Source organism: Neisseria sp. P0008.S004, from assembly GCF_051962755.1.
Taxonomy (GTDB): domain Bacteria; phylum Pseudomonadota; class Gammaproteobacteria; order Burkholderiales; family Neisseriaceae; genus Neisseria; species Neisseria subflava_A.
Map to the genome: position 1 here is coordinate 232,639 of NZ_JBQCUZ010000002.1, position 57,671 is coordinate 290,309.

The following is a 57,671-nucleotide window of genomic DNA, read 5'->3' on the forward strand; positions in this document are numbered from 1 at the left end:
ACAGGTTGGCCAGATTTTCCAGCAAAGTTTCCGCATCATACGGACGCAAACGGATCAGGCTGATAGCAGCATTTAGACTGTTAAACAAGAAATGCGGACGGATACGCGCCGTCAACGCGCTCAGTCTGGCTTCGGAAATGGAAGGCGCGAGGCTGTTGCGACGGGATGCTTCGATGTACATGAAACTGAAACAAAAAAAGGTCAGCAAGAAGAAGTGTTGAATCAGCGGCCAAATTTCCGTCTTCAAAATCACTAGATCGACAAACAAGAAAATCAGCAGGTTGGAGACGTAGGAAACCACAACGCTGTACTGCGAGCGAAGCAGGGACGGCGCAAATGCCTGTAAGAAATAGACTTTAAGTAAAATTAAAAGGATGACGGGGCAAGCCCATGAAAAATGTTGGAAAATCTGTTCCGGATAAGGCACGCCCGATACCGTCATCAACGGAAAGATAAACAAACTGATTAACAAAACAATGAGCAGGCGCACCAAAGTTGCGGAATTGCGCAAATCCGGCACTGCGAAATTCTGGTTTATTTGACGTATAATAGACATGATTTCAACCGTTTTCTTTCATAATGTATAGACGGGTCTGCTATATTGAAGACGTAGACCCTGTTTTTTTATTTATATTTTAAGGATGCTGATATGAGCAAGGACAAAACCTGGTCAGGCCGTTTTAACGAACCTGTTTCCGAGCTGGTCAAAAAATATACCGGCTCGATTGATTTTGACAAACGACTGGCAGAATGGGACATCCAAGGCTCGCTGGCACATGCGCAAATGCTGACACAGTCGGGCGTTTTGAGCGAAGACGACCTCTCCGCCATCCGTCAGGGCATGGCCGAGATTATAGCAGAAATCAAAGAAGGAACGATTTCCTGGTCGCTGGATTTGGAAGATGTCCACATGAACATCGAACGCCGCCTCACCGACAAAATCGGCGATGCCGGCAAACGCCTGCACACCGGCCGAAGCCGCAACGACCAAGTCGCTACCGACATCCGCCTGTGGCTGCGCGATCAAATTACCGTTATTCAAAGCCTGATTCAAAACCTTCAGACGGCCTTGGTTGATTTGGCGGAACAAAACGCCGAAACCGTCATGCCCGGCTTTACCCACCTGCAAGTTGCCCAGCCGGTCAACTTCGGGCATCACATGCTCGCCTACGTTGAAATGCTCGGCCGCGATTTCGAGCGCATGGCCGACTGCCGCAAGCGCGTCAACCGTATGCCGCTCGGCGCTGCAGCACTGGCCGGTACCACCTACCCGATTCAACGCGAAATTACCGCCGAGCTGCTGGGCTTTGAACAAATCTGCCAAAACTCGCTTGATGCCGTATCTGACCGCGATTTTGCCATTGAGTTCACGGCCGCCGCTTCCCTGATTATGGTTCATCTGAGCCGTCTTTCCGAAGAATTGATTTTGTGGATGAGCCCGCGTTTCGGCTTTATCGATATTGCCGACCGTTTCTGCACCGGCTCTTCCATCATGCCGCAAAAGAAAAACCCCGATGTACCCGAACTCGTGCGCGGTAAATCCGGTCGCGTGATTGGCCACCTGATCGGCCTGGTTACCCTGATGAAATCGCAACCTTTAGCATACAACAAAGACAATCAGGAAGACAAAGAGCCTTTGTTTGATACTGCCGACACGCTTATCGACACCCTGCGCATTTACGCCGACATGATGCGCGGCGTGACCGTCAAACCCGACAATATGCGCGCCGCCGTAATGCAGGGTTTTGCAACGGCTACCGATTTGGCGGATTACTTAGTGAAAAAAGGCATGCCTTTCCGCGACAGCCACGAAGTCGTTGCCCAAGCCGTGCGCCATGCCGATGAAGCTGGCGTTGATTTAAGCGAATTGCCGCTTGAAGTCCTGCAAGGTTTCAGCGGTTTGATTGCCGACGACGTTTACAGCGTGCTGACACCCGAAGGCAGCTTAAACGCGCGCAACCACTTGGGCGGTACCGCGCCTGAACAAGTCCGTTTCCAAGTCAAACGCTGGCGTGAATTATTGGCTTAAACCCATCTAAACACATAATAAAAGGCCGCCTGAAAATTTTCAGACGGCCTTTTGATTACCTGTGTTACACTCAACCTCACAATAAAAACAGATAAACCTAAACTTACCTTCAAACGAGAAAACACGCCTCCTGACTTTGCCGCCATCTTCAAATAAAAGGAGCAAGGATGAAAAACATTGTCTTAAAATTGATCATGATCTGCCTATGCTGCGGATGCTATGCCGTATTCGTCGCTTGGGAAAATGGCGGATTCAGCCAGCTCCATGATTTTCAAGCAATAGAGAGCAACGGCATGAGCGTATACCTTCATCAAACCTCCCCCGCAGCCATGCAGGCCGAAAAAAACGAGCTGTCGATTTTGCAAAACAACCAAAACAGCTTAGCCTCTTGCGTCGGCATTGAATCTTTATGCGAACACGCCAAGCCAGGAATCTGGGTTGAACATGCCAAATTCTTGCAACACAAAGACACGGGCAAATTATTGGTACTTTCGTTGGACTATTTGGAAAACAATGACACCGCAAAAAACCTACACAACCGCTATACTGCATCGCTCCTCCCCCAAGCAGACAGAACGGAAGCGTGGCATTACGCCTGGCGTACATTTTTGAGCTCAATAATGTTTCTAATGGTCGTCAATCTGACGCCAATGATTTTTACCCTATTCGAGGAAAAAACAACCGCAGCATAAAAACATGCCGTCTGAACACATTTTCAGACGGCATGTTTCATTATTAAAGCTTAACGCGGATGAACCATATCGGCAGGAACGACCAATTCGTCAAACTCTTCACCTGTTAACAAGCCCAATTCGATGGCAGTTTCGCGCAACGATTTGTCGTTTTTGTAGGCGGTTTTGGCGACTTTGGCAGCGTTTTCGTAGCCGATTTTACGGTTCAACGCAGTAACCAGCATCAGGGAGTGGTGCAGGAAATAGTCGATTTTTTCCGGCACGGGTTCGATGCCGACGGCGCAGTGTTCGTTGAAGCTGTTGCACGCGTCACCCAAGAGGCGGATGGATTGCAATAGGTTGTAGGCGATAACGGGCATATAGACGTTCAGCTCGAAATTGCCCGATGCGCCCGCCATGCCGATGGTGACGTCGTTGCCGAACACTTGGCAGCACACCATGGTCATCGCTTCGCATTGGGTCGGGTTGACTTTACCCGGCATGATGGACGAACCCGGCTCGTTTTCGGGGATTTTGATCTCGCCCAAACCGCAGCGCGGGCCGCTTGCCAGCCAGCGGATGTCGTTGGCGATTTTGTTCAGGCTTGCCGCAAGCGTTTTCAATGCGCCCGAAGCGGCAACGGCGGCATCGCGTCCGCCCAAGGCTTCAAATTTGTTCGGTGCACTAACAAACGGCAGGCCGGACAATTCGGCGAGTTTGGCGGCGGCTTTTTCGGCGTATTCGGGATGGCTGTTTAATCCCGTACCGACTGCTGTGCCGCCCAAGGCGAGTTCATACAAGTCTTTAAGTGCATCGTTCAGACGGCCTAAACCGTGATCAAGCTGGGAAACATAACCGGAAAACTCTTGTCCCAAAGTCAGCGGCGTTGCGTCTTGCAAATGTGTGCGGCCGATTTTGACGATGGGGGCGAAGGCTTGGGCTTTTTTGTCCAAGGTGTCGCGCAAGGTTTTTACCGCTGGAATAAGGTGGCGGTTGATTTCAATCGCGGCGGCGACGTGGATGGCGGTTGGGAACGCATCATTAGTCGATTGCGCGTGGTTCACATGGTCGTTGGGATGTACGGGCTGGTACGCTGCCAAACCCGTACCAGCGATTTCGTTGGCACGGTTTGCCAGCACTTCGTTCATATTCATATTGGATTGCGTGCCGGAGCCGGTCTGCCACACTACCAATGGGAACTGCCCGTCAAGCTTGCCGTTCAACACATCATCCGCTGCCTGCGTAATCAAATCCGCCTGCTCGGGCTTAATTCTGCCGAGGGAAACATTGGTGGCGGCTGCGGCTTTTTTTACCAGCGCCAAAGCATAAATCAACGGCTGCGGCAAGGTTTCGCCGCCGATTTTAAAATTGTTGCGGCTACGCTGGGTCTGCGCGCCCCAATAGGCTTCGGATGGGACTTCGACATTGCCCATGGTGTCGTGTTCGGTACGGGTACTCATGCGTTTCTCCTACATTAAAATAGAAATAATAATGATTCGTAAAATTATTATAACCAGCAATAGGCCGTCTGAAAAGAGAGATATTTTTTCAGACGGCCTATCTGCTTTATAAACGGAAAACACAACCGCAAGATGAAACGCAAATATAAACCTCGCTAACACTCCCCTCTTCTAAAAGTTTTTAGCCCGTATCGGCTTGTGTTCAAGGCTAAAGCTTTCCTTGCCGACAATAAAGTTTTGTCGGCTTCAGACACTTTATCGTTTCTTTACTTTGTTTCTCTCTAAGAGCATAATAAATAAAAATGATTATCAGGATATAGATCATGAAACAAAACCATTTGATTTGCTTGTTAATGAGCAGTTTTGCCGCCGCAAACGGCTTTGCCGAAACCTTGGCAGACCCTGATGAAATCCAGTCTGTCAAAACCTTCTCCCCTCCCAAACCGATTGCACCGACCGCCGCACAAGGCTATTTCCCCGAAAACCAATTCGACCGCACCGACCGCAGCGATCATTACTTTGTTACCGAAAACATAGACCAAGCCTTCCGTCCGTTGAAAGCAAACAGTGGCTTCTACGGCAAAAGCTTTTACAACTCCGTTACCGCGCAAGCGCGTGGGGCAAAGGTGTACGGCGTAGCCAACCTCAATCACACCAAGGCCAACGGCTATAAAGACGGCGACAGCAATCAAACCGATTGGAAATACAGCCGTTTTAATCAAGCTTTGGTACTCGGTTTCGTGCCGTCTGAAAACCAGGAATACCGCCTCACCTACCTACACGACGACATCAACAACGACCGCCAGCCGCAGTTCGTCAATGACGCATTGGATACCGAACGCCACATCGCCAAACTCAACGCGCGTTGGGGCAATGCCGATTTGAGCAATACGGTCAGCACAGAAGCAGGCGTCATCAAACTCAAACGCCATGCCGACAATTACTCCCTGCGCCCAAACAACACGCCGCAGCAAGTATTCGTAGAGCTTGACCGCAAAGTGTACGACTTCTCGCTCAAACACGATGCGGACTTCGGCAAATTCCACAACACCGCCGCCGTCAGTTACCGCAACGACAGCCAAAACGGCGAACGCAACGCCCATACCGCCATGCGCGACTTCCTCAACGGCTACCGTTTCGCCGATGTGCACATCGACCGCTGGCGCATTGCCGATACCCTGTCTTACAAGTTTGACGACCAACACAAACTGGGCTTGGGTTTGAGCTACGAACTCAACGAAGCAGACGTACGCAAAAATACGGCGCAACCCGCCCATCCGATGAACCGCAATCTTGCCTTCGCCTCGGCGCAACAAATCTGGAAAACCCATTACGGCTACGACTTCAACGGCAAAGTGCGCCGCCATGCCTTCTCAGGCGAACTCAAATACGATTTCACGCCGTCTGAAACGCAAAAATACAGCGTTTCCCTCGCGCATTTGGAACGCATCGGCGACAACACCGAACGCTTCAACTCGCTTGCCGCCATCGTGCAAAACCGCATGAACGGCGCACTGATGAACCAAAATCCAGCCGCCGCCATCGCAGGCAATCCCCTGCTGAAAACCGAAAAACACAACCGTATCAAGCTCACTGCCGACAGCCGCAACGACTACTACAACGGCTACATGAACTCGCTCGCAGGCGCAGGCTGGAACGTGGGCGGCACGCTTGTGGCGGACAAAGTCAAAGACCTGATTATTTTTGACCGCGCCCACGGACAAAGCGGCACGGCTTCCAAAGGCAGCAGCATCATCACACGCAACGTGGACGCACGATTGTTTACCGCGCAGGCATATGCGCGTTACAACTTCAATCCGCATTGGGCGGCAGGCATCAAAGCCGCCTACAACTACGGACACAACGAAACCGACGGCAGGCCGCTCTATCAAATCCGTCCGTTTGAAGCCGCCGTCCAAGCTGACTACAAAAACTACTTTGCCCACGGCAGCTACAACATCGGCGCCGCAACACGCTTTGTCGCCAAACAAACGCGCGGCGATTTTGATGCCGCAAGCGGTTTGGGCATAGACAAACGCGAAGCCGCCAAAGGCTTTACCGTTGCCGACCTTTACACAGGCGTAAACATTAAAGACAAATACGGCTTGCGCTTGGGCGTGAACAACGTGTTCAACAAAAAATACGCCGAATACATCAGCGGCGACCACGTCCTCGCCCTGTCGCCCAGCGTGGTGTATGCACCGGGCAGGACATATTGGTTGAGTTTGCACGCGGCTTTTTAAAATCAGGCCGTCTGAAAGAATGCCTACACTGGCTTATTAAGAATTAGGAGATAAAAAAAATGGATATGAAAAGACGTGATTTCTTAAAAATGACCGCTGCGCTGGCAGCCGCAGGCGTTTCGCCTTCATTGTTGGCAGCAGGTAAAGAACAATTTACCGTGTACGGCGCGCCGGCAATGCCCAGCGTTACCATTGCTGTAGCAGCGTTGCAAGGCAAACTGGCGAAACAGGCAGATGTATCGCTGAAAATCTGGCGATCGCCCGACCAGCTGCGTGCAGGCGTAGCAAGCGGACAATTTAAAGTCATGATGAGCCCGAGCAATGTCGGCGTAAACCTACGTAACCAAGGGCAGAAAGTCGGCATGGTCAATATTTTGACCAACGGCATCACGCAGCTGATGTGCAAAGGCAGCGCGATTGCCTCGCCGCAGGATTTGGTCGGCAAAAAAATCCTCGTGCCGTTTAAAAACGACATGCCCGACATCGTGCTGCAAGCCTTGTTGAAAAAACTGAAAATCGACGCACACAAAGTCGGCATCACTTACACCGCCACGCCGCCCGAAGCAGTCGGACTGTTTTTGAGCAAGGACTACCACGCCGCCATCCTGCCCGAACCGATGGCAACAGCCAGCCTACTTAAAGGCAAAACCATGGGCGTAAACGTCGTGCGCGGTTTTGACTTAGTAAAAGCATGGGGGCAGGCATTTGACACCAAACCGCTGATTCCGATGGCGGGCATCATCGCCAACGAAGAATATTTCCACGCACACAAGGCGCAGTTCGACATCTTCCATCAGGATTTGAAAAACGCGCTCAACTGGATACTCGCCAACCGCCAAAGCGCGGCGAAAATCGGCAAAAACTACCTCCCCGCCCCCGAACCTGCCCTAGTCATGGGCTTGGACGGCGCACGGCTGACGGTAACTAAAGGCAGCGAAGTGAAGAACGAGATTTTGAAGTTTTACGAAATCCTGATGCAGTTCAACCCGAAACTTCTGGGCGGCAAGCTGCCGGATAACGGGTTCTTCTTAGCTTAGAAGAGGATAGAGGCCGTCTGAAAGTGTAGAATAGTTGTAAATATTCAATCTTCTATTTTTCAGACGGCCTATCAGGACATTATCAGCAGCGTAGGTCGGATTCTTGAATCCGACATTTCGGCTAAACGGGGCTGTCGGATACGAGTATCCGACCTACTCTTTTCAGACGACCTATCAGATAATAGTTCGAACAGTACACAAAAAGCCGTCATTCCTGCGCAGGAATGACGGCGGGTGGTAACCGCAGGTTGTCAAACCCAACAAAACCGTCGGATTGCCTGAAACATTGGGTTATGAGCCAACCTACGCTTACTAACTGGGTATGTGGGTTATTCGGGGATTAATTTGAAATATAGCGAATTTTAAAGGTAGGGTGTATGAGTATTTTCAGATACGAAAAAGATATGCAAGAATGGCTAGAGAATGCATTAAAAGAAAATTATGGTGAATTTTATTCTTTAATAAATAATGCAGAATTATTTGAAAATATGTATAAAAATTATCATAAAAACATAGCTCTCAATTCATTTTGTAACTCATTATCATCTTTACATGAAACGGAAATGATAAGTGCTAATAAAAATATATCATATAAAAAAGGAGAGTTACTTAAACCAGATTTTGTATTATATTCATATACAACAGAAAGTTTAGTCCTTATTGAATTAAAAAACTCTTCAAATGCAACTAGAGAAGCAGGAACTGAATTGGGAGCATATAATTATGAATTATATAGTTATTTTCCTAATATGCCTAAATTAGATATTGTTTATGTCATCATTTCTAATGAATATCCTAATTTATTGTTACATCATATTAGAAATATGATATTTATTCAGAATTTAAATGTATTATGTTTAAAACCTGTTAAGTTAGAGGGTAAAATAGGATTGGAAATAATAGATTTTAATTTAATTGATGAGTTAGATGAAGGTCTTATAAAAAAAATTCCAGCTTCATTGTTGCAGTCTTTCCAGATTTGTATTTATGATGATGAATTGCAAAAAGGGAGCAATGATTTTAGCAGATTAGATAAATATATTAATTTATTTGAAACAGCCTTAAATAATATGGCTAATATGGGGAATAAATTAAATAGTAATGGTTTTGCTATCCTATGGAAAGACAGGTATGCAAGCTTAGCTCCGTATTCTATTTCGGTAGTATATATGCCTTCCTACGAACAAATGCGATTTACTGATGAGAACCATATTGGAATATATGAAAAATTAAAGGAAACTTTAGATGAGTTTCCTGTCGTTTTTGGAAATAGCATCAAGGCTATTGCGAATGAAGTAAAAAAGATAATGTGCTTTGATGACAGTTGTTCTATATCATATGAGGGGTTTATGGATTTTAGAACATGGATAAATCTGCATCCATTTAGGTGCAATTATTTGTCATTTGTATCTTGGGGGAGTTTATTCCGAGATTATCATATGCAAATATTACATGAAATTTCTACTGAAAATGAGAATTGGCTAAATGAAAGAAATGCTTATATAGCTTGTGAATTTATTGATTTTTGTATAGATACTAAAAAATAATATATGGAATAAATTGGAAAAATTTCAAGCAGCCGTAGGTTGGCTTAGCCGCAGGAGTAACCCGACAAAATGTTAAAACTCCAAACCAAGGTCGTCTGAAAAACACTATTTGGGAAAATCAAGCCATTTTGTTGGATTGCGACGTTCCGTCTAACCCAATCAACCGCTATTTTTCAGACGACCTACCGTCCCCAAACCATCCCCATCAATCAACACCCAAACTATGATTAAAACCGACAAAATCCGCAAACCGCAGCCTGCGGTGTTTTACATCATCGACTACCTTTGGAGCGGCTTCGCCGGTCTGGGCGTGGCGATGGTGGTGGTGGCGTTGTGGGCGTGGGGCAGCGCCGTGTTCGGTGAGTTTATGCTGCCTGCGCCGGTCGAAGTGTTTCAAAAATCTTTGGATTTATTGAAACATTTTCAGGAAAACGAAATCGGGATTTCGCTGTGGCGTTCTGTGGTGGGGATTTCGGTTGCGCTGGTGGCGGGATTGGCGGCGGGGCTGGTGGCGGGCAGTTTTAAGACGGCGATGGCGTTGCTCAAGCCTGTGATTACGATTTTGTTGGCGATGCCGCCGATTATTTGGGTGGTGATGGCGTTGTTTTGGTTCGGTTTCGGCAATCCGAGCGTGTTGTTTACCATCATTGTGTTGGTTGCGCCGTTGACGTTTGCGAGTGCGGCGGTCGGGATGGCGAGTGTGAACAAACAGCATGAGGAATTGTTTGACGCTTATAAATTAGGCCGTCTGAAAAAAATCCGTTATCTGTATATCCCGCATCTGACGGGCTATGTGATTTCCAGCATCGGCGTGGCGGTGGCGATGGGGGTGAAGGTGGTGATTATGGCGGAACTTTTGGGCGCGAGCGAAGGTGTGGGTGCGCGGATTGCGGACGCGAGGGCGATGCTGGAGACTTCGACGGTGATGGCTTATGTGGTGTTGGTTATCGTGTTTGTGTCGCTGTTTGAATACCTGATTACCAAACCTTTGGAAATTTTGTTTATGCCGTGGAGAAGATGATGCTCTGTCTTGAAAACGTGCGTTTTGAAATTCTCCGCGACCCCATCGTGCGCGATTTCAGTTTGAACCTGCAACATGGCGAAGTGAAGGCCTTGTTCGGGCCGAGCGGCTGTGGCAAGACGACGGTTTTGCGTTTGATTGCGGGCTTGGAAACGCCGAAATCGGGCACGATACGCAATACTTTCCGCAAAACGGGTTTTCTGTTTCAGGAAAACCGCCTGCCGGGAAACTTGACCGCGATGCAGAATATCGCTATTTTTATGGACAAACCCGATGAAGGCGAAATCATCGCGCTGGCGGCGAAAGTCGGGCTGACTGCGGGCGATTTGAACAAATATCCGACCGAATTGTCCGGCGGCATGGCGAAACGGGTAGCATTTTTGCGCCTGCTGCTGTGCGGCTGCGACCTTGCCTTGCTGGACGAGCCGTTCGTCGGTTTGGACCGCGATTTGCGCGATATTTTGGTCGCCATGCTGGTGGAAAAAATCGAGCGGCAGGGCATGGCGTGTATGCTGGTAACGCACGACCGCTTCGAAGCCGCACGCCTGAGCCATGAAATCATGCTGCTTTCCACTAAGGGCATGAACGTGCAAAACGTGATTACCCTGCCTACGCCGCTGTCCGAACGCGATTCGGCTTTTGAAGAAGCCGTGGTGGCAAGAGAGTTTCAGGGGATTCATTATTATGAGTGATAGGAATTTAAATTTCTGACAAACCTTGCGGTTCGTTGCCCTCTCCCTAACCCTCTCCCACGGGGAAAGGGGATCAGGTTTCTCAAAATCAGAGAGCCGTAGAATTGGGAATCAGATGTCAGGTAAACCTGAAAATGTTCAGGCTCGACAGCCCAATTCCCTCTCCCCGTGGGAGATGGCTAGGAAGAGGGTAAGCAAGCCGCAGGCTTGCCTCTTTAGCGAAAGATACGAATCTGTTATCCGAACGCGATTCGGTTTTTGAAAAAGCCGTGGTGCCAAGGGGGCAGGGGATTCATTATGAGGTGCTTTATGTTTTCGACTGTGATTACTGCTGCTGTTTTATATATTGCTACAGCAGTAGATTTGTTGGTAATACTATTAATATTTTTTGCTAGAGCAAATACTAGAAAAGAATATCGAGATATTTATATCGGACAATATTTAGGTTCTGTAATTTTAATATTAGTTAGTTTATTTCTAGCTTTTGTTTTGCATTATGTTCCGGAAAAATGGGTGTTGGGTTTATTAGGTTTAATACCGATTTACTTAGGTATTAAAGTTGCTATTTACGACGATTGTGAGGGCGAAAAAAGAGCTAAAAAAGAATTGGATGAAAAAGGGTTGTCAAAATTAGTCGGTATTGTTGCTTTGGTTACAGTTGCTAGTTGTGGTGCAGATAATATTGGACTTTTTGTTCCTTACTTTGTGACTTTAGATCTTGTCGACTTATTAGTTACTCTTCTTGTATTTTTAATATTGATTTTTGTTTTAGTATATACAGCACAAAGATTGGCTAATATTTCAGGTGTTGGTGAAATTGTAGAGAAGTTTAGTCGTTGGATAATGGCTGTTATTTATATTGGTTTAGGATTATTTATTATTATTGAAAATAATACAATTCAAACAATAATATCAATAATATGAATGATACGGGCATTTGAGTATCTGACAAACCTTGCGGTTCGTTGCCCTCTCCCTAAACCTCTCCCACGGGGAGAGGGGATCAGGTTGCTGAAAATCAAAGAACGTAGAATTGAGAATCAGATGTCAGGTAAACCTAAAAATGTTCGGGTTTGGCAGTTTAATCCCCTCTCCCCGTGGGAGAGGGCTAGGGAGAGGGTAAGCAAGCCGAAGGCTTGCCTGTTTGGCAAAAATACAGCCCTGTCCTCCCAATAAATCTATATCCGAAAGCATCTTCATGCAGAATCAAGCCAAACTATGAATAAGTTTTTTACCCACCCCATGCGGCCGTTTTTCGTCGGTGCGGCGGTGCTTGCCATACTCGGCGCGTTGGTGTTTTTCATCGGCCCCGGTGCCGTCATTTTGCACCGCCAAATCTTCTTAGAGCTCATGCTGCCTGCGGCATACGGCGGTTTTCTGACTGCCGCCATGCTTGAATGGACGGGCTATCAAGGCCGTCTGAAACCTGTCGCTACTTTGATGGCGGCATTACTGCTCGCCGCATCCGCCATACTGCCCTTTTCGCCGCAAACTGCCTCGTTTTTCGTTGCTGTCTATTGGCTGGTATTGCTGCTGTTCTGCACTTGGCTGATTTGGCTTGATCGCAACACTGATAACTTCGCCCTACTAATGCTGCTCGCCGCATTTACCGTTTTTCAGACGGCCTACGCCGCAACTGGCGATTTGAACTTACTGCGCGCGCAAGTACATCTGAACATAGCAGCTGTCATGTTTGTATCCGTCCGCGTCAGCATTCTTTTGGGCGCGGAAGCCCTTAAAGAATGCCGTCTGAAAGACCCTGTTTTTATTCCAAATATCGTTTATAAAAACATCGCCATTACTTTCCTGCTGCTGCACGCCGCCGCCGAACTTTGGCTGCCCGCACAAACCGCCGGTTTTACCGCGCTTGCCGTCGGATTCATCCTGCTCGCCAAGCTGCGTGAGCTCCACCATCACGAACTCCTGCGCAAACACTACGTCTGCACTTATTACCTGCTCCAGCTTTTTGCCGCCGCAGGCTATCTGTGGACAGGCGTGGAGAAACTGCAAAATCTGCCTTCCTCCGCCCCATTACACTTGATTACCCTCGGCGGTATGATGGGCGGCGTGATGATGGTGTGGCTGACCGCCGGACTGTGGCACAGCGGCTTTACCAAACTCGACTACCCGAAACTCTGCCGCATTGCCATCCCCCTACTCTTTATGGCCGCCATCTCGCGCGCTTTCTTGATGAACGTGAACCCGATATTTTTCATTACCGTTCCTGCGATTCTGACCATCGCCGTGTTCGTACTGTATCTTTTCACGTTTGTACCGATATTTCGGGAAAATGCGTTTACGGATGATCCGGAATGAAACAAAAGGCCGTCTGAAACTTTCAGACGGCCTTTTGTTTTAAATAAATGCTTTATTTGTTGGCGTTCAAATAAAGATTAATCAGGCGTGTAGTGGAGCTGTCGTGTTTTTGCACTTCAGTCTCGCCGGTCAATTCGGCAAGAATGGTTTTGGCCAACTGTTTGCCGAGTTCTACGCCCCATTGGTCAAAGCTGTTGATGCCCCAAATAATGCCTTGCACGAAGGTTTTGTGTTCGTACATGGCAATCAGGCTGCCCATATTGCGCGGGTTGATTTTGTCCATGAGGATGAGGTTGGTCGGGCGGTTGCCGGAGAAGGTTTTGTGCGGAACCAGCTCTTCGATACGCGCTTCGTCCATGCCTTGTGCTTGAAGCTCGGCGCGTACTTCGTCAGGCGTTTTACCTCGCATAAAGGCTTCGGCTTGGGCAAAGACGTTTGCCAACAGGATTTCGTGGTGGCCTTGCAAATTGCTGCGTTTTTCAAGGGATGCAATCAGGTCAATCGGCGTGATGTGCGTACCTTGGTGCAGCAGTTGGAAGAAGGCATGCTGGCCGTTGATACCGGTTTCGCCCCAAATAATCGGGGAAGTTTCGTAACCGACCGGTTTACCGTCAAGGGTAACTTGTTTGCCGTTACTCTCCATGTCGAGCTGCTGGATGAATTTGGGCAGGCGGTGGAGATGTTGGTCGTAAGGAGCGATAACGTGGCTGCCGCCGCCGTAGTAGTTGATGTACCAAACACCGATAAGGGCAAGGATAACCGGCAGGTTGCGCTCCAGCGGCGTGTTGATGAAGTGTTGGTCCATCAGGTGTGCGCCGTTGAGCATTTCGATGAAGTTTTCTTCGCCGAGATACAGCATAATCGGCAGGCCGATGGCCGACCAGAGGCTGTATCGTCCGCCGACCCAGTCCCAAAATTCAAACATATTGGCGGTATCGATACCGAATTCGGCAACGGCTTTTTGGTTGGTCGATACGGCAACGAAGTGTTTGGCCACGGCGCTTTCATCGCCTGCATGATCCAAGAACCATTTACGTGCGGTCAGGGCGTTGGTCAGGGTTTCTTGGGTGGTAAAGGTTTTGGAGGCGATGATGAAGAGGGTGGTCTCGGGGTGGACTTTGGACAATACGTCGCGCAGTTGGGAGCCGTCCACATTGGAGACGAAGTGCATGTTCAAACGCGGATGGCCGAAAGGCTTGAGCGCGGTACACATCATCAGAGGGCCGAGGTCAGAGCCGCCGATACCGATATTGACGACGTCGGTAATGACTTGATTGGTATAGCCCAACCAGCTACCGCTGCGGACTTCATGCGCGAACTCGCCCATGCGTTGCAGGACATGGTTAACCTTAGGCATGACATCTTCGCCATCCACGACGATAGGGGCGTTGGTACGGTTGCGCAGGGCAACGTGGAGTACGGCGCGGTTTTCTGTCGTATTGATTTTTTCGCCGTGGAACATTTGCTGCATCCGCTCCGGTACGCCTGCTTCACGCGCCAGCTCGAACAACAGTGCCATGGTTTCGTCGTTGATACGGTTTTTAGAATAATCCAAAGTCAGGCCGCCAACCTGCAGCCAGTAGCGCTCGGCACGTTCGGGATCTTGCTCGAACATTTCACGCATGTGTTGTTCTTTGGTTTCGTCAAAATGTATCCATAATTTTGACCAAGCTGGTAAATCGTGAAGGTGTTTCATCGGATGCTCTCCTGGATAGTGGACAGTTTTGTTGAGAAAACGGCCGTGAGGTCGTCTGAAACGGGAACGGGGTGGTTTCCGTTTTTTGAGGTTTCAGACGGCCTTGATGTGGGTTGGAGCCGTCTGAAGATATCAGTGAAGAATCAATCTTTATCGTATTCGATGTGTTTGTTATGTATGCTTTTTTTACTTTTTTGCAGTTGCGTGCTGGCAGTATCGCCCAAGCGCAAGGCCAAGCCGATAGCAAGAATGTCGATAACGGCCAACTGCAGAAGGCGGGACACCATAGGCGTATAAAGCTCGGCATTTTCCTGAGTGGCAATGCTCAATACACAGTCGGCCATTTGAGCCAACGGCGAATCATTGCGGGTCAGCGCGATAACGGCTGCGCCGTTTTCTTTGGCGATACTGGCCGCGTCCAACAATTCGATAGATGAGCCGGTATTAGAAATCGCCACCAACACATCCTGCTCGGTCAACACGGAAGCTGCCATCAACTGGGTATGCGTATCGACATAGGCAACGGTGGACATACCGAAGCGGAAGAATTTGTGTTGCGCATCTTGGGCAACGATGCCGGAGTTGCCGACTCCATAAAACTCAACGCGTCGCGCGTGCATCAGAATGGCAATCGCGTTTTCCAGCTCGGATTCTTTCAGAAAGCGGCGCTCGCCCAAGAGGGAGGCTGCGGCGTTGCCCAACACTTTTTCGACCACGCTGCCCATGTTGTCATCGGCGTTTAATTCTTCATGAACGTAAGGCATACCTTCATGACCGATACTGGCAGACAAAGCGAGTTTGAACTCAGGCAAGCCTTTGTAACCCAAGCTGCGGCAGAAACGGATTACAGTCGGCTGACTGACGGATGCACGCTCGGCGATTTCGGCCACAGCGGCATGAACGAACCATTTCGGCTCGGCCAACGCAGATTCGGCAACTTTGCGTTCTGCGCCGGAGAGATTGGACAATGATTCGCTGATTTTGCTTAACATATACTCTACCCTTTGATTTTTTGACGTTCAGGACAAGGGTTTTTTCCACCCCCTGCCCTGCACCGCCGTTTGTGTGTTTAAACGTTATTTAAATGATTGTCTAATGCGACCGCCGCGCCGACGATGCCCGGAAACTCGCTCAATACGACATACACGGGAATAGCGGCAAGATAAGCCTCAAAGCGGCCTTTATTTTCAAAGCGGCTGCGGAACGGGGACGTTTTAAAGTAATCCAACACGCGCGGGATAATGCCGCCGCACAAATACACGCCGCCGCGCGCACCCAATGACAAAGCCAAATTGGAAGCAACCGTACCCAGCATGGCGCAGAAAATATCCAAAGTCTGACGGCAAATCGGCGATGTTCCGCTCAATGCCTTATCGGTGATTTCCGAAGGTTTCAGACGGCATTGTTTGATGTTGTCGCGTTTGGCCAATGCTTCGTAAATCAGGCTCAAACCTGCGCCGCTCAAGAAACGCTCGGCAGAAACATGGCCGTATTTGTTTTTAGCGTATTGCCAAATCAACACTTCCATATCGTCAAACGGCGGGAAGCTGGTATGGCCGCCCTCGCCTGCCAATGCCACCCAGCCGGCAGCGCTGTGCACCAAACCGCTGACACCCAAACCGGTACCCGGGCCGATAACGGCTTTAGGTGCAAATTCGATGGGCTTTTGACCGCCGATTTGTACCAAGTCATTCTTTTCAGTTTTGGTCACTGCCAAAGCTTGGGCGGTAAAATCGTTCAACAGAATCAACGTTTCAAAACCCAAAGCCTGACGGGTGGTCTCGATGGAAAACGCCCAGTGGTGGTTGGTCATCTGCACCCAGTCGCCCAAAATCGGATTGGCAATCGCAAAGGCGGCGTGCAAAACTTTCGGGCTGCCTGCGCGTTCCAAATAAGTTTTGACGGCATCAACGACGGTATCGTAATCTTTACAAGGTAAAACTTCAGCCTTCTCAATCACTTGCGGTGCAGTTTCAAGCGCAAAACGGGCATTCGTACCGCCGATATCGGCGACCAGGCGGGGATAAGCTTCAGTGTGCATAGTAGACATGGCAGTTAATTCCTTGGTGATTGAGAATCAGGCTGGTCGGATATTCGGTATCAGCCCTTGTGGCAGCTTTATCAAATACTGCTTTTTTCTCTGCGCCTTGAATGGCCAAAAATACATTCGGCGTCTTGGCAATCGCACCCAAAGTCATGCTCACACGCTCATGCGGCGCGGTAACCGGCGTAGTATGAATCAATGTCGGGTCATCAGCTTCATTGATTGCGGCCTGTAATTGAGGCGCTTGAGGGAACAACGACGCTGTATGCCCGTCTCCTCCCATGCCCAACACCAGCACGTCAGGTTGCTTGTAATGTTTCAATGCATAAGCAACGACAACTTCAGGTTGTAATTCAGTTTCAGACTTTCCGTCTTCAACAACAGGAATCCATGTGGCAACGGCCGCGTTATTTTTGAGCAGATATTCACGTACCAAGCCTGTATTGCTGTCGGCATGCGTGGTCGGGACAATACGCTCGTCCACCAAAGTAATGCCGACATTTTGCCAATTTAAATCTTTTTGCGACAAAGCCTCGAAAAACGCAATCGGCGAACGACCGCCGGAAACAGCCAAAACCGCATGGCCTTTCTCATTCAACGCGGTTTGTAATGCAGCGGCAACGGCATCAGCGAGAGCCTGCGCGGCAGTTGCAGCGTTTTCTTGTTCGTGCCAAACAAACATGTTTCGTCCTTTCATGGTTTCAGACGGCCTTTTGTTGGAAAACAAGGCCGTCTGAAAGAAATATTATTGCTCTTCGTGCCACTTGTTGCCGTCACGCGCCAACAGCGCGCGCGCAGCTTCAGGACCCCAAGAATGGGCTTCGTAAGCATGCGGAGGCGTTGTATTGTTCGCCCAGTTTTCCAGGATAGGCATCACATATTCCCAAGCGGCTTCGAGTTCGTCGCGGCGGTTGAACAAAGCGAGTTTGCCGTTAATCACATCCAGCAGCAGGCGCTCATAAGCCTCAGCGCGGCGGCCCTCTACTGCTGTGCCCAAGTCCACGCCAATCGGTGTCACTTCGACTTTGTTGCCTGCACCCGGGGTTTTTACTTGAGTGTAAAGGCGGACGGATTCGGTCGGTTGTAGTTCAATAACCAAACGATTCGGCGCAGGTTGGCTGTTGTCAAAAATATGGTTTTGCAGCGGATGGAAGTTCAACACGATTTCCGCCACTTTTCCTGCCATGCGTTTGCCGGTACGTAGGTAGAAAGGTACGCCTTTCCAACGCTCGTTTTCAATTTCGGCTTTGATGGCAACATAGGTTTCAGTGAAGCTGTCTTTCGGTACATCGACTTCTTCCAGATAGCCGTTCATGCCGTTTGCTGCAACATATTGGCCGCGAATAACATTTTCGTTGACGGATTCGATGGTCAGCGGTTTCAGCGATTTAATGACTTTTACTTTCTCGTCGCGTACGGCATCCGCATCCAAGCTCGCCGGTGCTTCCATGGCAGTCATACAAAGCATTTGCATCAAGTGGTTTTGCACCATATCGCGCAACGCGCCGGTAATGTCGTAAAACTCGCCGCGTTCTTCCACGCCCAACTGCTCGGCGATGGTCAGCTGTACACTTTCAATATATTTGTTGTTCCACAAAGGCTCGAACATCACATTGGCAAAACGCAAGGCCAGCAGGTTTTGCAGGCTTTCTTTACCTAAATAATGGTCGATACGGTAGATCTGCTCTTCTTTGAAATAACGGGCCACATCTGTATTGATTTGCTGGGAAGAAGCCAAGTCCGTACCCAACGGTTTTTCCAAAACTACGCGCACGTTATCGGCATTCAAACCGATTTCGGCAAGGTTTTCACAGGCTTGCGCAAAGAATTTCGGCGCAGTTGAGAGGTAGATCACGACATTCTCAGTATTCTTGCGCGCTTTTACCAAGTCGCCCAAAGCAATGAAGTCGTCTTTCTTTGTCACATCGACTTTCAAATACTCAAGACGTTGGATAAACGATGCCCACGCTTCTTCTGAGAAGTTTTGTTTGACATGGATTTTAGAATTCGTTTCCACTTTAGCCAAAAAGCCGGCGGTATCCAATTCGCTACGGCTTACGCCCAAAATACGACCTTCGGGATGAAGCAAACCGGCTACATGCGCCTGATACAGGCAAGGCAAAAGTTTACGCATTGCCAAATCGCCGGTCGCGCCAAACAACACCAAATCAAAATTTGTCTGTGTACTCATTGTTTCATCTCTCGTTGAGGAAGCTTGCTTCAAAACTTTTGGACTGTCGTCATCTATAAAAATCGATTAGAATCAAAAGCCTTTAAGCAATAAGCAGTAAAAAACCAATCGCCTGCACCAAAATTTCAAACAAGCGGGCTAATGAGTAGTAATACTACACATGGCTACACATTTTGTCTATTCTCATTTTTACAAATTGTTTGATTTAACATAAAAGTTTGATGACTTTTGCAGCCTGCCATTTTACGAATTGACCATACCTCGATTTAAATCAAATTTCTTCCACTTAGTAAATTATTTTGTAACAAAATTACAGATTTTGTACTATAATATGCGGACGCTTCGAAGAGAAAATCTTCAAATATTCAGACGGCCCATATTATTCATTCCCACAGCTCAAGGCCGTCTGAAGAAAACACCCAATACAAAAATCAGAAACGCGCAAACAAAATCCCTATCATATCGTTTAGCCAGGAGACAGCCCATGAACCCCACTCCGATTCACCCTAAACTCGCCGAGATTACCGAGCGCATCATCGAGCGCAGCCGCCCGACGCGTGAAAAATATCTGGCGAAAATCCGTAGTGCCAAACAGATGGGACGCTTAGAGCGCAACCAACTCGGCTGCAGCAATCTGGCTCACGGCTATGCCGCCATGCCTAAAAGCATCAAAATCGAAATGCTTCAGGAAACCGTCCCCAACTTAGGCATCATCACTGCCTACAACGACATGGTTTCCGCACACCAGCCGTTTAAAGACTTCCCTGACCAAATCAAAGACGAAGCACAGAAAAACGGCGCAACCGCCCAAGTCGCCGGCGGCACACCCGCCATGTGCGACGGCATCACGCAAGGTTATGCCGGTATGGAATTGTCGCTGTTCTCCCGCGACGTGATTGCCATGAGTACCGCTATCGGTCTGTCGCATCAAATGTTTGACGGCAGCCTGTTTATGGGCGTGTGCGACAAAATTGTTCCCGGCCTGATGATCGGTGCGTTGTCTTTCGGCCATATTCCAGGCATCTTCGTCCCCGCAGGCCCGATGTCCAGCGGTATCGGCAATAAAGAAAAAGCCCGTACCCGCCAGCTTTTCGCCGAAGGCAAAGTTGGCCGCGATGCCTTGCTTGAAAGCGAAATGGGCTCTTACCACAGCCCGGGTACTTGTACCTTCTACGGTACTGCCAACTCCAACCAAATGATGATGGAAATGATGGGCGTACACCTGCCTGCCGCCGCCTTCGTCCATCCTTATACCGACCTGCGCGAAGCCCTAACCCGCTACGCTGCCGGACACCTCGCACGCGGCATCAAAAACGGCACCATCAAACCATTGGGCGAAATGTTGACCGAAAAATCCTTCATCAACGCCCTGATCGGCCTGATGGCAACCGGCGGCTCGACCAACCACACCATGCACCTCGTTGCCATGGCACGTGCCGCAGGCGTGATTTTGAACTGGGACGACTTCGACGAAATTTCCTCCATCATCCCATTGCTGATCCGCGTGTACCCCAACGGCAAAGCCGACGTGAACCACTTTACCGCAGCAGGCGGCCTGCCTTTCGTTATCCGCGAATTGCTGGACGCAGGCTTATTGCACGACGATGTCGATACCGTCGTCGGACACGGTATGCGCCACTACACCAAAGAGCCTTTCCTCATCGACGGCAAACTCGAATGGCGCGAAGCCCCCGAAACCAGCGGCAACGATGACATCCTGCGCAAAGCCGACAATCCGTTCTCCCCAGACGGTGGTTTGCGCCTGATGAAAGGCAACATCGGTCGCGGCGTGATTAAAGTATCTGCCGTGCGCGAAGGTTGCCGCATCATTGAAGCGCCCGCCATCGTATTCAACGACCAACGCGAAGTGTTGGCTGCGTTTGAACGCGGCGAGTTGGAACGCGATTTCGTCTGCGTTGTCCGCTACCAAGGCCCGCGTGCCAACGGTATGCCCGAATTGCACAAACTGACCCCGCCTTTGGGCATCCTGCAAGACCGCGGTTTTAAAGTGGCGCTGCTGACTGACGGCCGTATGTCCGGTGCATCCGGCAAAGTGCCTGCATCCATCCACATGACGCCTGAAGCCCTGATGGGCGGCAATATCGCCAAAATCCGTACCGGCGACCTGATCCGCTTCGACTCCGTTACCGGCGAACTCAACGTCCTGATTAACGAAGCCGAATGGAATGCCCGCGAAGTCGAACGCATCGATTTGAGCGCTAACCAACAAGGTTGCGGCCGCGAACTTTTCGCCAACTTCCGCAGCATGACCAGTAGCGCAGAAACCGGTGCTATGAGCTTCGGCGGCGAATTTGCCTAAACCATTTTCAGACGGCCTTTTAAAACAATCAGGCCGTCTGAAACCATGTTAACAACCCTATTACGATACAGTCCCCAACGGAGACCTAAAATGTCCAAACTGACCCCTCGTGAAATTCTGACAGCCGGCGCAGTTGTGCCTGTGATGGCGATTGACGACTTGAGCACCGCCGTCGATTTGTCCCACGCCCTTGTCGAAGGCGGCATCCCCACCCTCGAAATCACCCTGCGCACCCCCGTCGGCCTCGACGCCATCCGCCTGATTGCCAAAGAAGTGCCTAACGCCATCGTCGGCGCGGGTACGGTAACCAATCCCGAACAGCTCAAAGCCGTCGAAGACGCAGGCGCAGTTTTCGCCATCAGCCCTGGTTTGCACGAATCCCTCGCCAAAGCCAGCCACAACAGCGGCATCCCCCTGATTCCCGGCGTTGCCACTCCGGGCGAAGTCCAACTGGCTTTGGAACACGGTATCGACACCCTCAAACTCTTCCCTGCCGAAGTCGTTGGCGGCAAAGCCATGCTCAAAGCACTCTATGGCCCTTATGCCGACGTTCGCTTCTGCCCGACCGGCGGCATCAGCCTGGTAACTGCACCCGAGTACTTAGCGCTGCCTAATGTCTTGTGCGTCGGCGGCTCATGGCTGACTCCGAAAGAAGCCATCAAAAACAAAGACTGGGATACCATCACCCGTCTGGCTCGCGAAGCTGCCGCTTTGAAACCAAAAGCCTAATCAGGTTATTAAGTTAAAAGAGAAAAGGCCGTCTGAATATGATTTCAGACGGCCTTTTTATATCAATTAAGCCAACACTTTCCGTGCCGCTTCCACACCCCAATACAAAGCCTCTTCAAATACCGAATAGCTGCTTAAATCACTGTGTGCAAACAACAATCCGCCATTTCGGTTTCTGATTTTTAATAAAGCCTCATCGCTTAAATAGCCGGGCTTCGGCACGCTCATACCATGCCCGCGAACGGTAATATCAACATGGGAAACGTGCCGCCAAAAGCCTTCGCCGTAAGCGGTAAGCAGATCTTGGGCGGCAAGCTGGAGCAGCTCTTCGTCGCTTGCTTCAAGCAGCTGGCGGCGGACGACTTGTGGCGCATCGTGATTGAGCGCGGCGTAGGCGGTAAAAATCGTGCGTTCAGGACGGGCAACCCGGATAAACTGGTTGGTCGCAACAACATAGCCCAGCCCTTGGCTGCCGTAAACCACATTGTCCCACGCAAGTTCGCTGTTGTTTTTTTCTTTCGGGAAACTGTGCAGTTCAAAATTAGAAACCAGCCATGGCGCGTATTCTGGGATGTCCAGACCAAATTGTTCGGGAAATTCAATAATGCAGGCGGCAACCATCAGCGGCATGGCGGAGATAACGTGTTGCGCAGTGACGGCAACGGTTTCCCCTTTTGCATTATCACGCAGCCACACTTCAATCCGGCCGTCTGAAAGCGGTTTGATTTTGACGGCGGAAGCATTAATTGAAGCAGGCTTCTCCAAACGGATACGGTTTTCAGACGGCCATTGCCAGCCTTCCTGCAAACCGGCATGACGGCGTAGGTTTTCAGAAAGATGCGCCAAACCTTCGGGCCAAGTGAGGACGGTTTCCGCGCTGTTGCGGGCGGCAAAATAATGCAGTCCGGCAAAGGCGGATACTTGCGCTATGCCCTGTCCGTAATCGTCGCGGCAACAATAATCGAGATACCATAAAAGCTCGGGCGAGGTGTAGCCCTCTTGCTCAAGCCATTGTTTGAACGTCAAATCATCAAGTTTGCGCCATGTTTTATCTGCCGATGACAGCACAATCGGAATGGCAAAAATTTTCTTACCGTCATTGCCGTAAGCCTGTTTCAGACGGCCTATCAAATCAAAAAACCGTTTGGAATCCGCATCTTCTTTCGGCAATAAATGTTCCACCCATTTATCCTGATATAAGAGGCGCGACTCGGGCGCATAGACCAAATCTGTTTCCCTAAAGCTGCCGTCCGACTGCAAAATACCGAAATCCGCCAACATCTCGCGCACATACACGCTTTCTTTCGACGGCAAAGCCAAATAATGCGCGCCACTCGGCGCTTTCAGGCCGTCTGAAGACGTATAGGCAGCATTGTTGCCATTGCGTTCAAACCCTTCTGCCAACAATACATCGCAGTGATTATGCTTCGCCAAATACCACAACGCCCCCAAACCCGCCACACCGCCGCCAAGTATCAACGTATTGCATTCATAACGACGGGTCGGCTGATTGAGCAATTCCCCGTCACGCAACAAATGCCCCAACGGCAAGCCGACACGGTTAATAGAAACCGGCGGTTTATGGTTGAGGTATTTGTAAGTCTGCCAAGAAAAAGCAGAAGCAGCGCCAAGCGCGGCGGTATAGCTGAGAAATTGACGGCGGGTTAGCATAATAAATTATTGCTTTTCAGTATTTTTTAGGAAAGCAAGTCATACACCCTTTTCTCTGTAAGATACCCATTATTTCCAAATGCCTTCATGTTATAGAACCGATAACACTTACTTAACCAGCAATAAATTAACATCTCCTGAAATATCAAATGGCGTATGCTTGGCGTTGAACTTTTGCCCCTCTTGCCAATATTGATAAAACTAAAATAAAGTCAAATCACTGCCTCTATTTACAACCGTCCAATCCACCTGTTCCGCCGCCAATTCCCTGCACAAGATTTCCTTCACTTTTTCCAATTTCATACCGCCGCAAATAAATGCGTCTATAGCAGCAAAACGGTGTTCCGGCCAAGTATGGATACTGATATGGGACTCGGCGAGCAGCAAAACGCCGGTTACGCCGCCTGCGCCGCCGAAGGTGTGGAAATGTTCGGTTAATATAGTCGCTTCTGTTGCCTGTGCGGCTGCTACCAAAGCGGTTTTCAGACGGCCTTCATCTTTTAAGATGGCTTCATCGCAGCCATATAAGTCCAATAGGCCATGGTTACCGGGGGCATGGGTCATTTATGGCCTCCGGAATAGCCGCTTGAATAACCGCCGTAGCTTCCTCCTGAATGAACTCGGCTACTGTCATCATCCAAATCTGCATAATTCATCATCGTAACAAAAACAATCAAAGCCATTGCACAAATAACATATCCCACTCGGGAAATACTCTGTTCGCCATTTTCATCTCTCTTCCGTCCAACTATAAAAAGAGCATAGACACCCCAACCGATAAGAAATATATCGAACAGTGCATCGAAGCCATTCATAAACAATGACGGAATATTGACGATAACCAAAATAGCAATCATCAGAAGTCGTAATTTTTCATCGATATCATCCGCACTCATTTTCACGGTATAAGATGATATTTTATTGGTCAGATTAAACGCATCTGCAATTTCCCGATAAGCAATTGGGGCACTTCTAGTCCATGCCATTTCGTGACTGTTTAGTTCGGAGCCAATCTTACGGCTTTGTCCATCTCGGTAATCGCTGTAATAGTTCAAATCACCGCTTCGGACACGCCAATAAAACGCTCCGCTGGCAACCCTGACCCGTCCGCCATAGTCATAAAGTTTGCCATAGCCTTGCGGTTGGCGGTTGCGGTCGAGGCGCGGCCAATCGTTCAAGGTTTCGGAAATATTCCAACCTTCATCAGCTTCAACCAGCCATAAGAAACCCTGAGTTGGGTTGTAAAGCAGATACTCTGTCCACTGCCCTTCTGGTGCCAATGTATGTTTGGCTCCTTTGAACAAGTTATCAAATGTTTCCTGCGCATCTGTTTCTAAATATCTGATTGCGCCGATAACATGAAACTCTTTATTTTTCAGACGGCCTGTCGAGCCGACAGGCAAAGTAAACATCGTATTTTGCGACAAACGCAGATTGTTCGCGGTAATAAGCTCCGCTTTATCCTTGCCGACTGCCAATTCGCTGCCGCAACTTTGACAGTTCAGATGAGAAGTCAGACCGTTTACCCAATGAATGGATGAGCCGCAGTTAGGACAGTTTTCTGAAGTAATACTGCCTTTCAGACGGCCTGCGCTTTCTTTAATTTCATCTTCGTGGCGCGTGTTTTCCAGCTTCAAATCATCTAGGTTTACCATCCGCCCGAAGAAGGCTTCGGGTGTTTTGTTGCTGTAATCGAGCGTGATGAAAAGGTTTTCGCAACGCCAGTCGGAAACCCGATTTTCTGTATCCTCTTTCAAAACAAACGGCAATTCACCCTGCGCGGCGGCGTGTTTCAAACTGATTTTGCGGACATCGGAGGCGATATAGTGCTTATCTTGAAAAGTCAGCTCGCTAAATCCGGCTCGCGTGTCTTCAAATTTCGGCGGATTATCGATTTCGACCGGCATAGTCATCACATACAAATCGCCCGCCTCAGAAAGCCAACCTGCTCTGCTGTCGTCAAATAACGCATACCATTCATTCCACGCACCATCGTCGTATTGCACCTGAAGCCGTCCGACCAAGGTAAAGCGTTGAGCGACAAATGTGCCGCTGGTTCCGATTTGCAGCGGACTAAAATCTTCCAGCAATGCGGAATCGCGGCCGGAGTCGACAACGCCGTTATCTTGCCGCACCAGCATGCTGTTGCAATAGCCGCACACCAGCGTCACGGCAGAAGCAGAATGCGCTTCGACCGGTGCGCCGCAGCTTGGGCAGTCGGTTTTAAAGAAAGGAGTTTGAGACATGGGTTTGCTTTTACAGAATGGGTTGGAATGTTTCAGACGGCCTTAGCGTTTCTATCAACTGGTTTTATCAATGATTTCAGATTAGAAACAAACCAAATCGCCGAACGGACTCAATCAAATGATTCGAAAGGCCGTCTGAAAACTTTTCACAGAAGCAGCTCAACGCTTCTTTGAATGATATTTTTCAGACGGCCTTCAATTGATTAACCAATCAGCTGCTTCAACACTTCAGCCTTGGCCTTATCAAAATCTTCTTGCGAAATCAAACCGCCATCCAGCAAAGACTTGAGTTTCACCAATTTAGCCTGCGGATCTTCGGCAGCCGGCTGAGCATTTTGCTGAGCCTGTTGCGTATTCGGCTGCATCATGCCCGCCATGGCACCCGCCATCGCCTGACCAATACCGGCACCTACGCCCAAACCTGCACCGATTCCAGCAAGTCCGCCTTCATTTTGTGCCGCAAGTGGGATAGATTCGGCGGTTTGATATTGGGTGTAGCGTCCCAAATCGCCGATAACGCCCATTGAAATTTTCTTATCCAACGCAGCCTGAATAGACGCAGGCAAGGTAATGCTTTCAACAGTGAAGTTTTCCAGCGCCAAACCCAGCTTGGCAAATTCCGCTCCGAGCAATTCGCCGATTTTTTGCGACAGCAAAACTTGGTTCGCCGCCATATCCAAGAATGGGATACCGGATCTGCCAAACGCCGCCGCCAATTGGGTGACTGCAATATTGCGCAACTGGTTTTCCAAATCTACGCCGCTGTATTGCGCCGCCACGCCGCTAACTTCTTTGAAAAATTTTGCCGGATCGCTGATACGGTAAGAATACATACCGAACGAACGCAGTTGCACCGCGCCAAACTCGGCATCGCGTACGGTAACTGGTTGGGACGTCCCCCATTTACGTGCGAGCTGTTGTTTGGTATTGAAAAAGTAAACATCCGATTTAAACGGGGATTCAAAAAGCTTGTCCCAGTTTTTCAAGTTGGTCAGTACTGGCAACGTTTGCGTATTGAGCGTGTAACGCCCCGGCCCAAACACGTCGGCGGTTACGCCTTCATCGACAAACATCGCCATCTGCGCCTCACGCACAGTCAGGCTCGCACCGTTTTGGATCTCCTCATCGGCAATCGGAAAACGCCACATCAACAGGCTGTCATCGGGATTCGGCCATTGAATGACGTCGATAAACTGTTTCTTGATAAAGTTGAACATCGCAGTTCCTTATTTGAAGAAGAAGGGATAACTTATAGGCTGTCAGGTCAATTTGCCTGGTTGGTCATATCGCTTATTTTATATAAATAGAATGTCATACGATATTAACATTCAAAATGTCTTTATGCCTGGGAATAGAGTGGGTTGCTCTATCTATTTTTAGTGTTAAACCCACTAGCCCACCCAGAAACATTAACATATCATTAAAATTCATGCAGACTCTGTTTTACACTATTTTTCTGCTTTTACCTGCGCTATATCATAAAAAAGACAAATACAGGTAGAAAATCATTAAACACCATACCAAGCGTTCACTACACCTGTTAATATTTATCAAATCCTAGAAATTCATCATGCTGTATTTTCAAATTATCACATTGGCTTTCATAAAGTAAAAGGAATTTATATGAAAAATTCTGCTCATTTCTGTTTTGCTGTGTTAGTACTCTCTGCTACCGTAAGTACACAGGCTGCCCGCCCTGTTGAATTTACCGTTGGTAGCGAATATTACAACGAGACCTATCGCGAATACGAAAAAGATGGTAGTCGCTTAATGCAGCAAAAAGGCAACTTATGGTCTATTAATGCCGGCGTAAAATACCGTTTCAACGATCGCCATGCGGCAAAATTAGAAGGCCGTTATTCGCGCGGTAAAACAGATTACACGGGAAGCGTACAATATATAACTGAGGATTATATCGACGATTCAGCAAGTTATGGCTCAGCCACACTCAAAAATGCACCACGCCGCGCATACGATATCCGTGCCTTATACGAATATACACTCCCGATTAACGATCGCTTTAGCATTACTGCCGGAGCCGGCTTGGGACACCGCGTTCTGAGAGACTTAAGTAGCCGCATTGATCCAAATGATTATGACCGCAAAAACCGAACCACATATGCGCAAATCAATACCGGAGTAAATATCGCCCTTCCTGCAAACTTTGAGATATCTCCCCGCATTGCCTACAATCGTGCCGTGAAAGGCCGCCAATATTCTTACGAACCCGACCAGGTAGAAACCCGAATGAAACAAGGCGGCGGACAAGGTATTGAGGTTGAAGTGCCTATATCTAAAAAATTCGCGAACGGCTCCAAAATCAGCCTCGCTCCATTCTATCGCGGCTGGAAAGTTAAAGAATCGAACCTTACCGTTACGGAAGAGTATGACTCATATGGATTGGGATCTATAGAACCTAAAAACCACACCCACGAAGCGGGCGTAAGATTGCAATACTCTTTCTAATTTGATGAGTTTAAGTAGTTAAAACGTTTCAGACGGCCTTGTATATAACAGGCCGTCTGAATTTTTTGATGCTTTCAGAATTTCACTATAACGCCAATACCATCAGACATAAGACCTTATCAGTCAAAAAAATCTACCGATAATTTTTCCAGGCAGGAGTCAGGATCAGCACATCTTTTGCTATCCAACCAACCATCAAAATCAAGTCAAGCAAGCAGCGTTCAAAATGCCGATCGAGATGGACACTGCACCAAACAGCGCGCCGACGGCGACATTGTTGCCGATAAGTTCTGGGGTAGCGTCTTTAATCATCATTGTTGCAGCGAAATAGACAAAAATCTGAATCACTGCTGCGGCAAGTCCCCACAGGATAAAATCGATGAAGCTGACGCTGTGGGCAATACTTGAAGCCAGTGTCAGACAGAAACCGACCAACGCGCCGCCAAATGATAAGGCGCAGGCAAGGTTGCCGTTTTTAATCAGGCGCAATTCTTCGGCGGGGGTAATCCGCAGATATACGGCACCAAAAACTACAGTCATGGCGACACCTGCCAACATGTATTGCAGGTAGAGCAGATATTGGGGCAGAGAAATACTCACGATAAGATTCCTTAGTTTGCAATAAAGTGATTATGCCATATTTTTGAAGATAAACCCTTCGGAAAATACGGCATTTTAGAAGCGCTTCAGGCCGTCTGAAACAGCCTGATTTTTTAATTCATGTTTTATTGTGATAATTGTTGACGATTTTTGTATGTTTATGTAACTATTGCGCACTACCATTTAATTAGAGTAAAGAGGAGAATTATGAGCATACTCGCCGCTATCCGCCCTAAAGAGCCTTTGCGCAATCTGCGCTGGTTTGACATGCTGATTGTTACCGCTATCCTGTTCGGTCAATTTGCCTACCGTTCTACCCAACTTTATATTGCCAGCCTGATGCCGCAAGTGGAAACGGCCGCGGTTGCCGAAGAAGTGCGCGATACTGCGGTAACCGGCGTGGCTTATTCGGAAAACATGAGCCTGCAGTTGATGCTGCTTGCTATTGCTCTGATTTACCTCGTTATCCGCCGTTTCGACTTCAAACAGTTGCCGATTCGTTTTAACTTAGGCGTGTTGTTTTGGACGCCTGTGATTTTTATCCTGATGGGTCTGACCGCCGATGCGGTAACTTCGTTAAGCGGCGGCTACAATTACTTTACCACTGAAATCTTCCAATACATCAAACCATTATCCATCTTCGACAAATTCGCTGCCCTTGCGCCGATGGCCATCCTCTACGGCCTTTTAAACGGCTTTTACGAAGAATTCTGTTTCCTCGGCCTTTTAACCTGCGTGGAAGACAAATACAAATGGCAGGCATTGGCCTATTCAACCTTGGTACGTGTCTCCTTCCATACTTACCAAGGCATGCTTTGGGCGACCGTTATCGGCGTTGTTTTCGGCTTGATGTACTACTTCTTCTACAAATACAAAGTCAAAAACCTGTTGCCGTTTTTCCTGATTCACGCCTTGGCAGATATCTTCGGCTCCGGCTTCATCTATTTGATTTGCGCTTAATGGCAATAGTTGAATGAATAAACAAGGCCGTCTGAAACATCATTTTTCAGACGGCCTTTTATCATCTATCGGTTTACTTAATCAAAGTAATTGCCACATCCGCATCTTCGGTTGCAATTGCCTCAATCACTGCATCGCTGCCAAACCTCAACACCGAGCCTGCGCCGACAGTATGTTTTTCAGTCTGATTCAACGTCACGTCAAAGCTTCCTTTTCCAACGGCAAAAATCAGCGTTTTAAAACCCGGATGATCGTGCGGCTTAATCTGCTCCCCTTTCTTCATGTCTTTCTTAACGACCATGTAATTTTCGCCGCTGAAAATCTTACCGTTTTCGGAAGAAACCTCCCCCAAAGGCGCGGCAGAAACGGCAACGGAAAACAAAGCAGACAGCAATACAGCGGAAATATTGGAAACTTTCATGACAAGCCTTTCTTAAAACAGGGCTTCCATTCTATAAAAATCCACTTTATTCTTCAATAATAATTCTCATTTTCTAATAAAAAGACCGTCTGAAACCCAACGATATTGTTCAGACGGCCTGATTGACCTGTATAATATTTTCTTATTAATAAAACCGCTTTACACACCCATCAAATGGAAACCGTCAGAAAAGATCCGCTCGGCTCAGCATGGATGGTTATTGCCGCGCTCGGCTTTACCGTCATGAACCTCTCCGTCAAAGCCGCCTCAACGCAATTCGGCTTTTCCAGCGGCGAGCTGGTCTTTTGGCGCATGCTGGTCTCCACCCTGTTCTTAGGCATCATGGCCAAAGCGCAAGGCAACACATTTTCCACGCCGCATTGGAAAACCCATCTTAACCGCAGCGTCATCGGCACGCTTGCTATGATGTGCACGATTTATTCCGTCATGCATCTGCCGCTGGCAACAGGCGTCACACTCAACTACACGTCCTCCATCTGGCTTGCCATCTTTTCATTTTTCATTTTAAAAGAAAGAATTACGCTTTATACCCAAGCCATTTTGGTTATGGGCTTTATCGGCGTTATCCTGTTGCTCAACCCATCTTTTCAAGGCGGACAGGAATTTGCCGCGCTGGTCAGCTTAGCAGGCGGCGCCATGTCGGGCTGGGCGTATTTGAAGGTGCGCGAACTCTCGCTTTTGGGCGAGCCGGGCTGGCGCGTGGTGTTTTATCTGTCGCTTACCGGCCTGATTATGTCTGCCATTTGGAGTTGCTTTACCGGCTGGCATCCGCTGACCGTGTCTTCCCTGCCCTATCTGGCCGGCATCGGCATCTCCGCCATGATTGCCCAACTTGCCATGACCCGCGCCTATAAGGTCGGCAAGAAATTTACCGTTGCCTCGCTTTCCTACCTGGCTGTCGTTTTCTCCGCCCTGTCCGGCGTACTGCTTTTCGGCGATAAAATCACTTGGCAGGAAGCCGCCGGCATGGTTATCATTGTTGCAGGCGGCGTGTTCAGCAGTTTTACTCCGGCCTCAATCAAAAAATTTCTGATGAAGCAATAATTTAACAAGGAGAACACCATGATTTCCATCCGCGAACAATCTTACGGCTTAAACGTAGCGCTGTACAACGAGTTCACTTTGGACGATTTCCGCCAATTGGAAGAAGCCTTGTTGGCCGCAAAACAAAAAATCCATCTGCCCGACATCCTGTTGGACTTGTCCATGTTGAAAGACTTCACCATCGATATGGCGGTCGAACAAATCAAATTCCTCAACCAACACGAAACCGACTTCGGCCGCGTTGCCGTCATTACCGACGACATCTGGATCAGACTCGGCGCGCGCCTTTCCAGCCTCCTGACCAACCAACATCCCAAATATTTCAGCGACGCCACTGAAGCACAGGCTTGGCTGTTGGCAAGCAATTTGAAATAAAGATAAGGCCGTCTGAACGCATTACCTGAGCAAATTCAAAACCGCTTAGGTCAAACAACGGTATCACAATATTTTTCAAAGCATAAAAAGGCCGTCTGAAACCTTGCAATCCGCAAAGTTTCAGACGGCCTTTCATTGTTTTCATTCAAAAACTTACATCACATCCAATACATCAATACCCAACAACTCCAAACCTTGTTTCAGCGTGTCGCCGGTCAGCTTCGCCTGTTGCAGGCGGCTGTTTCGGGTTGCACCTTCGGCTTTGAGTATCGGGCAGGCTTCATAGAAGCGGCTGAACAGGGTGGCGGTTTGGTAGAGGTAGGCGGCGAGGTAGTGCGGATACGCCGTATCTGCCACGCTTTGCAGCACGTCTTCAAATTTCAGAAGCTCGGCGGCAAGCTGTTTTTCCAGCGGTTCGGTCAAAACGGTTGGCGCGGTTGCGTCCCATTCGCCGGCTTTGCGGAACACGCTTTGCACGCGGGTGTAGGCGTATTGCAGGTAGGGGGCGGTGTTGCCTTCAAACGAGAGCATGGCGTCCCAGTCGAACACATAATCGCTGGTGCGGTTTTTGCTCAAATCGGCGTATTTGACCGCGCCGATGCCGACGGTTTTGCCAATTTTAGCGGCTTCATCCGCACCCAATTCGGGATTTTTTTCTTTCACCAAAGCAGTGGCGCGTTCAACGGCTTCGGTCAGCAGGTCAACCAGTTTTACAGTGTCACCACTGCGCGTTTTGAACGGTTTGCCGTCTTTGCCCATCATCGTGCCGAAGCCGATAAACTCGGCTTTTGCATGTTCCGGCAGATAGCCTGCTTTGCGGGAAGTGGTGAAAAGTTGTTCGAAGTGCAGGGCTTGGCGGTGGTCGACGACGTACAGCAGGCGGTCGGCTTTCAGACGGCCTATGCGGTAGCGCAGACACGCCAAATCGGTGGAAGCGTAAAGGAAGCCGCCGCCTTGTTTTTGCACGATAAACGCAGCGGGTTCGCCTTCTTTGTTTTTGAACTCGTCCAAGAACACGACTTTCGCGCCGTCGTCTTCGACCGCCAGACCTTTTTGAACCAAATCATCAACCACGGGCTGCAAATCGTCGTTGTATTTCGATTCGCCCGCTACGTCCTCAGGACGCAGTTTCAAGCCCAGCGTGTCATAAACGGCTTGGGCGTGCGAGAGCGAAATATCGACAAACTGTTTCCACAACGCCAACACGGTTTCATCGCCGCCTTGCAGCTTCACAACGTATTCGCGCGCGGTATCGGCAAAGACAAGGTCTTCGTCAAAGCGCACTTTGGCAGCGCGGTAAAACTGCTCCAAATCCGCCAACTCAAACGCGGCATTATCTTTTTGCTGCTCAACCAAATAAGCAACCAACATGCCGAACTGCGTACCCCAGTCGCCGACGTGGTTTTGGCGGATGACGGTGTTGCCCATAAATTCCAATACGCGCGAAATGCTGTCGCCGATGATGCTGGAACGCAAGTGGCCGACGTGCATTTCCTTCGCCAGATTGGGCGAAGAGTAGTCAATGACGACGGTTTGCGGTTTGTCGGTTTTCGCTATGCCGAAACGCGCGTCGTTCAAAGCCGCATGAATGTTTTGGGCGAGGAATTCAGGACTCAGGCGCAGGTTGATAAAGCCGGGGCCGGCGACTTCCGCGCTTTCAATCACGGCGTTGCCCGCCAATGCTTCGGCCACTTTTTGCGCCAACTCGCGCGGATTTTGTTTGGCTTTTTTCGCCGCACCCATTACGCCGTTGATTTGGAAATCGCCGTGTTCGGCGTTTTTGGTCGGCTGCAAAACAACGGGGCTGTCGGCGATGCCCGCGGCGGCAAAGGCGGCGGCGGCTTCGCGTTCGACGGTTTGATGTAGGTTCATGAAGATCGGTCTTTCGGTTAAATTCAAATCAGGCGGTATTTTAAAAGAATTTCGGGCTTTAAAACAGGGCAAGCTGCAATACTTTTCCAGCGGCTTGTTATATGATTGCATTCTGATTCAACGATTTTGCTGTAAAGGCCGTCTGAAAGGAAAAGCCATGAACCCCAAAAATACGCTTTGTCTGATTGTCGATATTCAAGAACGCCTGCTGCCCGCCCTTTCCGGCGCGGACGAAATGTTGGAACGCTGCCGCCTGCTGATTCAGGGCTTGACGGCTTTGGACGTACCCTTTGCCGTAACCGAACAATATCCGAAAGGTTTGGGCAACACCGTGTCCGCCGTATCGCTGCTGTTGCCCGAAGGCACGCCTGTTGTCGAGAAAACCCGATTTTCGGCGTTTTTGCCCGAAATTCAGGAAATCTTACGCAAAAACGACATTAAACACGTTATTTTAGTGGGCGCAGAAGCGCATATCTGTATGCTTCAGACGGCCTTGGATTTGAAAGCGCAAGGTTACGCCGTATCCCTGCCTTTCGAATGCACCGCCTCGCGCACAACAGCCAACCGCGACAATGGTTTGGCGCAAATGAGCCGTCAAGGCATTACCGTTTCCAATGTCGAAAGTATTTTGTTCCAACTGCTTGGCGATGCCAAACATCCGGCCTTTAAGACCATCTCCAAATTGATTCAATAAAAGGCCGTCTGAAATGCAATACACCATCCGCCCTGCCCTGCGCCAAGACTTGCCCGCCATCGTCGATATTTACAACAGCACCGTGGCCACGCGCCAATCCACGGCCGATTTGTCGCCGACCACGGTTGCCGAACGCGAAATGTGGTTTGCCGCACACACGGACAAACGCCCGATCTACGCCCTTTACGATACCGACGGCACCGTATTGGCCTGGGGCAGTTTCAGCGACTACCATCCGCGCTACGCCTACCATATCAGCGCGGAAGTCAGCGTTTATGTCCGCCACGATATGCGCGGCGCAGGCGTGGGCAAAATCCTGTTGCGCCATATGCTCGAACGCGCGCCGTCCTTAGGCATCCGCAACGTCATCGCGCTTGTGTTCGGCCACAACTATCCGAGCCTGAACCTGTTTCACCGTTTCGGTTTTGAAGAATGGGGACGGCTGCCGCAAGTCTGCGATTTGGAAACCATGTTGGCAGACGTCGTGATTTTGGGTAAAAGGATTGTGGATTGATTACGGCAAAGGCCGTCTGAAAACTGAATTCAGACGGCCTTTTGACGGCAAAACCTTTATTCCGGTTTCTTCGCCAGCATGGTGACGAATTTAAACTGGATCGGATTGCCGAATTCGTCTTTCGCGTGCATCGAACCCAGCTCTTCCTTGTATTCCACCAATTCCCAATCTTTATAGTATTCGCGCAGCTCGCCTTCGCTGAATTTGAACGGGAACGGCATCGGGCAAGGGAAATCTTCCGTATCCATTGCAGAAACAATCAGGTTGTAGCCGCCGGGGTTGGTGTGTTCCTTCATATTGGCAATCACATCAGGAACGTAACGCGGCATCAGGAACATAAACACCACGGTCGCCACCATATAATCGAAGTTTTCCTGAATATTGGCGGCGTTGAGGTCGTATTCAAACGCGCGGACATTCAACTCTTCGATACGCGCCAGCTCTTCCACGTTTTGAACCGCATGGGGATTATTATCGACAGCGGTAACGTCAAAACCTTTCAAACCTAAATACAGCGCATTGCGGCCCTGACCGCAGCCCATATCCAAAACCTTGCCGACAGGTACGATGCCTTCAGCGGCACGGACGGCCGAATGTGTCGCGCTCATGCCGTATTTCTTATTGAAATAGTCCGCCGCCTCGCAGTAAAACGACAGTTGAATTTCCGTGTCTTGCGTTTGCGGCGCGATAAAGTGCCATGCTTGCGGATGGATAATCCAATCGCCGCTCTCAGGCGTCAGCTCGTGCGTGGCCGTAATATTGCCCGCTTCGTCCAATTCATTGAAGTTCAGACGGCCTTGGAGGACATTGAGGCAGCCCCAAGTACCGGCGGCGGTATTGTGTTTGGACAACAAGGCTTCGGGAATCTCGTCCGCCGCCCACACAGGCATCTGTTTGTAACAAAACAATTCTTGCTGTTCGCTCATCATATTTCCTTTCTATTTTGACGGTTTCAACACGGCTTCTGCCAAGGCTTTTTGAATGGCAATCACGCTCTTGTCGCTTTTAAACTGCAAGGTTTCGGTTGGCGCCTCGCTAGAAGAAATCCAAATCTTCAGCTCGGCATCCAAATCGAAATGACCCGAGGTTTCCACCGAAAAGCGCGATACGGAACGATACGGAATCGAACGGTAAGACACTTTCTTGCCGGTCAAACCCTGCTTGTCCACCAACACCAGCCGATATTCGGTAAACACAATCAAATCGCGCACCAGGCTGAATGCCATTCTTACCTGTTCGCCATCAATCAGGATATTCGCCAAATCGCGTTCTACCGCATCGGCGTCTTTTTGCGAAGCATTGCCCAAAAGGCCGCTGAACAATCCCATATCTGCCTGCTTTCTATACGAGTGATAAAGTGCAGGGTATTTTACACGCGCAAACCGTATTTGCCGATATTTCAGACGGCCTTATGTTATGATACCGCCTTACTCAACAAAGATATGCCCATGGATAAACCCGTTTACCTCTACACAGACGGCGCATGCAAAGGCAACCCCGGCGCAGGCGGCTGGGGGGTATTTATGCGCTACGGCACACACGAAAAAGAACTGTTCGGCGGCGAAGCCGAAACCACCAACAACCGCATGGAGCTGACCGCCGTCATCGAAGGTCTGAAATCCCTAAAACGCCGTTGCCAAGTCGTCATCTGCACCGACTCGCAATACGTCAAAAACGGCATGGAAAGCTGGATACACGGTTGGAAAAAAAACGGCTGGAAAACCGCCGCCAAGAAACCGGTCAAAAACGACGATTTATGGAAAGAGCTGGATAGTTTGGTTCAACAACACGATGTCCGCTGGACGTGGGTAAAAGGCCACGCCGGACACCCTGAAAACGAAAAAGCTGACGAGCTTGCCAACCGCGGTGCCGCAAAATTTGCATAACACTTCGTCCATGACTGCACTCAAACATCTCAAACCATTCTTTTGGATTGTCGTCATTGCATTGGTTTGTATGACGCCAATGGCACTTAATGTTCGCCTATTCGCCGTTTCATGATGTCAATGATTTTTTTAGCTTTAGCTTGTGCGATCACGTTAAGAGTGCCGAAGAATGTGCCGACTGAATCACGCCCACCTATTTATTTTGGTGGTTTATACCTGAACCGTGGCTTTTCGCATTCATATCTCTGACTGCCATTTACCTCGTTCTAAAAATCCTGATTGAAATCATCCGATTCCTATTCAGACTGCGAAAGAAAAAAACATGACCTGCCCCATCTGCACTGCCGACAACGAAGATATTTTGCTGCAAACGCCAAACCTGCGCGTTATCGCCGTCCACAACGAAGCCGGCGCACCGGCATTCTGCCGCGTTATTTGGAATAACCATGTTTCCGAGATGACCGACCTTTCCCCTGCCGAACGCAACGAAATCATGGAAATGGTGTATCAGGTTGAAGCCGCAATGCGCCAAGTCTTCAGCCCGGCCAAAATCAATCTGGCCAGCCTCGGCAATGTTGTGCCCCATCTGCATTGGCACGTCATCGCCCGCTTTGAAAACGACGCCAACTTCCCCGCGCCGATTTGGGCCGCGCCCGCTCGCGAACACGGTATGGCCTTGCCCGAAAACTGGCCACAACAAATCAAAAACTTAATCGCTTAAACTTTCAGACGGCCTGTAAGGTCCGACACGCCAAGTTCAGGCCGTCTGAACATATAACGAAAGGAAGACCTCTATGAACTCCACCACGCGCCGCCATTTCCTGCGTACCTGCTCTGCCGCGGCAGGCGCAGGGTTGTTGCAAGCCTGCGGCACAGGCACGACCACCACGCCGCAAACCAAAACCACTTCTACCACCGCGAAAGCCAAAACCGTGCAACCTAAGCAACCCCATCCGCCACGTTCCGGCGACAACCTCCTGCGCGTTGTTGCGCCGTCAGGCTTCGCCGAAGACCCCAACCGCGTGACCACCGGCCTGACACGCCTCTACAACGCGGGCTTTACCGTGACTAACCAACAGGCAGGCAGCCGCCGTTACCAACGCTTTGCCGGCAGCGACGCCCAACGTGCCGCCGACTTCCAAGACGTTGCCAACGGCCGGGTTGAAACACCTAAAGTCTTGATGGGTCTGCGCGGCGGCTACGGCGCGGCACGCATCCTACCGCAAATCGACTTTGCCTCACTCGGCGCCAGAATGCGCGAACGCGGCACATTGTTCTTTGGTTTCAGCGACGTGTGCGCCGTCCAACTCGCCCTGTTGGCCAAAGGCAATATGATGAGCTTTGCCGGCCCGATGGTGTACAGCGAATTCGGCAAAGCAGACCCCAGTATCTTTACCATGGATTCTTTCATCCGCGGCACGACCAACAACGTCAATATCGTTGATGTTCCAACCATCCAACGCGCCGATGTCAACGTCGAAGGCACATTGTGGGGCGGCAACCTCAGCGTTCTCGCCTCCCTCGCTGGCACGCCTTACATGCCCGATATTCAAGGCGGCATCCTCTTTATCGAAGACGTCAGCGAGCAACCCTACCGCATCGAGCGCATGCTCAATACGCTTTATCTGTCAGGTGTTTTGCAAAAACAACGCGCCATCATCTTCGGCGATTTCCGCATGGGTACCATCCGCGACGTGTACGACTCCAGCTACGATTTCTCCGCCGTCGTCAACCACATTTCGCGCACCGCCAAAATTCCTGTGTTGACCGGTTTCCCATTCGGCCACATCACCAACAAAACCACTTTCCCGTTGGGCGCGCATGCCAAAGTCCGCAGTACCGGCAACGGCGGTTATTCCGTCACCTTCAGCGGCTATCCTACGCTGAACCCGTCCGCGCTGACACTCGACAACCTGCTGCCGCCTCCTGTTCCGACTTACGACAGCACCATCTACCGCGACAGCATTACTGAAGAAGTCACCGAATAAGGCTTGTTCAAATCAAAAGGCCGTCTGAAACCCAGTTTCAGACGGCCTTTTTATCTTAAGTCTTAACCGTAACGTCGTTGAAAATCTCTCATAAAGTCAGCCAACGCGTTCACGCCTTCAAGCGGCATCGCATTGTAAATGCTGGCACGCATACCGCCGACGGTTTTATAGCCTTTGAGCAGGCACAAGCCCTGCAACTCGGCTTCCAACACAAAGCGGCGGTCCAAGTCTTCGCTTGCGGTTTTGAAGACCACGTTCATTTTGGAACGTGCATCAGGATGGATATCGTTGATGTAAAAACCGCCGCTGCCGTCTATCGTCTCATACAAGGTTTGCGCCTTTATTCGATTGACCGCTTCAATTTTTTTCACACCGCCCTGCGTTTGCAGCCAGCGGAACACCAAGCCCGACATATAAATCGCATAGGTGGACGGCGTGTTGTACATACCGTCGCGGTTGATGTGCGAACGGTAGTTGAACACATCGGGAATATCGTTCGGACAACGCTCCAGCAAATCCTCGCGGATAATGACCACGGTCGCACCGGCAGGACCGATATTTTTTTGTGCGCCGGCATAAATTAAGCCGTAATCGGATACATTAAACTCTCGCGACAAAATCTCGCTCGACATATCGCACACCAGCGGCGGCAGGCCGTCTGAAAGTTTGGGGACGTTTTGATACTGCAAGCCGTTTACGGTTTCATTAATCGCAAAATGAACAAACGCGGAATTCGGGTTGACATCCCAATCCTCCACCGCAGGCAGGTTTTTATAGGCATATTGCTCGCCGCCATGCGCAGCCAAACGGATTTCGGCATTGCTCAAACGGCTCATCTGCTCATAGGCAATACGGCTCCAGTTGCCCGTTACCACCGCGTCGGCAGTCGCAAAACCGTGCGCTAAATTCATGGCCACCATATTAAATTGCGTGGTCGCACCGCCCTGTAAAAACAGGATTTTATAGTTGGACGGAATATTCAAAAGCTGGCGCAAGTCTTGTTCGGCATGATGCAGAATACTCAAAAACATATCCGAACGGTGGCTCATCGCCATCACGGGGAAACCCGTACCGTTGTAGTCGAGCATCTCCTGTTGCGCGGTACGCAATACCGCTTCCGGCAATACGGCAGGACCTGCGGAAAAGTTGTAAATCGGGTGAGCGGACATGGCGGCCTTCTTTCTTATTCGGTGGGTATGAAGAAATTGTAGAACCGCCTTGCACATTGTGCAAGCACGAAAAATCAGGAAATCCAAGGCCGTCTGAAAACAAAGTAATACCAATTATTTGTTTTCAAAAATAATTTTAGAAGTACTATATCAAAACTTGTCAACAATTTTCTTTTCAGACGGCCTCACTCCTATCCTTTACATTTAAGCAATCACTTCAAAAAATCCACGCCAAATCAACGCTTTTCTTTTATCTTGAAAACAGTTATAATAGGCCAATTTTTCAAATCACACGAAAAATGGCCGCGCGGCCATTTTTTTGTTTATGTACTTCTGGAGAAGCATGGATATTCAAAGCATTCTTGATAAAACCCTGCCCGGCTTGGGCTACGAGCTGGTCGATTTCGAACTGACCGCACAAGGCGATTTGCGCGTTTTCATCGATAAAGAAGGCGGCATCACCGTCGAAGACTGCGCCACTGTCAGCAACCATCTGAGCCGCGTGTTTATGGTTGAAGACATCGACTACAAACGTTTGGAAATCTCCAGCCCGGGCCTTGACCGTCCGCTGAAAAAAGCCGCCGACTTCGTGCGCTTTGCCGGCCAGAACGCCAAAATCAAAACACGCCTGCCGATTGATGGTCAGAAAAACTTCATCGGCCGCATCGAATCTTGCGAAAACGACATTGTTACCGTCTCTTTCGACGGCAAAACCGCCCAAATCGAATTGAGCAACATCGACAAAGCCCGTTTGCGCCCCGAATTTAAATTTTAAAAACCGATTACTTGGAGATTCTAGAAAATGAGTCGCGAAATGTTACAGCTGGCCGAAGCGCTGGCAAGTGAAAAAAACGTTGAAACGGAAGTCGTATTCAAAGCCCTTGAATTCGCCCTCTCTACTGCCGCCAAGAAAAAAGCCGACCGCGAGCACATGGACGTGCGCGTCGAAATCGACCGCGATACCGGCGAATACCAAACCTTCCGCCGCTGGCTGATTGTTGCCGATGAAGACTACACCTACCCCGACGTAGAAAAAACCATCGAGGAAATCCAAGAAGAAATCCCCGGCACCACCATCCAAATCGGCGAATACTACGAAGAGCAGTTGCCAAACGAAGGCTTCGGCCGCCAAGCAGCGCAAACCGCCAAACAAATCATCCTGCAACGCATCCGTGATGCGGAGCGCGAGCAAAACCTGAACGAATTCCTCGCTTCTAAAGAAGACATTGTTTCCGGCACCGTAAAACGCGTCGAGCGCCACGGCATCATCGTTGAAGTCGTCGCGGGCAAACTTGACGCCCTGATTCCGCGCGAAGAAATGATTCCGCGCGAAAACTTCCGCAGCGGCGACCGAATCCGCGCCCTCTTCCTGCGTGTGGACGAAATTGGCAATACCGGCCGCAAACAAGTCATTTTGAGCCGTACCAGCGGCGACTTCTTGGCCAAACTCTACGCCAACGAAGTGCCTGAAATTGCAGACGGCCTGTTGGAAATCCGCGAAGTAGCACGCGACCCAGGCCAACGCGCCAAAGTTGCCGTTAAAGCCAACGACCAACGCATCGACCCGCAAGGTACTTGTATCGGCGTGCGCGGTTCGCGTGTCAACGCCGTGAGCAACGAATTGTCCGGCGAACGCATCGACATCGTATTGTGGTCTCCCGAGCCTGCCCAATTCGTGATGAACGCGCTGTCTCCTGCCGAAGTGAGCCGCATCGTGATTGACGAAGACAAACACGCCGTTGACGTGATTGTTGATGAAAACCAACTGGCGCTGGCCATCGGCCGCGGTGGTCAAAACGTCCGCCTGGCTTCCATCCTGACCGGCTGGCAGCTGAACATCATGACCGTTGAAGAAGCCGACGAGCGCAATGCCGCCGAAGATGCCGTTATCCGCAACCTCTTCACTACCCACTTGAACATCGACGACGAAACCGCCGATATTTTGGTTGAAGAAGGTTTTGCCACATTGGAAGAAGTGGCTTACGTTCCGGCGGCAGAATTGCTCGCCATCGAAGGCTTTGACGAAGAAATCGTTGAAACCCTGCGCAACCGCGCACGCGACGCCATCCTGACCATGACCATCGCGGCAGAAGAAAAACTGGGCGAAGTGTCTGAAGACATGCGCAATCTGGACGGCGTAGATTCCGATATGTTGCGCAAGCTTGCCGAAGCAGGCGTGACCCAACGCGACGATCTGGCCGAATTGTCTGTTGACGAATTGGTCGAAATTACCGGTGTTGACGAAGAAGAAGCCAAAAAAGTGATTTTGGCTGCACGCGAACACTGGTTTACTGAAGAAAACAACTAAGGGGGTACTGAATGAGTAATACAACCGTAGCACAATTTGCCGCCGAACTAAACCGCCCCGTCGATGATTTGCTCAAACAATTGAAAGAAGCCGGCGTCAACAAAAACAGCGGTAATGACAGCCTGACCACTGACGACAAACAATTGCTGACCGCTTACCTGCAAAAGAAAAACGGCAGCAACAGCGGCACCATCAGCATCCGCCGCAAAAAAACCGAAGTCAGCACCGTTGACGGCGTAAAAGTGGAAACACGCCGCCGCAGCCGTGCCGTTACCATTCCTTCTTCCGAAGAATTGGCCGCGGAAGCCAAAGCCAAAGTAGCGGCTGAAAACCAAAAAGCCGAAGCAGAAAAAGCAGCCGCAAAAGCTGCCGAAGAAAAAGCCAAAGCTGAAGCAGAAGCAGCCGCAAAAGCCGAAGCCCGCGCCAAAGCAGAGGCCGAAGCAGCCAGACTGAAAGCAGCCAAAGCCGCACCAAAAGCGGAAGGCAAACCTGCCGAAGCTAAAAAAGAAGAAGCCAAACCGGTTGAAGCTGTAGAAGCCAAGACCGAAGTAAAAGTTGAAGCTAAAGCAGACAACAAGCCGTCTGAAAAATCCGTTGAAGCTGAAAAACCAGCCGAAGCCAAGAAACCTGCCAAAGCCAAACAAGACAAAGGCGGCAAAGGCAAAGAAGCGAAAAAGGCAGCTAAACCTGCCGCTCCTGCCGTACCGCAACCTGTCGTCAGCGTGGAAGAACAGGCTCAACGCGATGAAGAAGCCCGTCGTGCCGCCGCCCTGCGTGCGCATCAAGAAGCCTTGTTGAAAGAAAAACAAGAGCGTCAAGCACGCCGTGAAGCCATAAAACAACAGGCCGAGAAAGACTCAAAACCTACTAAAGAAGCCAAATCAGGCGAACGCAGTAAACCTGCCGAGAAAGCTAAAGCAGCATCCGGCGAAGGCAAATCCGAACACAACGCGCGCAGTAAAAAAGAAGACCGTCGTGAGCGTGATGAAGACACTCAAGGCCGCAATGCTAAAGGCAAAGGCGGCAAAGGTGGTCGCGACCGCAACAATACACGCACTGGCGACGACGAGCGCGTACGCGGCGGCAAAAAAGGCAAAAAACTCAAACTTGAGCCAAACCAACACGCCTTCCAAGCGCCGACCGAACCTGTCGTACACGAAGTTTTAGTGCCTGAAACCATTACCGTTGCCGACTTGGCACACAAAATGGCCGTTAAAGGCGTCGAAGTGGTTAAAGCCCTGATGAAAATGGGCATGATGGTAACCATCAACCAATCCATCGACCAAGACACTGCCCTGATTGTTGTGGAAGAACTCGGCCACATCGGCAAACCTGCCGCCGCCGACGATCCTGAAGCCTTCTTGGATGAAGGCGTTGAAGCAGTAGAAGCCGAAGCATTGCCGCGTCCTCCGGTTGTTACCGTGATGGGTCACGTTGACCACGGTAAAACTTCCCTACTGGACTACATCCGCCGCGCCAAAGTGGTACAAGGCGAAGCGGGCGGCATTACCCAACACATCGGCGCATACCACGTTGAAACCCCTCGCGGCGTGATTACCTTCTTGGATACTCCGGGTCACGAAGCGTTTACCGCCATGCGTGCGCGCGGTGCGAAAGCAACCGATATCGTGATTCTTGTTGTAGCAGCCGACGACGGCGTGATGCCGCAAACCATCGAGGCGATTGCCCATGCTAAAGCTGCGGGCGTACCAATTGTGGTTGCCGTCAACAAAATCGATAAAGAAGCCGCCAACCCAGAGCGTATCCGCCAAGAGCTGACCGCGCACGAAGTCGTGCCGGACGAATGGGGCGGCGATGTACAATTTATCGACGTTTCCGCTAAAAAAGGCCTGAACATCGATGCATTGCTCGAAGCCGTCTTGCTCGAAGCCGAAGTTTTGGAACTGACTGCCCCAGTCGATGCACCTGCCAAAGGTATCATCGTAGAGGCACGTTTGGACAAAGGCCGCGGCGCGGTTGCCACCCTCTTGGTACAAAGCGGTACGCTGAAAAAGGGCGATATGCTGCTGGCCGGTACTGCATTCGGTAAAATCCGTGCAATGGTTGACGAAAACGGCAAAGCCATCAATGAAGCCGGTCCGTCTATCCCTGTCGAAATCCTCGGCTTGTCCGACGTTCCGAACGCAGGCGAAGATGCAATGGTATTGGCCGACGAGAAAAAAGCGCGCGAAATCGCCCTCTTCCGTCAAGGCAAATACCGCGACGTGCGCTTGGCCAAACAACAGGCCGCAAAACTGGAAAACATGTTCAACAACATGGGCGAAAACCAAGCCCAATCCTTGTCCGTCATCATCAAAGCAGACGTACAAGGTTCTTACGAAGCTTTGGCGGGCAGCCTGAAAAAACTGTCCACAGACGAAGTGAAAGTGAACGTGTTGCACAGCGGCGTTGGCGGCATTACCGAATCTGATGTCAACTTGGCCATCGCTTCCGGCGCATTCATCATCGGCTTTAACGTCCGTGCAGATGCTTCCGCACGCAAACTGGCTGAAAATGAAAACGTGGAAATCCGTTACTACAACATCATTTACGATGCCATCGACGACGTGAAAGCCGCCATGAGCGGTATGCTCTCTCCGGAAGAGAAAGAGCAAGTAACCGGCACGGTCGAAATCCGTCAGGTTATCTCCGTTTCCAAAGTCGGCAACATTGCAGGCTGTATGGTTACCGACGGCGTGGTCAAACGCGATTCCCATGTCCGCCTCATCCGCAACAACGTGGTTATCCATACCGGCGAGCTGTCTTCTTTGAAACGCTACAAAGACGACGTCAAAGAAGTCCGCATGGGCTTCGAGTGCGGTCTGATGCTCAAAGGCTACAACGAGATTATGGAAGGCGACCAACTCGAATGTTTCGACATCGTCGAAGTTGCCCGTACTCTGTAATCAGACAGGCCGTCTGAAAAATCAGAAGCAGGTTTTGCAATGCGAAACCTGCTTCTTTTTTTCAGACGGCCTTTTTACAACCATTCATAGTTTGAAACTATGAAAATTGATGTGTGGTATATAAGAAACAAAACAGACATACAAGGCAAAGCCATTTAGCAAAGGAATAGACGGCAGACAAAGCCTGATAAAGCTCTCTATATATTGTCATATCTTAACGTTTCTGTTGTTTTTATCAAATTTCAGCACTAGTATATACAGCCTAAACACAATACAAATTAAGCAATACCGGCCATATGCCGGATACGTTTACTTCCTTGTTACTCTCATCAATATCTAAAGAAAATATCATGACAATCGAAAAAGCAATGCGCACCCCCAATGCGCAATTTGAATTACGACATTTAGAGCAATTACAACCTTCCGTCTTTGAACAAGTAACGATAGGAACGTCGGAAGATGACGTTTATTATGTAACCCTCAGTGACGATACAATCATTGAAAACCCAAATGGTGGCGATGATACGGTTTGCAGCAACGTCAGCTATACCCTTCCAAACCACGTTAAAAACCTTGTTTTGACCGGTACAGCCAACATTTTCGGTGCCGGCAACAACAGCAACAACATCCTCATCGGCAATGAAGGCCGCAACCGCCTCAACAGCGGGCGCGGTGACGACATCGTTTACGGCGGCGGTGGCAACGATGTCATCAATGGGGGCGAAGGCAACGACCTTCTTTTCGGCGAAACAGGCAATGACATCCTCAACGGCGAAGCAGGCAACGATGTGCTTGAAGGTGGCGAAGGCGACGATACCTACCTTTTCTCTGCCAAAAACGAGCAAGACACCATCATCGACAATCAAGGCCACAACAGCATCCGCTTTCATACCGATCTAAGCCTTAACGATTTAACCGTTGAAGTCCAAAACAACGAAACCGGTGGTAAAGACTGGCTGATTGCCGTAAAAAACAGCAACGCCGTTTTAACCATCAAAAACCAATACACTCAAAACGGTACAACACCGGCAGTCTCCCACTTCATCATTGGCACACAAAAACTGGATGTAAACAACTTTGCCAAATATTTCGATATTTCCCTGACTGAGCATACCGAAATCGGTCAGACTATCGATGGTAACGACGACAATGACTACCTGATCGGCACATCCGGCGACGATATTATCGACGGCAAAGCCAGTGCCGACATTATGGAAGGTGGGGACGGCAATGACACTTACTACGTTGATGATGTAAAAGACGTGGTGATTGAACAGGCTGGTGGCGGCGAAGATACCGTATTCAGCAGCATTTCCCATACTGCCGCTACCCACGTCGAAAATGTTACCCTGACCGGCTCAGCCAATATTTTTGCCGCCGGCAACAACAGCAATAACATCCTGACCGGTAACGAAGGCCGCAACCGCCTCAATAGCGGACGCGGTGATGATACTGTTTACGGCATGGGTGGCAACGACAACCTCAATGGCGGCGAGGGCAATGATTATCTGGATGGCGGCAACGGCAACGATGTCATCAACGGTGATACAGGCGACGACATTTTGGTGGGCGGCAACGGTAAAGACATTCTGAAAGGCGGAGCCGGAAACGATACCTATATCTACGGCGACAACGATACCATTATCGACAACCAAGGCATCAATACCCTCAAGTTTTCAGACGGCCTGAACAATGCCAAGCTCAACCTGAAGACCATTCATAACAATGATGGCAGCCAAAGCTGGGAAATTACTTCAGAACAAGGTTCAGCCTTGATTCAAAACCAAATCGGTGCTGATGGCAGCATTTCCATCGACCGTTTCCAGTTCAACGACCAAACTTACACTGCCGCGCAGTTCCAACAGGCCTTCCAAGCACTGAAAGCCGAACCGATTAAATTTGCCGGTACTGACGGCGATGACATCTTGCATGGCAATGCAGCCAACAATGAAATCGACGGCGGCAACGACGGCCATGACACCCTCTATGGCCACGACGGCGATGACATCTTGCGCGAACACAGTGCAACCTATTACAGCACTGAGCCGGATTCCGACGATAAACTCTATGGCGGCAACGGTAACGACAAACTCTATGCCCATGTAGGCGCCGACTTACTCGACGGCGGCGCAGGCAATGATTATCTGGAAGGTGGCGAACACAACGATACCTATGTTTTCGGGAAAGGTTACGGACACGACACCATTTTCGACTACAACTTCGGTTTCGACAACGAGGCTGGCCTGCACACGCTCAACGCCAACATCATAAAATTTACCGGCGGCATTACCCTTGACGACCTTGAAATTACCGTTGAAAAAGGTTACGACAAAACCGGGATTGCTGACATGCCCGACAGCAACCAATTTGTCTCCAATCCCCTGTTGGATGGCGATACTTGGCATATCCGCATTAAAGGCACAGATGATGTTTTAACCATCAAAAACCAAAGCGGTATTTATGGTGCGATTTCCGAGTTTCAGTTTGACGGCAATACCTCATACAGCACCGGCGAGCTAATCAACCACTTCAAACTGTCTATCCCGCACATGATCGGCAATACAAACATCGTCCAATACACCGGCCAACCCGTTGAAGAACTCAACCGTGATGTGTACAACAACTTCAACCACACCATCCACGCCGATAGCGACAACAGCGATTTAGATTTGTCGCGTTACACTTCTGTTGTCGAATACAGGGGCAACCGCAGTGATGAAACCATTACTTTGGGCCGAGGCATCAACATCGTCGATACAGCCGGCGGCAACGACAACATTACCGACCCGGGTGCCGACAACACCGTTATCATGTTTGGCAGAAACAGCGGCAACGACACCTTCAATCCGTATGGTGGCAGCGATACCCAAGTCCGCTTCAAAGAAGGGCTGACGCTGAAAGATTTACAGTTGAAAACCGGCGATGATTGGGTCTTAACCATCAAAGATACAGGCGACACCCTGACCATCCATGACATTGCCAACAATAATGTCGACAGCTTTGTATTCGGAAACGGTAAGAGCTACACCGCCGACGAAATCAACAAAGCACTGATTACTGAAAATACACAAAACAACGGTATCCTGTAAAACTCAAAGGCCGTCTGAAACCTTAATTCAGACGGCCTTTGTCCTTTGCTGATTTATTTATCGTTCTGCTATATAATTATTCTCATTCGAATTCACAAGAAAGAATAAAAATGGATGCCTTAAATCTCCTCACCACGCGTCGCTCTTCCAAAAAACTGACTGCTCCGGCACCCAATGCCGAGCAACTGGAACAAATGCTGCAAGCGGCAACACAAGTACCTGATCACGGCAATATGCGCCCTTACCGCTTTACTGTAATTCAAAGCGAAGCCGGTTTGCAACGTTTCCGCGAGCTTTTGAGCAAGACCGTTACCGAACTCAACTTCGGCGATGATGCCATGAAAAAGGCCGAACGCGTCGGCAACATGGCACCTATGATTATCGGCGTTACATTCACACCAAACCGTGAAGTGGCAAAACCCAAACCTGAATGGGAACAAATGTTGACTGCCGGCTGCGCCGCCTATGCTTTACAACTGGCTGCTTCTGCTCAAGGCTTCGACAATGTTTGGATTACGGGCATGTGGGTCAACAGCCCAATGTTGCGCGAAGCATTTGAGTGTGCCGACAAAGACAAAATCATCGGTCTGATGATGATTGGTTCGCCAACCGAAGAAGGCGGCGGCCCGAAAAATACCAACTTGGAGTGTTTTACAACTTATTGGTAACGCCTGAAAACACTCAGGCCGTCTGAAAAACCTGATTTAATGGTTTTTCAGACGGCCTTTTTATATTTATTATCGAAGCATCAAGCCGGATTCATAAACGCTTCAACTTCTTCCAAAGAAATATCTGCCGTCGCACCATGACGTGAAGCCACCAATGCACCCAGCGCACAAGCAAAAGCAATGGCTTCTTGAGGAGGCGCATTGTTCAACAGTTTGTAAGTCAAACCGCCAAGAAAGCTGTCGCCGGAGCCGACGGTATCCACCACTTTGACGCGGAAACCGCAATGACGGTATAACTCGCCATCCTTATACAAAACCGCGCCATGACTACCCAAAGTCACGCAAAGGATTTTGACGCCGGTCAGCTCAACGAGGTAGCTGATATTTTGCTCGATACTATGATAAGGAGAGCCATAAGCCGCAGCCAATTCATACAACTCATCATCGTTGAGTTTGACCATATCGGACTGTTTCATGGTCTCCAACAAGCGGGCAATATCGTAATGGGGCTTGCGCAGATTAACGTCAAAAATTTTGAATTTGGCTTCTTTCAGCAAAACTGCCAAGCTTTTACGCGAAACTTCATCGCGGGTTGCCAAGCTGCCAAAAACGAAAGCATCGGATTCTGCCACACGTTTGATTGCCGCATCATCAACCGCAATCCTATCCCACGCACAAGGGTAGACAATCTCATAAGACGCGCTGCCAGACTTGTCCAAGTGTACTTTCACCAAACTGGTCGCACATTCGTGACAAACCTGCAAATAATCAGTATTGACGTTTTTGCTTTGAATGTGACGTAGCAATTCTTCGCCATCAGCATCATCGCCGCGACGACTGATGATGGCAGCATCGATACCCAAAGACTGCAAACGGACAGCAACATTTAGGGGTGCACCACCCAATACCTTTCCGTTTGGAAAATCGTCCCACAGCACTTCACCGAAACTGGTTACTTTCATTCTTGGCCTTCCTTTTTTGAGGTTGATTGGCAGGGTCTGCACACCCGACAGATTTTTTGCAAATCATGTACTTGTAGTAAAACTCCAGCACCGGGGGCAAAAGTATTATGTTTTAAAATGTTAGGGCTGACAAGCAATTAAGGGAATATCAGACAATAAACTTGATTCATCACAAAATTATATTGTTCCTATTTTTTCTTTTTCTTTCACATTTGACCCCTCCTATTTCATTAAAACAAAACATTCTGAAATTTAAATACAAAAGGCCGTCTGAAAACTGATTCAATCAATTTTCAGACGGCCTTTATCGAATTATTGCAGTGTTTAGACTACAACTTCTTCTTTTTTCTTCACTTCTTTGGCAATGTTCTCACGACTCAAGCCAAACATCAGCAAGAGCGGACTGGCAACCAATACGGAAGAGTAAATACCGAATACGATACCGATGGTCAGTGCCATAGAGAAACCGTGCAAGGCTGCGCCACCGAACACCAGCATAGAAACAACCATTGCCTCGGTCGAACCGTGGGTAATGATGGTACGGCTCATGGTTGCAGTAATCGCGTTGTCGATAACTTCAGGCACAGTGTGGCCGCGCATATGCGGCTTACGGAAGTTTTCACGAATACGGTCAAACACAACCACAGATTCGTTCACGGAATAACCCAAAACCGCCAAAATACCTGCCAAGACAGTCAGAGAGAATTCCCATTGGAAGAAGGCGAAACAGCCGAGAATAATCACGATATCGTGCATATTCGCAATAATCGCGGACACTGCAAAACGCCACTCAAAACGCATGGACAAGTAAATAATAATACCTGCCACCACGAATCCCAATGCCATCAAACCATTGGTAACCAATTCTTCACCAACCTGAGGGCCGATAAATTCGACTTGGCGCAAGGTAACGTCAGGATTATCTTTTTTCAGCAAATCCATTACTTGGTTGGACAGCTGGGCTGACGTTACGCCTTCTTTGTTCGGCAGGCGAATCATGATGTGCTTGTTCGTACCCAATGCCTGAACCTGTACATCACCCATTTTCAGCGTATCGAGGCGTTCGCGTGTTTTATTAACATCCACGCCCTGCTGATATTGGACTTCCATCACCGTACCGCCGGTAAATTCGACGGAGAAATTCAGGCCTTTGGTTACCAAAAAGAACACGGCGGCGATAAACGTAACCAACGAAATAAAGGTCGTCAGTTTGCCGTAGCTCATAAACGGAATATCGCGTTTGATTTTAAATAATTCCATGTTTTACTCCTTGCCTTCTGCCATTTCAGCTTTCGGCTTCCATACCGCACCAATGGAAATATTCCGCAATTTGCGACGGCGGCCGTACCACAGGTTGACCAAAGCACGGAACACGACCACAGACGAGTACATCGAGGTCAGAATACCGATACAGTGCACAACAGCAAAACCACGTACCGGGCCGGAACCGAATACCAACAAAGCGATACCAGCAATCAGAGAGGTCAAGTTAGAGTCGACAATGGTTGCCCAAGCATGTTGGAAACCGAGGTTGATGGCCTGTTGAGGTGGTATGCCTCCGCGTAATTCTTCACGGATACGCTCGTTAATCAATACGTTAGAGTCAATCGCCATACCCAATGTCAATGCCAACGCGGCAATACCCGGCAGGGTCAGCGTTGCCTGCATGGCAGACAAAATACCTACCAAGAACAAGATATTGGTACTCAAAGCGATGGTAGAGAAGAAACCCATCAGGCGGTAGTAAACCACCATAAACGCAGCAACAGCGGCAAAGCCCCACAAAGTGGAATTGAAACCTTTTTCAATGTTTTCTTTACCCAAAGACGGACCGATGGTACGTTCTTCAACAATTTGCATAGGCGCAGCCAGCGAGCCGGCACGCAGCAACAATGAAGTATCGTTGGCTTCGGCAGTTGTCATGCTGCCGGAAATTTCTACACGACCACCGGTAATGGCGGAGCGGATGACAGGCGCGGTCACGACTTCGGATTTACCTTGGTCGATCAACACCATAGCCATACGTTTACCCACATTGGCCGAAGTCAATTCGCCAAAAATGCTGCCACCTGCGCTGTCCAAGCTCAGGCTCACGGCAGGCGCACCCATTTGGTCAAAGCTAGGTTGCGCGTCGTTGATGTTGTCGCCGGTCAATTCAACTTGTTTGTTGACCAAAATAGTTTCCGGATGATCGCCACCGCTTGACAGTAACTCATAACCAGTCGGTACATTACCGTTTAAGGCTTCTTGAAGTTTAATCGGATCGTCTTCCACCATGCGTACTTCCAAAGTCGCGGTACGACCGATAATGTCTTTGGCTTTGGCAGTATCTTGCACGCCCGGCAGCTGTACAACAATGCGGTCAAGACCGGATTGTTGGATAACCGGTTCTGCCACACCCAATTCGTTCACACGGTTGTGCAAAGTGTTGATGTTTTGTTTCACTGCATCAGAGCGTACTTTATTGATCGCCTCTTCAGACAGAGTCAGCACAATATTGTTGCCGTCCGCAAGCAAAGTGGCTTCAGGAAACATCTTTTGCAACTGAGGCAAGGCCTTTTGTACATCGGCGGCATCTTGCAGAGGCACAGTCAGACCATTTTCAGCCTGATGCACCGTACCGGTACGGATTTTTTCGCGGCGCAATTCGCGGCGGATGTCGCCGGCGTAACGTTCAAACGTTTTCTGCATCGCGGCTTTCATGTCCACCTGCATGGTGAAATGCACGCCGCCACGCAAGTCCAAACCCAAGAACATCGGATTGGCTTTAATTTTCGCCATCCACTCAGGACTGTCCGCCAAAAGGTTGAGCGCGGTAATATAGCCTTCGCCCAAAGTGTTTTCAATGACATCACGCGCTTTCAGTTGCGTTTCAGTATCTTTAAAACGCACTTTCAGCGAGTTATCGACAATGAACATACCGTCAGTCTGAATACCTGCGCTTTGCAACGCAGAAGACACTTTAGACTGGGTTTGCTCATTGATAACGATGGCTTGTCGGTTGGTTGATACCTGTACGGCAGGCGTTTCACCGAAAAGGTTGGGCAGCGAATATACAGCCGCAACCACAATCGTGAACGCAATCAGTAGGTATTTCCATAAAGGATAACGGTTCATGGTAAACCTTTGCTTTATTTATAAAGGCAAACAGCCGCACTCGGAAAATGAGGCGGCTTTTCGCAAAAAAACGGATTATTCGGCTTTCGCGGCAATCGCGTTGCGTTCCACTTCTACTTCGATTCTCGCACCTTGGCCGATGTCGACAGTGTAGAATTGCTCGCCGACTTTGGTCACACGGCCTTTGAAACCTGCAGCCAAAACGACTTTATCACCTACTTTCAAAGCAGCCAGCATAGCTTGATGTGCTTTGAATTTCTTTTGTTGAGGACGCATAATCAGGAAGTAAAACACCACCATAATCAACAGTAAAGGGGCAAATTGAGCCACAGCTTGATTCATAATATATCCGTTCTTTTGAGTTTTAAGATAAAGTAAAAAACTGCATACAGTCCAAAACGCAGTTGGTCGGACTGTAAAATTGAGCTATTCTAAAGGCCGTCTGAAAAATTTCCAAGCATTTCCGTATTTATTAACCATATTTAGCAGTCCGTGCGACTCGTTCGATACACACTTTCCATGCTTAAAAAAATCATTTGGCGCGTGCGTACCCTGCTGCGTCGACTACTCGGCAAAAACGCCCGCACCGTATGGATTTCGCATCCGATATTCCTACAGCACCAGCCGGGACCCAACCATCCCGACAGGCCCGAACGCATCAGCGCCATTCAAACCGCCTTAAAACAAGAAGGCATTTGGCGTCGCCTGCAAACCACCGAAGCACCGGAAATCAAAGATGCGCAGCTGGCATTGGTCCACTCGCGCAACTATCTGCACGAGTTGGAAGCCGCCCAGCCGCTCCCCGGTAAAATCCACCGTATCGACGACGATACCGTCATCTGCCACGACTCCCTCCAAGCCGCCCGTTTTGCGGCCGGCGCCGTCATCAAGGCAGTCGATATGGTGATGAACAAAAAAGCCTGGCATGCTTTTTGCGCCATCCGCCCGCCAGGCCACCATGCCCACAGCAACAGCGCCGGCGGATTCTGCCTCATTAACAACACCGCCGCCGGCGTGATGCACGCCATTGCCCAATACCGCTTGCAACGCATCGCCGTCATCGATTTCGACGTCCACTTCGGCGACGGTACGGCGGAGATTCTCCAAGACGATCCGCGCGTGATGTTTTTCAACCTGTTTGAAACCGACATCTTTCCCTTCCCTCAGGCGGAACAATACGCCGGCAATAAGAATATGCTGCATACGCCCCTCAAACCGGGCACAGGCAGCCGTATCTTCCGTACGACCATCCGCGAACAATGGCTTCCCAAGCTCACGGCCTTCCGCCCCGAGTTGGTGTTGCTTTCAGCCGGTTTTGACGGGCACAAACAAGACGAAACAGGCCGTCTGAACCTGCATGAAGCCGATTTTGCCTGGCTGACACACAAAATCGTCCAAGCAACAGCAAGCTGTCAAGGACGTATCGTTTCCGTGCTGGAGGGCGGATATACCTTGGAATCCATGTCTAAATCTGCCGCCGCCCACATCCGCGTATTGGCAGGCTTAAGCAAGGCCGACTACGTCATCGCCTACCAAAAGCATCTGAAGCGCGGCAAAAGTAACAATCCTACACCATAACGTATTCAAACTATTGCCCCAGGCCGTCTGAAAATAGATTATCCATTTCAGACGGCCTTTTTTTCATTTACAAACTTTAATTTGAGCAAAGACAAACCATTTTCATATTATCAGTAGTAAAATAACAAATATAAAACATATCAATAAAAATATTTCACACGCCACACTGCTTCCCTTTCCCTAATTGACCGTCTTTTTCAGACGGCCTCCACTTTAAAAAAAGGAGCGTTACAATGAAAGCAGCACGTTTTTACAACAAAGGTGACATCCGCATCGAAGACATTCCAGAGCCAACCGTAGCTCCGGGTACTGTCGGCATTAATGTTGCGTGGTGCGGTATCTGCGGTACCGATCTGCACGAATTCATGGAAGGCCCGATTTTCATTCCGCCTTGCGGCCATCCGCACCCAATCTCCGGCGAGTCAGCCCCTGTAACCATGGGGCACGAGTTCTCCGGCGTGGTTTATGCCGTAGGCGAAGGCGTGGACGACATCAAAGTCGGCCAACACGTTGTCGTTGAACCCTACATCATCCGCGACGATGTACCGACCGGCGAAGGCAGCAACTACCACCTCTCCAAAGACATGAACTTCATCGGTTTAGGTGGCTGCGGTGGCGGCTTGTCTGAAAAAATCGCCGTTAAACGCCGTTGGGTACACCCTATTTCCGACAAAATTCCATTAGACCAAGCTGCTTTGATTGAGCCTCTGTCTGTCGGCCACCATGCTTATGTACGCAGTGGCGCGAAAGAAGGCGACGTGGCATTGGTCGGCGGCGCAGGCCCAATCGGTTTGCTGTTGGCTGCCGTATTGAAAGCCAAAGGCATCAAAGTCATCATCACCGAATTGAGCAAAGCACGTAAAGACAAAGCACGCGAAGCCGGCGTGGCCGACTACATCCTCGACCCGTCCGAAGTCGATGTCGTCGAAGAAGTGAAAAAACTGACCAACGGCGAAGGCGTAGATGTCGCATTCGAATGCACCAGCGTCAACAAAGTGCTGGACACCATGGTCGAAGCATGCCGTCCGACTGCGAAAGTCGTCATCGTATCCATTTGGAGCCACCCCGCCACCATCAACGTCCATAGCGTCGTGATGAAAGAGCTGGACGTGCGCGGCACCATCGCCTACTGCAACGACCACGCAGAAACCATCAAATTGGTTGAAGAAGGCAAAATCAACCTTGAGCCTTTCATCACCCAGCGCATCAAACTGGACGAATTGATTTCCGAAGGCTTCGAGCGCTTGATCCACAACAACGAATCCGCAGTAAAAATCATTGTCAATCCTAATCTTTAATCCTAAGGCTTAAAGAATAAACAGGCCGTCTGAAACTTTTCAGACGGCCTGTCTACTTGATAAATTCCCGAATGGCCCAATTCTCTGCCGACCATTCACTTATCAAGAGTAAAACTCCATGAATCCAAAATACGCCCCACTCTTTCAAACATACACCCTCAATAACGGCGTAACCATCAAAAACCGCCTTGTCGTCGCCCCCATGACCCATTTCGGCTCACAAGCCGACGGTTTGATCAGCGACCAAGAGCGTACATTCCTCAGCAACCGTGCAGGCGATATGGGCTTGTTTATCACTGCCGCCACTTTGGTTCAAAAAGACGGCAAAGCCTTTCACGGCCAACCTGAAGCCACAGGCGAACACTGCCTCGACAGCCTGAAAGAAACCGCACAAATCCTGCAACAACAAGGCGCAAAAGCGATTTTGCAAATCCATCACGGCGGCTCCAAAGCCATTGATGAACTTTTGGACGGTCTCGACAAAATCAGCGCTTCCGCCAGCGAAACCGAACACGCACGCGAAGCGACCGCAGAAGAAGTCGAAGCACTCATCGCCTCTTATGCGCAAGCCGCCGATTTGGCGCTTCGTGCCGGTTTTGACGGCGTGGAAATCCACGGTGCGAACGGCTATCTGATCCAACAGTTTTACTCTGCCCAAAGCAACCGCCGCAACGACCAATGGGGCGGCAGCTTGGAAAACAGAATGCGCTTCCCGCTGGCCGTTATCGATGCCGTGGTTGCCGTCCGTGAAAAACACCAGCGCAACGACTTCATTATCGGCTACCGCTTCTCCCCTGAAGAGCCGGGTGACAACGGCTTAACCATGACCGAAACCGGCGCACTGATTGACGCATTGGTACAAAAACCGCTGCAATATTTGCACGTTTCCCTGTGGGAATTTGATAAAAAAATCCGTCGCGGCGGCGATACAGCCCAAACCCGTATGCAGTTTATCCACGAACGCATCAACGGCAAACTGCCGCTTATCGGCGTAGGCAACCTGTTTACCGCCGACCAAATTTTGGCCGCCTATGAAACCGGCTGGGCAGAATTTATCGCCTTGGGCAAAACCGTGATGATTAATCCGCACATCGCCACGCAAATCCGTGAAGGCCGCGAAGATGAAATCGAAACGCAACTCGATCCGACGCGCGCCGACCATTACGGCCTTCCCGACACCTTGTGGGGATTTGCCTCCAGTGGTACGCAATCATGGCTGCCGCCGGTAAAAGGCGCAGAATGGAAACCGATGGATATTTAATCATCGATTCATAAACAAAGGCCGTCTGAAACTTTTCAGACGGCCTTTGTTTTGGTACAAACATTGAATTATCAAGCATTTTTTTGTACAATTCCGCATCTTTCAATCTATTGCAGGGCGTGTTGCACACGCCCTTATTTTAGCCTGTTTTCCAATACCCATATCCTTCAGGCCGTCTGAAAAAGCGGCCTGAACCTTTTTGCAAAGAAAACCATGTCCCAAGAAATCCTCGACCAAGTGCGCCGCCGCCGCACGTTTGCCATCATCTCCCACCCCGACGCGGGTAAAACCACGCTGACCGAAAAACTGCTGCTGTTTTCAGGTGCGATTCAAAGCGCAGGTACGGTAAAAGGCAAGAAAACCGGCAAATTCGCCACCTCCGACTGGATGGACATCGAGAAGCAGCGCGGCATTTCCGTGGCATCAAGCGTGATGCAGTTCGACTACAAAGACCATACCGTCAACCTCTTGGACACGCCGGGACACCAAGACTTCTCCGAAGACACCTACCGCGTTTTGACCGCCGTGGACAGCGCCTTGATGGTCATCGACGCGGCAAAA

General features: G+C 49.6%; 50 protein-coding genes (2 of these 50 only partly in view). 29 read left to right on the top strand and 21 right to left on the bottom strand.

Translation table 11 applies throughout. From position 1 onward, the window contains the following. A protein-coding gene (locus ACTHSW_RS02890; protein WP_070461376.1) for a sensor histidine kinase crosses the window boundary here: on the bottom strand, positions 1-556 show its 5' portion. 482 nt of this gene lie to the left of the window's left edge; only the first 556 of its 1,038 coding nucleotides appear in the window; its start codon is at positions 554-556; its stop codon lies off the left edge, out of view. A gap of 93 nt (positions 557-649) precedes the next feature. Here ACTHSW_RS02890 and argH point away from each other — a divergent pair, with 93 nt between their 5' ends. Both argH and ACTHSW_RS02900 read left to right on the top strand, forming a co-directional pair. Continuing rightward, on the top strand, positions 650-2,029 hold the full coding sequence (gene argH / locus ACTHSW_RS02895) for an argininosuccinate lyase (protein WP_107810851.1): 1,380 nt from the start codon (positions 650-652) through the stop codon (positions 2,027-2,029). 167 nt (positions 2,030-2,196) lie between these two features. Beyond that, positions 2,197-2,721 carry a hypothetical protein gene (locus ACTHSW_RS02900; RefSeq protein ID WP_440373753.1) on the top strand — a complete coding sequence of 175 codons (525 nt, stop codon included), beginning with the start codon at positions 2,197-2,199 and terminating at the stop codon, positions 2,719-2,721. 50 nt (positions 2,722-2,771) lie between these two features. On the opposite strand, the gene fumC is transcribed toward ACTHSW_RS02900, so the two are convergent. Then, positions 2,772-4,160: a class II fumarate hydratase gene (gene fumC / locus ACTHSW_RS02905; RefSeq protein WP_440365001.1), complete on the bottom strand. Its 1,389-nt coding sequence runs from the start codon at positions 4,158-4,160 to the stop codon at positions 2,772-2,774. Positions 4,161-4,483: 323 nt separating this feature from the next. On the opposite strand from fumC, the gene ACTHSW_RS02910 reads away from it, so the two are divergent. From ACTHSW_RS02910 to ACTHSW_RS02940, 7 genes are all read left to right on the top strand, one after another. Next, the gene (locus tag ACTHSW_RS02910) at positions 4,484-6,403 is read left to right on the top strand and encodes a TonB-dependent receptor (protein WP_440373754.1); all 1,920 of its coding nucleotides are present in this window, start codon (positions 4,484-4,486) and stop codon (positions 6,401-6,403) included. Positions 6,404-6,462: 59 nt separating this feature from the next. Next, on the top strand, positions 6,463-7,440 hold the full coding sequence (locus tag ACTHSW_RS02915; RefSeq protein ID WP_049335420.1) for an ABC transporter substrate-binding protein: 978 nt from the start codon (positions 6,463-6,465) through the stop codon (positions 7,438-7,440). A 377-nt stretch (positions 7,441-7,817) separates the two neighbouring features. Beyond that, positions 7,818-8,987 (top strand): hypothetical protein, encoded by a 1,170-nt coding sequence (locus tag ACTHSW_RS02920; protein ID WP_440373755.1) that lies wholly within the window; start codon positions 7,818-7,820, stop codon positions 8,985-8,987. A gap of 223 nt (positions 8,988-9,210) precedes the next feature. Further along, complete coding sequence (locus ACTHSW_RS02925; RefSeq protein ID WP_070860415.1) at positions 9,211-10,008, top strand: ABC transporter permease; 798 nt, start codon at positions 9,211-9,213, stop codon at positions 10,006-10,008. Further along, a complete protein-coding gene (locus tag ACTHSW_RS02930) occupies positions 10,008-10,700 on the top strand; it encodes an ATP-binding cassette domain-containing protein (RefSeq protein ID WP_009310824.1) in 693 nt (230 codons plus the stop codon). Before ACTHSW_RS02925 ends, ACTHSW_RS02930 begins: the two co-directional genes overlap by 1 nt. Before the next feature lie 309 nt (positions 10,701-11,009). Then, a complete protein-coding gene (locus ACTHSW_RS02935; RefSeq protein ID WP_036491903.1) occupies positions 11,010-11,624 on the top strand; it encodes a CadD family cadmium resistance transporter in 615 nt (204 codons plus the stop codon). A 294-nt stretch (positions 11,625-11,918) separates the two neighbouring features. Then, a complete protein-coding gene (locus ACTHSW_RS02940; RefSeq protein WP_070461369.1) occupies positions 11,919-13,016 on the top strand; it encodes an NnrS family protein in 1,098 nt (365 codons plus the stop codon). Between the two features lie 52 nt (positions 13,017-13,068). Here ACTHSW_RS02940 and pgi read toward each other — a convergent pair whose 3' ends face one another. From pgi to zwf, 5 genes are all read right to left on the bottom strand, one after another. After that, on the bottom strand, positions 13,069-14,712 hold the full coding sequence (pgi, locus tag ACTHSW_RS02945; protein WP_070461368.1) for a glucose-6-phosphate isomerase: 1,644 nt from the start codon (positions 14,710-14,712) through the stop codon (positions 13,069-13,071). 143 nt (positions 14,713-14,855) lie between these two features. After that, positions 14,856-15,704, bottom strand: coding sequence for a DNA-binding transcriptional regulator HexR (gene hexR / locus ACTHSW_RS02950; RefSeq protein ID WP_004519348.1), 849 nt, complete (start codon positions 15,702-15,704; stop codon positions 14,856-14,858). Between the two features lie 77 nt (positions 15,705-15,781). Then, positions 15,782-16,762 (bottom strand): glucokinase, encoded by a 981-nt coding sequence (locus ACTHSW_RS02955; RefSeq protein WP_070461367.1) that lies wholly within the window; start codon positions 16,760-16,762, stop codon positions 15,782-15,784. Continuing rightward, positions 16,743-17,438 (bottom strand): 6-phosphogluconolactonase, encoded by a 696-nt coding sequence (gene pgl / locus ACTHSW_RS02960; protein ID WP_070461366.1) that lies wholly within the window; start codon positions 17,436-17,438, stop codon positions 16,743-16,745. Before pgl ends, ACTHSW_RS02955 begins: the two co-directional genes overlap by 20 nt. A 63-nt stretch (positions 17,439-17,501) precedes the next feature. Beyond that, positions 17,502-18,947, bottom strand: coding sequence for a glucose-6-phosphate dehydrogenase (gene zwf / locus ACTHSW_RS02965; RefSeq protein WP_070461365.1), 1,446 nt, complete (start codon positions 18,945-18,947; stop codon positions 17,502-17,504). A 484-nt stretch (positions 18,948-19,431) separates the two neighbouring features. Between zwf and edd the strand changes: the two genes are divergently transcribed. Further along, positions 19,432-21,267 (top strand): phosphogluconate dehydratase, encoded by a 1,836-nt coding sequence (gene edd, locus ACTHSW_RS02970; RefSeq protein WP_070461364.1) that lies wholly within the window; start codon positions 19,432-19,434, stop codon positions 21,265-21,267. Positions 21,268-21,357: 90 nt separating this feature from the next. Then, positions 21,358-21,996: a bifunctional 4-hydroxy-2-oxoglutarate aldolase/2-dehydro-3-deoxy-phosphogluconate aldolase gene (locus ACTHSW_RS02975; protein ID WP_070461363.1), complete on the top strand. Its 639-nt coding sequence runs from the start codon at positions 21,358-21,360 to the stop codon at positions 21,994-21,996. 66 nt (positions 21,997-22,062) lie between these two features. Here ACTHSW_RS02975 and ACTHSW_RS02980 read toward each other — a convergent pair whose 3' ends face one another. From ACTHSW_RS02980 to ACTHSW_RS02995, 4 genes are all read right to left on the bottom strand, one after another. After that, on the bottom strand, positions 22,063-23,667 hold the full coding sequence (locus ACTHSW_RS02980; RefSeq protein ID WP_070461362.1) for an NAD(P)-binding protein: 1,605 nt from the start codon (positions 23,665-23,667) through the stop codon (positions 22,063-22,065). A gap of 201 nt (positions 23,668-23,868) precedes the next feature. Next, positions 23,869-24,231, bottom strand: a complete 363-nt coding sequence (gene speD / locus ACTHSW_RS02985) for an adenosylmethionine decarboxylase (RefSeq protein WP_070461361.1) — start codon at positions 24,229-24,231, stop codon at positions 23,869-23,871. Further along, entirely contained in the window at positions 24,228-25,913 is a 1,686-nt protein-coding gene (locus ACTHSW_RS02990; RefSeq protein ID WP_070461360.1) for a DUF4178 domain-containing protein, read from the bottom strand. The genes speD and ACTHSW_RS02990 overlap by 4 nt, the downstream gene beginning before the upstream one ends. 203 nt (positions 25,914-26,116) lie before the next feature. After that, entirely contained in the window at positions 26,117-27,130 is a 1,014-nt protein-coding gene (locus tag ACTHSW_RS02995; RefSeq protein ID WP_070461359.1) for an SPFH domain-containing protein, read from the bottom strand. Positions 27,131-27,536: 406 nt separating this feature from the next. On the opposite strand from ACTHSW_RS02995, the gene ACTHSW_RS03000 reads away from it, so the two are divergent. Continuing rightward, positions 27,537-28,379, top strand: a complete 843-nt coding sequence (locus ACTHSW_RS03000; RefSeq protein ID WP_003745718.1) for an outer membrane beta-barrel protein — start codon at positions 27,537-27,539, stop codon at positions 28,377-28,379. A gap of 201 nt (positions 28,380-28,580) precedes the next feature. Here the strand turns inward: ACTHSW_RS03000 and ACTHSW_RS03005 are convergent, their stop codons facing one another. After that, entirely contained in the window at positions 28,581-28,979 is a 399-nt protein-coding gene (locus tag ACTHSW_RS03005; protein ID WP_199901827.1) for a DUF350 domain-containing protein, read from the bottom strand. Between the two features lie 207 nt (positions 28,980-29,186). Between ACTHSW_RS03005 and ACTHSW_RS03010 the strand changes: the two genes are divergently transcribed. Then, positions 29,187-29,939, top strand: coding sequence for a CPBP family glutamic-type intramembrane protease (locus tag ACTHSW_RS03010; protein ID WP_070461358.1), 753 nt, complete (start codon positions 29,187-29,189; stop codon positions 29,937-29,939). A gap of 73 nt (positions 29,940-30,012) precedes the next feature. On the opposite strand, the gene ACTHSW_RS03015 is transcribed toward ACTHSW_RS03010, so the two are convergent. Beyond that, entirely contained in the window at positions 30,013-30,360 is a 348-nt protein-coding gene (locus tag ACTHSW_RS03015) for a hypothetical protein (protein WP_070461357.1), read from the bottom strand. 174 nt (positions 30,361-30,534) lie between these two features. Between ACTHSW_RS03015 and ACTHSW_RS03020 the strand changes: the two genes are divergently transcribed. Both ACTHSW_RS03020 and ACTHSW_RS03025 read left to right on the top strand, forming a co-directional pair. Then, a complete protein-coding gene (locus ACTHSW_RS03020) occupies positions 30,535-31,425 on the top strand; it encodes a DMT family transporter (RefSeq protein WP_107768875.1) in 891 nt (296 codons plus the stop codon). An 18-nt stretch (positions 31,426-31,443) separates the two neighbouring features. Then, on the top strand, positions 31,444-31,800 hold the full coding sequence (locus tag ACTHSW_RS03025) for an STAS/SEC14 domain-containing protein (protein ID WP_070461355.1): 357 nt from the start codon (positions 31,444-31,446) through the stop codon (positions 31,798-31,800). A 153-nt stretch (positions 31,801-31,953) separates the two neighbouring features. On the opposite strand, the gene argS is transcribed toward ACTHSW_RS03025, so the two are convergent. Next, complete coding sequence (gene argS / locus ACTHSW_RS03030; RefSeq protein ID WP_070461354.1) at positions 31,954-33,672, bottom strand: arginine--tRNA ligase; 1,719 nt, start codon at positions 33,670-33,672, stop codon at positions 31,954-31,956. A gap of 157 nt (positions 33,673-33,829) precedes the next feature. Here argS and ACTHSW_RS03035 point away from each other — a divergent pair, with 157 nt between their 5' ends. Beyond that, entirely contained in the window at positions 33,830-34,366 is a 537-nt protein-coding gene (locus ACTHSW_RS03035) for an isochorismatase family protein (protein ID WP_070461507.1), read from the top strand. A 13-nt stretch (positions 34,367-34,379) separates the two neighbouring features. Then, positions 34,380-34,880, top strand: a complete 501-nt coding sequence (locus ACTHSW_RS03040) for a GNAT family N-acetyltransferase (protein ID WP_070461353.1) — start codon at positions 34,380-34,382, stop codon at positions 34,878-34,880. Positions 34,881-34,936: 56 nt separating this feature from the next. On the opposite strand, the gene tehB is transcribed toward ACTHSW_RS03040, so the two are convergent. Both tehB and ACTHSW_RS03050 read right to left on the bottom strand, forming a co-directional pair. Continuing rightward, positions 34,937-35,806: an SAM-dependent methyltransferase TehB gene (gene tehB / locus ACTHSW_RS03045; protein ID WP_070461352.1), complete on the bottom strand. Its 870-nt coding sequence runs from the start codon at positions 35,804-35,806 to the stop codon at positions 34,937-34,939. A 12-nt stretch (positions 35,807-35,818) separates the two neighbouring features. Next, entirely contained in the window at positions 35,819-36,208 is a 390-nt protein-coding gene (locus tag ACTHSW_RS03050; RefSeq protein WP_036491598.1) for a PH domain-containing protein, read from the bottom strand. Between the two features lie 120 nt (positions 36,209-36,328). Between ACTHSW_RS03050 and rnhA the strand changes: the two genes are divergently transcribed. The 3 genes from rnhA to ACTHSW_RS03065 all read left to right on the top strand — a co-directional run bounded on the left by rnhA (position 36,329) and on the right by ACTHSW_RS03065 (position 38,754). Next, positions 36,329-36,766 (top strand): ribonuclease HI, encoded by a 438-nt coding sequence (gene rnhA, locus ACTHSW_RS03055; protein WP_049350717.1) that lies wholly within the window; start codon positions 36,329-36,331, stop codon positions 36,764-36,766. A 322-nt stretch (positions 36,767-37,088) separates the two neighbouring features. Further along, positions 37,089-37,487: an HIT family protein gene (locus ACTHSW_RS03060; protein ID WP_070461351.1), complete on the top strand. Its 399-nt coding sequence runs from the start codon at positions 37,089-37,091 to the stop codon at positions 37,485-37,487. A gap of 73 nt (positions 37,488-37,560) precedes the next feature. Beyond that, positions 37,561-38,754: an LD-carboxypeptidase gene (locus tag ACTHSW_RS03065; RefSeq protein ID WP_070461350.1), complete on the top strand. Its 1,194-nt coding sequence runs from the start codon at positions 37,561-37,563 to the stop codon at positions 38,752-38,754. A gap of 62 nt (positions 38,755-38,816) precedes the next feature. On the opposite strand, the gene serC is transcribed toward ACTHSW_RS03065, so the two are convergent. Continuing rightward, positions 38,817-39,923: a phosphoserine transaminase gene (serC, locus tag ACTHSW_RS03070; protein ID WP_070461349.1), complete on the bottom strand. Its 1,107-nt coding sequence runs from the start codon at positions 39,921-39,923 to the stop codon at positions 38,817-38,819. Between the two features lie 343 nt (positions 39,924-40,266). On the opposite strand from serC, the gene rimP reads away from it, so the two are divergent. From rimP to ACTHSW_RS03095, 5 genes are all read left to right on the top strand, one after another. Then, positions 40,267-40,698 (top strand): ribosome maturation factor RimP, encoded by a 432-nt coding sequence (rimP, locus tag ACTHSW_RS03075; protein ID WP_003685973.1) that lies wholly within the window; start codon positions 40,267-40,269, stop codon positions 40,696-40,698. Positions 40,699-40,725: 27 nt separating this feature from the next. Further along, positions 40,726-42,231, top strand: coding sequence for a transcription termination factor NusA (nusA, locus tag ACTHSW_RS03080; RefSeq protein WP_036493524.1), 1,506 nt, complete (start codon positions 40,726-40,728; stop codon positions 42,229-42,231). A gap of 11 nt (positions 42,232-42,242) precedes the next feature. Next, positions 42,243-45,137 (top strand): translation initiation factor IF-2, encoded by a 2,895-nt coding sequence (gene infB, locus ACTHSW_RS03085; protein ID WP_107792455.1) that lies wholly within the window; start codon positions 42,243-42,245, stop codon positions 45,135-45,137. A 350-nt stretch (positions 45,138-45,487) separates the two neighbouring features. Further along, complete coding sequence (locus ACTHSW_RS03090) at positions 45,488-48,226, top strand: calcium-binding protein (protein WP_440373756.1); 2,739 nt, start codon at positions 45,488-45,490, stop codon at positions 48,224-48,226. Positions 48,227-48,336: 110 nt separating this feature from the next. Further along, complete coding sequence (locus ACTHSW_RS03095; RefSeq protein ID WP_440373757.1) at positions 48,337-48,894, top strand: nitroreductase family protein; 558 nt, start codon at positions 48,337-48,339, stop codon at positions 48,892-48,894. Between the two features lie 80 nt (positions 48,895-48,974). Here ACTHSW_RS03095 and ACTHSW_RS03100 read toward each other — a convergent pair whose 3' ends face one another. The 4 genes from ACTHSW_RS03100 to yajC all read right to left on the bottom strand — a co-directional run bounded on the left by ACTHSW_RS03100 (position 48,975) and on the right by yajC (position 53,315). After that, complete coding sequence (locus ACTHSW_RS03100; protein ID WP_440373758.1) at positions 48,975-49,856, bottom strand: carbohydrate kinase family protein; 882 nt, start codon at positions 49,854-49,856, stop codon at positions 48,975-48,977. A 324-nt stretch (positions 49,857-50,180) separates the two neighbouring features. Further along, positions 50,181-51,116 carry a protein translocase subunit SecF gene (secF, locus tag ACTHSW_RS03105; RefSeq protein ID WP_003686183.1) on the bottom strand — a complete coding sequence of 312 codons (936 nt, stop codon included), beginning with the start codon at positions 51,114-51,116 and terminating at the stop codon, positions 50,181-50,183. A 3-nt stretch (positions 51,117-51,119) separates the two neighbouring features. Beyond that, entirely contained in the window at positions 51,120-52,973 is a 1,854-nt protein-coding gene (secD, locus tag ACTHSW_RS03110) for a protein translocase subunit SecD (RefSeq protein ID WP_070461343.1), read from the bottom strand. 75 nt (positions 52,974-53,048) lie between these two features. Beyond that, positions 53,049-53,315, bottom strand: a complete 267-nt coding sequence (gene yajC / locus ACTHSW_RS03115) for a preprotein translocase subunit YajC (protein WP_003678762.1) — start codon at positions 53,313-53,315, stop codon at positions 53,049-53,051. Between the two features lie 177 nt (positions 53,316-53,492). On the opposite strand from yajC, the gene ACTHSW_RS03120 reads away from it, so the two are divergent. The 4 genes from ACTHSW_RS03120 to ACTHSW_RS03135 all read left to right on the top strand — a co-directional run. After that, the gene (locus ACTHSW_RS03120; RefSeq protein ID WP_070461342.1) at positions 53,493-54,551 is read left to right on the top strand and encodes a histone deacetylase family protein; all 1,059 of its coding nucleotides are present in this window, start codon (positions 53,493-53,495) and stop codon (positions 54,549-54,551) included. A gap of 233 nt (positions 54,552-54,784) precedes the next feature. Then, positions 54,785-55,849 carry a 2,3-butanediol dehydrogenase gene (locus ACTHSW_RS03125; protein ID WP_003745670.1) on the top strand — a complete coding sequence of 355 codons (1,065 nt, stop codon included), beginning with the start codon at positions 54,785-54,787 and terminating at the stop codon, positions 55,847-55,849. Positions 55,850-55,967: 118 nt separating this feature from the next. Further along, the gene (locus tag ACTHSW_RS03130) at positions 55,968-57,110 is read left to right on the top strand and encodes an NADH-dependent flavin oxidoreductase (protein WP_063068010.1); all 1,143 of its coding nucleotides are present in this window, start codon (positions 55,968-55,970) and stop codon (positions 57,108-57,110) included. A gap of 213 nt (positions 57,111-57,323) precedes the next feature. After that, positions 57,324-57,671, top strand: partial view of a peptide chain release factor 3 gene (locus tag ACTHSW_RS03135; RefSeq protein WP_440373759.1) — the 5' portion only. 1,248 nt of this gene lie beyond the right edge of the window; the window shows 348 of its 1,596 coding nt (coding positions 1-348); it begins with the start codon at positions 57,324-57,326; its stop codon lies beyond the right edge, outside the window.

Bases quoted from the DNA above. Each gene is read 5' to 3' on its own strand.
- ACTHSW_RS02940 (WP_070461369.1), top strand. From the start codon at position 11,919: ATGAATAAGTTTTTTACCCACCCCATGCGGCCGTTTTTCGTCGGTGCG.
- ACTHSW_RS02900 (WP_440373753.1), top strand. From the start codon at position 2,197: ATGAAAAACATTGTCTTAAAATTGATCATGATCTGCCTATGCTGCGGA.
- nusA (WP_036493524.1), top strand. From the start codon at position 40,726: ATGAGTCGCGAAATGTTACAGCTGGCCGAAGCGCTGGCAAGTGAAAAA.
- ACTHSW_RS02930 (WP_009310824.1), top strand. From the start codon at position 10,008: ATGCTCTGTCTTGAAAACGTGCGTTTTGAAATTCTCCGCGACCCCATC.
- ACTHSW_RS03025 (WP_070461355.1), top strand. From the start codon at position 31,444: ATGATTTCCATCCGCGAACAATCTTACGGCTTAAACGTAGCGCTGTAC.
- ACTHSW_RS02975 (WP_070461363.1), top strand. From the start codon at position 21,358: ATGTCCAAACTGACCCCTCGTGAAATTCTGACAGCCGGCGCAGTTGTG.
- fumC (WP_440365001.1), bottom strand. From the start codon at position 4,160: ATGAGTACCCGTACCGAACACGACACCATGGGCAATGTCGAAGTCCCA.
- ACTHSW_RS02915 (WP_049335420.1), top strand. From the start codon at position 6,463: ATGGATATGAAAAGACGTGATTTCTTAAAAATGACCGCTGCGCTGGCA.
- ACTHSW_RS02990 (WP_070461360.1), bottom strand. From the start codon at position 25,913: ATGTCTCAAACTCCTTTCTTTAAAACCGACTGCCCAAGCTGCGGCGCA.
- ACTHSW_RS03015 (WP_070461357.1), bottom strand. From the start codon at position 30,360: ATGAAAGTTTCCAATATTTCCGCTGTATTGCTGTCTGCTTTGTTTTCC.
- ACTHSW_RS03060 (WP_070461351.1), top strand. From the start codon at position 37,089: ATGACCTGCCCCATCTGCACTGCCGACAACGAAGATATTTTGCTGCAA.
- edd (WP_070461364.1), top strand. From the start codon at position 19,432: ATGAACCCCACTCCGATTCACCCTAAACTCGCCGAGATTACCGAGCGC.
- serC (WP_070461349.1), bottom strand. From the start codon at position 39,923: ATGTCCGCTCACCCGATTTACAACTTTTCCGCAGGTCCTGCCGTATTG.
- ACTHSW_RS03130 (WP_063068010.1), top strand. From the start codon at position 55,968: ATGAATCCAAAATACGCCCCACTCTTTCAAACATACACCCTCAATAAC.
- ACTHSW_RS03120 (WP_070461342.1), top strand. From the start codon at position 53,493: ATGCTTAAAAAAATCATTTGGCGCGTGCGTACCCTGCTGCGTCGACTA.
- ACTHSW_RS03035 (WP_070461507.1), top strand. From the start codon at position 33,830: ATGAACCCCAAAAATACGCTTTGTCTGATTGTCGATATTCAAGAACGC.
- zwf (WP_070461365.1), bottom strand. From the start codon at position 18,947: ATGAGTACACAGACAAATTTTGATTTGGTGTTGTTTGGCGCGACCGGC.
- ACTHSW_RS03050 (WP_036491598.1), bottom strand. From the start codon at position 36,208: ATGGGATTGTTCAGCGGCCTTTTGGGCAATGCTTCGCAAAAAGACGCC.
- ACTHSW_RS02980 (WP_070461362.1), bottom strand. From the start codon at position 23,667: ATGCTAACCCGCCGTCAATTTCTCAGCTATACCGCCGCGCTTGGCGCT.
- ACTHSW_RS03090 (WP_440373756.1), top strand. From the start codon at position 45,488: ATGACAATCGAAAAAGCAATGCGCACCCCCAATGCGCAATTTGAATTA.
- yajC (WP_003678762.1), bottom strand. From the start codon at position 53,315: ATGAATCAAGCTGTGGCTCAATTTGCCCCTTTACTGTTGATTATGGTG.
- ACTHSW_RS03100 (WP_440373758.1), bottom strand. From the start codon at position 49,856: ATGAAAGTAACCAGTTTCGGTGAAGTGCTGTGGGACGATTTTCCAAAC.
- ACTHSW_RS02995 (WP_070461359.1), bottom strand. From the start codon at position 27,130: ATGTTCAACTTTATCAAGAAACAGTTTATCGACGTCATTCAATGGCCG.
- argH (WP_107810851.1), top strand. From the start codon at position 650: ATGAGCAAGGACAAAACCTGGTCAGGCCGTTTTAACGAACCTGTTTCC.
- speD (WP_070461361.1), bottom strand. From the start codon at position 24,231: ATGACCCATGCCCCCGGTAACCATGGCCTATTGGACTTATATGGCTGC.
- secD (WP_070461343.1), bottom strand. From the start codon at position 52,973: ATGAACCGTTATCCTTTATGGAAATACCTACTGATTGCGTTCACGATT.
- ACTHSW_RS03000 (WP_003745718.1), top strand. From the start codon at position 27,537: ATGAAAAATTCTGCTCATTTCTGTTTTGCTGTGTTAGTACTCTCTGCT.
- ACTHSW_RS03010 (WP_070461358.1), top strand. From the start codon at position 29,187: ATGAGCATACTCGCCGCTATCCGCCCTAAAGAGCCTTTGCGCAATCTG.
- ACTHSW_RS03040 (WP_070461353.1), top strand. From the start codon at position 34,380: ATGCAATACACCATCCGCCCTGCCCTGCGCCAAGACTTGCCCGCCATC.
- pgl (WP_070461366.1), bottom strand. From the start codon at position 17,438: ATGTTTGTTTGGCACGAACAAGAAAACGCTGCAACTGCCGCGCAGGCT.
- ACTHSW_RS02955 (WP_070461367.1), bottom strand. From the start codon at position 16,762: ATGTCTACTATGCACACTGAAGCTTATCCCCGCCTGGTCGCCGATATC.
- ACTHSW_RS03065 (WP_070461350.1), top strand. From the start codon at position 37,561: ATGAACTCCACCACGCGCCGCCATTTCCTGCGTACCTGCTCTGCCGCG.
- rimP (WP_003685973.1), top strand. From the start codon at position 40,267: ATGGATATTCAAAGCATTCTTGATAAAACCCTGCCCGGCTTGGGCTAC.
- ACTHSW_RS03125 (WP_003745670.1), top strand. From the start codon at position 54,785: ATGAAAGCAGCACGTTTTTACAACAAAGGTGACATCCGCATCGAAGAC.
- ACTHSW_RS02910 (WP_440373754.1), top strand. From the start codon at position 4,484: ATGAAACAAAACCATTTGATTTGCTTGTTAATGAGCAGTTTTGCCGCC.
- ACTHSW_RS02935 (WP_036491903.1), top strand. From the start codon at position 11,010: ATGTTTTCGACTGTGATTACTGCTGCTGTTTTATATATTGCTACAGCA.
- rnhA (WP_049350717.1), top strand. From the start codon at position 36,329: ATGGATAAACCCGTTTACCTCTACACAGACGGCGCATGCAAAGGCAAC.
- tehB (WP_070461352.1), bottom strand. From the start codon at position 35,806: ATGAGCGAACAGCAAGAATTGTTTTGTTACAAACAGATGCCTGTGTGG.
- secF (WP_003686183.1), bottom strand. From the start codon at position 51,116: ATGGAATTATTTAAAATCAAACGCGATATTCCGTTTATGAGCTACGGC.
- hexR (WP_004519348.1), bottom strand. From the start codon at position 15,704: ATGTTAAGCAAAATCAGCGAATCATTGTCCAATCTCTCCGGCGCAGAA.
- infB (WP_107792455.1), top strand. From the start codon at position 42,243: ATGAGTAATACAACCGTAGCACAATTTGCCGCCGAACTAAACCGCCCC.
- ACTHSW_RS03020 (WP_107768875.1), top strand. From the start codon at position 30,535: ATGGAAACCGTCAGAAAAGATCCGCTCGGCTCAGCATGGATGGTTATT.
- ACTHSW_RS03095 (WP_440373757.1), top strand. From the start codon at position 48,337: ATGGATGCCTTAAATCTCCTCACCACGCGTCGCTCTTCCAAAAAACTG.
- ACTHSW_RS02920 (WP_440373755.1), top strand. From the start codon at position 7,818: ATGAGTATTTTCAGATACGAAAAAGATATGCAAGAATGGCTAGAGAAT.
- pgi (WP_070461368.1), bottom strand. From the start codon at position 14,712: ATGAAACACCTTCACGATTTACCAGCTTGGTCAAAATTATGGATACAT.
- ACTHSW_RS02925 (WP_070860415.1), top strand. From the start codon at position 9,211: ATGATTAAAACCGACAAAATCCGCAAACCGCAGCCTGCGGTGTTTTAC.
- argS (WP_070461354.1), bottom strand. From the start codon at position 33,672: ATGAACCTACATCAAACCGTCGAACGCGAAGCCGCCGCCGCCTTTGCC.